This is a genomic window from Streptococcus sp. 2018WUSS126, assembly GCF_044427425.1.
Taxonomy (GTDB): domain Bacteria; phylum Bacillota; class Bacilli; order Lactobacillales; family Streptococcaceae; genus Streptococcus; species Streptococcus hashimotonensis.
In genome coordinates this window covers 1-57,671 of the sequence record NZ_JAOTGB010000010.1, presented here as the reverse complement: position 1 = coordinate 57,671, position 57,671 = coordinate 1, and the positions used below count along the sequence as shown (strand labels likewise).

Genomic DNA, 57,671 nt, shown 5'->3' with positions numbered 1-57,671 from the left:
TTGCTGAAGGAAAAAAATCCTGATACGGATTATTATTTTATCATCGGTGCAGATATGGTAGACTACCTCCCAAAATGGCACAGGATTGATGAATTGGTCCAGTTGGTGCAGTTTGTTGGTGTCCAGCGTCCGCGTTACAAGGCAGGGACTTCCTATCCTGTTATCTGGGTAGATGTGCCCTTGATGGACATTTCCTCCAGCATGGTACGGAGCTTTATCAAGCAAGGGCGGGTGCCGAATTTTATGGTGCCTCATGAAGTTCTGGACTATATCGAAGAAAAGGGACTGTACCAATGATTGCAGCAGATTTGACATTTGATCGTCAGGCTCTTTTGGAAAAAATCCGTGTAGCCATGAAGCCAGCGCGCTTCCAACATGTTTTGGGTGTGGAAGAGGCAGCGCTTGCCTTGGCAGACCAATACGGCTGTGATCCGAAAAAAGCCAGTCTGGCAGCACTTTTGCATGATTATGCCAAAGAAGTGGAAGACCAAGTCTTTCTGGACTTGATTGCCAAGTATGATTTGGATAAGGAACTGCTCAACTGGGATAATAACATCTGGCACGGTGTGGTTGGCGCCTATAAGATCGCAGAAGATTTTGGCTTGGAAGATGAGGAAATTTTTCAAGCCATTCAACGACACACCATTGGTGCAGGGCAGATGACCTTGCTAGATAAGGTGCTCTATGTGGCGGACTACATCGAACCCAATCGGGATTTTCCTGGGGTGGACGAGGCGCGACGGATTGCAAAAGAGTCCTTGGACAAGGCGGTAGCCTTTGAAACTGCCCAAACCATTTCCTACTTAGCCAAGAAGGGGATTCCCATTTATCCACAAACCTTGGAAACCTATAATGCTTATGTCGGAGAGTTAGGAAGGTAAGATGAAGTCAGCACTATTAGTCATTGACATTCAGCATTTGCCTGTGGAAGGCAAGCCCTATGGAATTGAAAATCGGCTTCGGCTCTGGCAAGATAGCCTTGCTCAAGCCCGTCAAGCGGGGCTAGAGGTCATCCATGTCCGCCATCATGACCAGGAATTTGTCAAGGGGACTGCTGACTGGGAGATTCACTCAACTGTTGCACCCTTAGCTAGTGAGAAGATTTTCGATAAGCCCTTTAATAGTACCTTCAAGGAAACGGGGCTTCATGCTTATTTGCAGGAAAAGGGAATTGAGCAGCTCATCATCATGGGCATGGCGACCAATTTTTGCATTGATACGACGATTAAAGTAGCCTTTGAACTAGGCTACAAGGTAGCAGTGATTCAGGATGGAACGACGACAGGTTATTCAGGCAAATTGGATGCCAAAGACTTGATTGACCACTACCAAAACATCTGGTCATGGAATTTTGCCCAGGTGGATACATTAGAAAATATAATTAGAGGATAAGATGAAAGAACTAGATTTAGTAAAAGTTGTGGTCCAGGCTGCTGATGACAAGCGAGCTGAGGACCTTGTTGTAATTGATGTTCAAGGCGTGACCAGCCTGACAGACTACTTTGTGATTGCCAGTTCCATGAACAGTCGTCAGTTGGAGGCTATTGCGGAAAACATCCGTGAAAAGGTAGCGGAAGTTGGGATCAAGGGTAGCCGTGTAGAAGGCGATAGTAACGGTGGCTGGGTCCTTTTGGACCTTGGAGGCGTAGTCGTTCATATCTTCTCAGAAGAAATGCGTGACCACTACCAGTTTGAAAAACTCTGGCATGAAGCACCACTGGTGGACTTAGAATCCTATTTGGCGGCAGAATAAATGTGAGGCAGGCAGTCTTTGTACTGCCTTTTATGAAAGGAAATAGCATGGCGACTTACGAAACCTTTGCGGCGGTCTATGATGAAATCATGGACGACAGCTTGTATGATAAATGGACGGATTTTAGTTTACGGCACCTGCCTCAAGATACCAAAACAATCTTAGAATTGGCCTGTGGAACGGGCATTCAGGCTGTTCGCTTTGCTCAAGAGGGCTATGAGGTGACAGGCTTGGATCTGTCCTATGAAATGTTGGAATTGGCCCAGAAAAAAGCAGAAGCTGCTGGTGTCATGATGGAACTAGCCCAAGCAGATATGATGGCTCTGGAAGGTGTTGGAGATTTCGATGCGGTGACCTGTTACTCGGATAGTCTGTGCTATATGGCAGACCGAGAAGCCGTTTTGCGGGTCTTTGAGGGGGTTCACTCTGTTCTCAATTCAGGTGGTACTTTCCTTTTTGACGTTCACTCCATTTATCAAATGGAGGAAGTGTTTGCAGGCTATAGCTATCATGAAAACTACGAGGATTTTGCCTTTGTCTGGGATACCTATGAAGGTGAGTATGAGCATTCCATTGTTCATGAATTGACCTTCTTTGTCAAAGATGAGGACAGTCAAGAGGAGCGGTTTATTCGTCGGGATGAAGTTCATGAAGAGCGGACCTATCCGATTGAAACCTATGTGGAATTATTGAAACAAGCTGGTTTTACATCTGTGGAAGTCTTTGCGGACTTTGAAGATCAAGCTCCGACAGAAACCAGCCAGCGGTGGTTTTTCAAGGCGGTCAAGGCATGATTTCAGGGATTATTGCAGAATACAATCCCTTTCACACGGGGCATAAATACCTGCTGGAACAGGCGGAAGGCTTGAAAATCGTAGTTATGTCTGGCAATTTTATGCAACGGGGTGAGCCAGCCATTGTGGATAAGTGGACACGGGCTCAGATGGCTTTGGAACACGGGGCAGATCTTGTTGTTGAGATGCCCTTTTTGGTGTCGGTCCAGTCGGCTGACCATTTTGCAAAGGGAGCAATCAGCATTTTACACAGGCTAGGTGTGGAAAAACTAGTTTTCGGTACGGAAGAAATGCTGGATTACCAGAAAATTGCGGATATCTATGTGGATAAGTCGGAAGAGATGGAAAATTTTGTGAAAAACTTGCCAGACAATCTCTCTTTTCCACAGAAGACCCAGGCCATGTGGCAGGAGTTTGCTGGTCTTACCTTCACAGGTGATACGCCCAATCATATTCTGGGCTTGGCTTACGCCAAGGCGGTGGCTGGGACAGGTATTCAGCTCGGTCCAGTTCAGCGGCAGGGGGCAGGTTTTCATTCGGAAGAGGTGGAAACGACCTACGCCTCGGCGACTGCTATCCGAAAGGGGGCCAACCAGTTGGACTTGGTGCGTGACTTTTTACCGTCTGCCAGTCTCTTTGAAGAGGCGACCAAGGTAAGCTGGAGAAATTATTTTCCCCTGCTCCGCTACCAGATTGCGACCCACCGAGATCTCAGTCAGGTCTTTCAGGTCAACGAAGAACTAGCCAGTCGTATCCGCTCTGCCATTGGGAGCGCAGCGACCGTGGAGGAGTTAGTGGATGCTGTTGCGACCAAGCGCTACACTAAGGCGCGGGTGCGGCGGGTGCTGACCTACATCTTGGTCAATGCGGTGGAAACTTCCTTGCCAGAAGCGGTTCATATCCTAGGCTTTTCGGCTCGAGGCCAGGCCTATCTCAAGACCGTCAAGGAGCAGGTGGACCTGGTGACGAGGATCGGCAAAGAGCCCTGGGACAGCCTGACCCAGCAGGCGGATGCGGTCTATCAACTGGGCGCTAACGCAATAGCAGAGCAGACCTATGGGCGCGTGCCGGTGAGGGTGGAGTAAGATGAATGCAATAAAGAATAGGAAGTTTTTGTAGTTGACTTGAAAACTTTCCTATTTTTTTTGTATAATTTAAGTAGTAAAATCAAAGGAAATAAATCATGAAAAATTGGATGGACTATTTTAAGCCTCACATTGTAGATAGGGGTTACAATTTGTTTTTGGATGACGCTGTTCAAGGGCTTGAAGAGGTAGGTGAGGGCTACTATGCCCTTGTCTCTGGTAGTCAAGTTTATCAGGTGGAGATTGACTTGGAGCATGGTCAGCTGGTCAGTATGTGGTGTGAGTGTCCCCATGCTCAGGAGATGAACCACTGCAAGCACATGGCTGCAGTCTTGTTTGCTATTTCTGAGTTGGAGGGTCAGCCAGTTGTCAAGGGCAAGGATGTGTCACTTGCCCAGCTCCTGGATAAACTGACAGTTGAGCAACTACGGGCTTTTGTTCTTGAATTAGCTCAAGAGGATAGGGAACTGGCTAATCGAATTCAGCTACGTTTCTCTGCCCAGTTAACCTCTCAGCAAGTGGAAAATGTGAAAAAGGAAATCAGAGACCTGGGGCTTCCTTTTGAGGACAGGCGTACGGGCTATATCGAGTATAGGCAGACTAGGGATTACGAACGGGCCGTGGAAAAGGCCATGCATCAGTATCTCCAGCCTTTGCTGGATAGGTGTGAATATGAGAGTTTCTTGACTGTATCAGATGCCTTCTATCATCAGATTTGCCAACAAGAGTTGGATGATTCCAATGGAACGACTGGTAGTCTGCTTTATAGACTTGCTGGCTACTGGCAGCATTTATTGACTGTAGCTCCGGATAAGATTGTCCAAGAATTACTGGACTGGTGCTTAGGACAGCTAAGTGGCTATGAGGTTGCAGAGGATCTTCTCATGGAATTTGTGGAAATGGAGTTTCAAGAAGAAACCTTCCTTGAGCAGAAATTGATCTATTTTCAAGCGGTCTTGCAGACGATAGAAGAAGGAGATAAGTCCTCTTGGTCATGGAAGTTCCGTCGTGATCGATTTGCCATGCTCTGTTACAGGTTGTTGGTTCAGTTGGGCTCTAGTGAGGCAGACTTGCTGACCTTCCAGGCCAATCATTGGGAGGTGGCTGGACTTCGTAAACTGGCCATTACCCAGGCTGTAGCAAGTCAGCAGCTAGACCGGGCAGTTCGTCTCTTGCAGGAAAGTAAGCGCTTGGATGCCCAGTATAGAGGACTGGTGTCGGATTACAGCCAGCAGCTACGGGACATTTACCGGTCTCAGGGGCAGGATGACAAGGTGAGAGAAGAACTGCTGGAGATGATTTTTTCAGCTGGTGATACTGATTTGGATCTGATAGAGGAGTTGCGGGACTATGTTTCTAGGGAAGAATGGCAGAGCTACTTAGATGATTTGCTGGAGGATCGTCGTTTCCAGTCACAGCAGTTGAAGTTGTTGCAATTGGCAGACCGACCGCAGGAATTATTGGACCGCATTACAGCAAGTTATTGGTTCTTAGAAAATTTGGACCGGTTCGAGGACTACTTATCAGAGAAACTGCCTGAGCAATTACGAGATGCCTACGCTCAAGCTCTTTGTCAGCAGATGGATGTGGCTAGTAGTCGAAGCCGCTATCGTCAGTTGGCAGGGTATTTAGTAAAAATTGCAGGTTTACCTGATGGAAAAGTGGTGAGTGCAAGTCTTCGCACCTCGTGGAAAGTCCAGTATCCGCGACGCAAAGCCATGATAGAGGAATTAGATGCAGTGAGGTGGTAGGATATGGCAGTTTCGTTTCAAGATGTGGTTGATGCATTGCAGATGCTGAGTCAAGATGACAGGTATTATTATGATAGTCACCTAGATGCATTAGTCTACCTGTCTGTTGAGGACTTCAGATTTGAATCCCGTGATGGTTTAGAAGAAGAGATTGAGGAGGATGTGACGGGACGGTTTGTACGGCTGCCGACCCATTATGACTTCAATCCCTACACATTCATGGAGCGTTATGTTTATCATTTGCCTGATGGTGACTTGTCTGACCGCCTGTCTCGAACCATTCGAGGTCGCGGTGCCTTTAGGCGTTTTAGGATTGAGTTAGAGAGATGTGGTCGCTTGGAAGACTGGTATGCCTTTAAAGACCAATGCTACGAAGAACTTGTGCTGGAATGGTGCCAGGAAAATAAGATTGCTATTGTGGATAATCAGTTGAAGAAAATCTAATATTTCTCTTGACTCTCACCTTGCGTTATCCCTTATACTGGGCATAGAGAGGAGATTTCTATGAACGAAAATTGGACAGTTAAGCAGGTCAGTCGGTTGACAGGATTGACGGTGAGGACCTTGCACCACTATGACCAGATTGGTTTGCTCAAACCAGCATTTGTGGCTGAAAATGGTTATCGCTACTATAATCAGGAGAATTTGGCTCGTCTGCAAGAAATTCTCTTATTTCGTGAATTAGATTTTCCTCTCAAAGATATTCAGCAGCTTCTGGACGTGACGGAAGTCAATCGTCAGCAGGTCTTGCGGGACCATATCACCCTTTTAGAGCTCAAAAGGGAACGGCTGGATCGCATCATCAATCACGCCAGATTGCTCACAGAAAAAGGAGGAGAAGTCATGGATTTTCACGCATTTGACAGCAGTCAACTAGAAGCCTACAAGGCGGAGGCCAAGGAGCGGTGGGGACAGACCTCGGTCTATTCCGAGTTTGAAGAAGGTTACGATACCAGCAAGGACCGGATGTTTGCCCAAGAGATGCAGGCTATTTTTGAAGCTTTTGGAAAAATGCAGAGCTTGGAAGTCGGTCACCCTGATGTGCAGGTTCAGGTAGCGAACTTGCAGGCCTATATCACGGAAAATTTCTACACCTGCACCAAGGAAATCTTGCAAAATCTAGGTCTTATGTATGTTGAAGATGAACGATTTTCAGCCAACATTGACCGAGCAGGCGGACCAGGAACAGCAGTCTTTGTCAGTCAGGCAATAGCAGTTTATTGCAAAGAATAAACGAAAGAAGTCTAGTGAGAACTAGGCTTTTTTATGTTCATCTTGGCTACGTATATATCAATTTAATTATGACTTGGAGGTACATTGCTAAATTTTAAAATATTTAGAAGCAAAATAAAACAATTATATATATGCACAAGTGATTTCGTGGCACAAATAAAACATTATTATTTTTTTATGATTGAGTAAAAATACTTGACAAAATCGATTGCTATACTAGTATAGCAGGGCTTGACACTACGGGCAAGCCCTTCCTAATTAGCGTTAAAAGTAATTATGAACAAGGGGAATAATCAATGTTTTACACTTATAAAATAGGTATCTCTGCTGAGGAACATGATTCATTTGTGAAGCAATCACCACAGGCTAACCTGTTGCAGAGTAGTCAGTGGGCAACCGTAAAAAGTGAGTGGCGAAATGAGAGACTAGGCTTTTTTAAAGATGGGAAATTAGTGGCAGTTGCTTCTCTTCTTATCAGAAGGTTGGTAGTACCATTTGGTTTTACGATGATTTATATACCAAGAGGTCCTGTAATGGATTATGAAGATGCTGAATTAGTATCATTTGTATTTAAGTCCATTAAAGAATTTGCCCTCCGAGAACGCAGTGTTGTTATAAAATTTGATCCATTTATTCGACTATCTAGTAAAACTATAACAGGAGATAGGGAAGAAGAATTAAATGTACTTGCCGTCAAAGATAGGATTGTTGATTTGGGAGGTATTTGGTCTGGTCGAGTGCAGACCATGTCGGCTACAATCCAATCTACTTGTCATGCAGTATTATATAGCGAATCCTTCTCAGAGGAATCACTAAATAAACGAGTTCGACAAAATATTCGGTCGGCGCGTAATAAAGGTATTGAGATTCGAATTGGTCGTGAGGAATTGTTAAGAGATTTTTCAGAGCTATTAAAAAAGACTGAGGAGCGCAAATCTATTCGCTTGCGGGGGAGAGAGTATTATCAAAAAATATTGAATGCCTATCCAGAAAATTCTTATATTGTAGTTGCCTATTTGGATTTAGCAGAGAGATATGAACAGTTATCTTATCTTGAAGAAAAATTAGTAAAAGAGGCCATGACCTTCACCTCTACTACAAGACAATCGAAGATTGAAAATTATAAAAAGGAAACCCGAAGAATAAATACAGAATTAGAAATGATAAATTCTCTGACTCGTAACGGGAGTAAGCTAGTTCCATTGGCTGGTACTTTGACAATAAATTTTGCAGGAACATCTGAAAATATCTATGCTGGTATGGATGAAAAGTTTAAACATTATCAGCCTGCTTTACTAACATGGGTGGAGACAGCAAAGTATGCTTTCGAACGAGGTGTGAAATGGCAAAATTTAGGAGGAATAGAGCCAACTTTAGACGGAGGCCTTTATCACTTTAAATCACATTTGAATCCAGTAGTAGAAGAGTATATTGGGGAATTCGACCTTATTGTTTCGCCAATATTATATAAGATTTTTCAAGTTTTACTGGAAATTAGAAAAAAATTAAGGAAGAAAAAATAATGACTTTTTGTCAAATAACTAAAGAAGAATTTTTAAAGCATTGTCAACAAATAAATGAAAAATCATTTTTTCAATCCATTGAAATGGCTGGATTACTATCCAAGCGAGGATACGATGTTCGCTATGTTGGTTTTAAAAATTCACAATTAGAGATCGTTATTTCTACTTTGCTTTTCTGTAAGAAGATGGCTGGTGGTTTGTATATGGAATTGAATTCTGGACCGCTGGTTACCGATCATGTTTATTTAGAGGAATTTTATCAATCTTTAAAAAACTATGCGAAGCGTGAAGGCGTACTTGAATTGGTGGTCAAGCCTTCCCAAGCCTATCAAATCTTTGATAGTGTAGGGAATCCAATGAGTGAAGCAGATACTCAACTAATTGAGAAGCTGGTGCAAGTTGGATTTAAACATGATGGCTTACAAACAGGTTATCCAAATGGAGAGCCTGTTTGGCATTATGTGAAGGATTTGCAAGGGTATTCAACAACGTCGTTATTGCAATCCTACAATAAAAATAGTAAACGAAACATAAAAAATTCAGAAAGTTACGGTATCAGGATTCGTAGCATCAATCATAAGGAGCTTTCAGATTTCAAAAAAATAATTGAGGAAACTGGAGCTAGACAAGGCTTTGAAGATAGAGATAGTGGTTACTATAACAGTCTTTTTGAAAGCTTTGGTACACAGGCAGATTTTTTAGTTGCAGAACTTGACCCGAAAGCCAGTCTAAAGCAAATTGAAAAGGAAATAGAAACAAGTGATAGAAATTCAAAACAGTATGCACAGCAAGTGCAGAAATTGTTGAAAAAACAGGAGGTGGTTCAAAATATTTTAAATCAAACTCAGACAGCTCCTATTTTTTTGGCATGTGCACTGATAATTTATGATGTGAATGAGGCAACTTATCTTTTTGGTGGCTCATATTCAGAGTTTCAAAGCCTATCTGCACCTTTCTTACTTCAATATGAGGCGATGCAACGTGCAATAAAACGAAATCTTAAGCGTTATAATTTCCTTGGCATTCAAGGAAACTTCGATGGTTCTGATGGTGTTCTTCGATTTAAACAGAACTTTAATGGCTATATTTTGAGAAAAGCTGGTACTTTTCGTTATTATCCTCATCCGATAAAGCATAAAATAATTCAAATTATCAAAAAAATAGTAAAATAATACTATATACTTTATCGAAAGAGGTTCCCATGATTCAACCTATTATGAAAGATATTTTCTTCTTGCAGCAGAAGTCGGAGCCTGCGACTCAGCTAGATGTGCAGGTCGGTCAGGATTTGCAGGACACTTTAGCAGCCAATGCTCACGCTTGTGTGGGCATGGCGGCCAACATGATTGGCGTCAAAAAGCGGATTATCATCGTCAACGTGGGTTTTACCAACCTGGTCATGTACAATCCCGTCCTCATCAGCAAGGCCAAGCCTTATAAGACTGAGGAGGGGTGACTGTCGCTGGAAGGTACCCGCCCGACGACACGCTATCAGGAGATTGAAGTGGAGTTTTTTGATGCTTCATGGAAAAGGCAGAGCCTAAAGCTGACAGACTTCCAAGCTCAGATTGTTCAGCATGAACTGGATCATTTGGAGGGGATTATCATTTAGTTGCTACCAAATCTACCGTCAGGTAGATTTTTTTTATCGTCGTTTAGTTTATCTTTTATTACGTCGTTAACTCACCTTGCCTAACTCCAGTTATGTCTGCGGCTCGTTGCCTAGTACTAAAAGTAAACTAAAAGACTATATCAAAAAGTCAAAAAAGGTCAAACAAAACTATTGACTTTTACTGACCAATGGTGTAGAATAAGATTCGTAAGGTAAAGGACCTTACGAATTTTTTGAACCAAAGGTCAGTTTAGGTCAAACGAGAAGGGTTTGACTTACTCTTGGGCCTATTGGTCAGTAAAAGACAAACTTATAAGGAGGTTATATGAAAGACAGGATTATACCCTATTAGCTATTTTTTTAAAACAAAGGTCAGTAAAAGTCAAAAACAAGTGAATTATAAACGAGGTAAAAACTATGAACAACAATTTCAATAACTTTAACAATATGGACGACATTTTCAATCAACTCATGGGCAATATGGGTGGCTACAGTACAGAACGTCGCCGTTATTCTATCAATGGGCGTGAAGTGACACCGGAGGAATTTGCTATTTATCGTCAGACTGGTCGCCTGCCGCAGACAGAAGAAGTGGCTCAAACCCAGGCTAAAGGTCAGATAAAGTCAGACGGAATTCTGGCAAAACTTGGTCGCAATTTGACACAAGATGCGCGTGAAGGTAAGTTGGATCCAGTCATTGGACGAAACAAGGAAATCCAAGAAACAGCGGAAATTTTGGCTCGCCGCACGAAAAATAATCCTGTTCTGGTCGGTGATGCGGGTGTTGGTAAAACTGCGGTAGTTGAAGGTTTGGCACAAGCTATAGTTAATGGTGATGTGCCAGCAGCCATTAAGAACAAGGAAATCATCTCCATCGACATTTCAGGTTTGGAAGCTGGGACTCAGTACCGTGGAGCCTTTGAGGAAAATGTGCAGAATCTTGTGGATGAAGTCAAAAAAGCTGGCAATATCATTCTCTTCTTTGATGAAATTCATCAGATTTTAGGAGCTGGTAGCACTGGTGGAGACTCAGGTTCCAAGGGCTTAGCGGATATTCTCAAACCAGCTCTTTCCCGCGGAGAGCTAACTGTTATCGGTGCGACTACGCAGGACGAATACCGCAATACCATTCACAAGAACGCCGCTCTGGCTCGTCGTTTCAATGAAGTCAAGGTCAATGCTCCGTCCGCAGAAGATACCTACCAGATTTTGAAAGGGATTAAGCCGCTTTATGAAGCCCACCACAATATTGAATTGCCTGATGAGGTTTTGAGAGCTGCGGTTGATTATTCCGTCCAATATATTCCACAACGTAGCTTGCCTGATAAGGCTATTGACCTGGTCGATGTGACCGCTGCTCACTTAGCTGCACAACATCCTGTGACAGATATTCAGACCTTAGAAGCAGAAATGGCTGAGGCAAAACAATTGCAGTTGGAGGCAGCTGAAAAAGAGGATTATGAAAAAGCCTTGAATGAAAAGGTCCGTATTGATAAGCTCCAAAAACAGATTGACAACCACACGGAGCAGCAGAAAGTGGTAGCGACTGTTAATGATGTGGCTCAGGCGGTTGAGCGGATGACAGGAATTCCAGTTTCACAAATGGGAGCTTCTGACATTGAACGACTCAAGGAATTGAAAAATCGCCTGGCAGCTAACGTTATCGGTCAAGACGATGCGGTGGAAGCTGTATCTCGTGCCATTCGTCGGAATCGCGCAGGTTTTGATGACGGAAACCGCCCGATTGGTTCCTTCCTCTTTGTCGGTCCGACAGGTGTGGGTAAGACAGAGTTGGCAAAACAGTTAGCGCTAGACTTGTTTGGTAACAAGGATGCTATTATTCGTTTGGATATGTCGGAATACAGCGATCGGACCGCCGTTTCCAAATTAATCGGTACCACAGCTGGTTATGTTGGTTATGATGACAATTCCCATACTCTTACCGAACGTGTCCGCCGCAATCCGTACTCCATTGTCCTCTTGGATGAAATTGAAAAAGCAGATCCACAAGTGATTACCCTCCTTCTGCAAGTGCTAGATGATGGTCATTTGACAGACGGACAGGGCAACCAAGTCAACTTTAAAAATACCATTATTATCGCGACTTCTAATGCTGGTTTTGGTTATGGAATGGCAGAAGGTGAAGAAAATCAAGACATCATGGACCGTATCGCACCATTCTTCCGTCCAGAATTCCTCAACCGTTTCAACGCAGTTATCGAATTCAAACACTTGGGCAAAGAAGACCTCAAGGCTATCGTAGATTTGATGTTAGCCCAGGTCAATAAGACTCTAGCTAAAAAAGGCATCCAATTAACGGTAACGGAAGCAGCGAAAGCATTTTTGATGGAAGAAGGCTATGATCAGGCCATGGGAGCCCGTCCTCTGCGCCGTGTCATTGAAAATCAGATTCGAGACAAGGTAACAGATTACTATTTGGATCATGTTGATGTCAAATATCTGGAAGCGGATGTGGTTGATGGAAGCATCCAAATAAAAGAGCAAAGCTTTGCTTAAAAATAGTGAAGAATTCGAAAAATCGGATAGAAATATCTGATTTTTTCTTTTTTGTTATTCGCTAACAAATGCTATAAAATAGGCTTTCTAGAGCACATTAAAACTTTTTTCATAAAATCCTTGACAAGTGCAAACGTTTGCGTTAAACTATATTCGTAACCGACAGAAAGGAAAACGTTTTTATGACAAATCGTACCAGTGGAATTTTGATGCATATTACCTCACTTCCAGGTAAGTTTGGTATTGGTACTTTTGGACAGTCTGCCTATGATTTTGTAGATTTCTTGGTGGAAACCAAGCAAACCTACTGGCAGATTTTACCACTAACAACTACAAGCTATGGAGATTCTCCTTACCAGTCTTTCTCTGCTATTGCAGGAAATACACACTTGATAGACTTTGACCTCTTGGTTGAAGATGGCTTATTGGCAACAGAAGATTTCCAAGATGTAAATTTTGGAGATAATCCTGAAAAAGTAGACTATGCTCTTATCTATCAAGTTCGCCGACCAATTTTGGAGAAGGCCGTTCAAGCATTTTTACAAGATGATAAGAAGAAGGCTGCTTTTCTAGAGTTTGAAAAGGCTAACTCATCTTGGTTGACAGATTATGCGGAGTTCATGGCTATCAAGGAATACTTTGGTAATAAAGCTCTCCAAGAATGGGAAGATAAAAAAGTTGTAGCTCGCAACGAGGAAGCTCTTGATAAGTACCGCTTAGAATTGGCAAATCAAATCGACTACTACAAAGTCACCCAGTATTTCTTCTTCAGCCAATGGAAACAATTGAAAGAATATGCCAACAAACACCACATCAAAATCATCGGAGACATGCCAATCTATGTTTCTGCTGATAGCGTTGAAGTGTGGACAAAACCCCAACTATTCAAATTAGACAGTGAACGCAAGCCTCTTTATGTAGCAGGTGTGCCAGCTGATAACTTCTCGGCAGATGGTCAATTATGGGGAAATCCTATTTACGATTGGCCAGAACATGAAAAAACAGGCTATAACTGGTGGATTTATCGTATCCATGAAAGTTTCAAACTTTATGATGTCCTTCGGATTGACCATTTCAAAGGTTTCTCAGACTTTTGGCAAGTTGATGGCAAGGCAGAGGTGGCAAAAGTTGGAACTTGGGAACCAGGTCCTGGCTACAATCTCTTCAAGGCTGTCAAAGAAACACTTGGAGACCTTCCAATCATTGCAGAAGACCTTGGAAATATTGACGCTAAAGCACGCAAATTGCTTGCGGATTGTGGCTATCCAGGCATGAAAATCTTAGAATTTGGTTTCTTTGATGTAACAGGTAAGAGTATCGATGCTCCACACCGTTGCATTCCAAATTCAGTTGCTTACACTGGAACTCACGATAATGAGGTTGTCAACGGCTGGTACAACAATCTTGATCCAGAACAACAAGAATACGTGGACGCCTACAGCAACCGTAAGCCGATTGAAAAAGTTAGCCAAGCTATGCTCCGTATGCTGTTTGCAACAGTGAGTGATACAGCTATTGCAACTATGCAAGATGTCCTAGACTTGGGCGAAGAAAGTCGAATGAATATGCCGTCAACTATCGGTGGAAACTGGGAATGGCGCATGAAAGCTGAAGACTTGACCCAAGAACGCAAAGACTTCTTGACAAAAATGACATTACTATACCAACGAGGAAATGAAAACCATGACTAAATTTACAACATTTGCAGAAACAAACACTTCGAAGAAATTAGCTGATTTGACAAACGAGGAAATCTATCTTCAATTGTTAAACTACGTAAAAGAAGCTGCAGCTACAAAACCAAAAAACACAGGAAAACGTAAAGTTTACTATATCTCAGCTGAGTTCCTTATCGGTAAACTCTTGTCAAACAACTTAATCAACTTGGGTGTGTACAAAGACGTTCAAGCAGAATTGGCAGCAGCTGGTAAATCATTGGCTCAAGTTGAAGACGTTGAACCAGAACCATCACTTGGTAACGGTGGTTTGGGACGTCTGGCTTCATGTTTCGTTGATTCTATGTCAACACTTGCTATCAACGGTGAAGGTGTTGGTCTGAACTACCACTGTGGTCTTTTCCGCCAAGTATTTAAGAAAAATGAGCAAGAAGCAGAGCCAAACTTCTGGATTGAAAATGATTCTTGGTTGATTCCAACAACTATCAGCTATGATGTTCCATTCAAAAACTTCACTTTGAAATCAAAATTGGATCGTCTTGATATTCTTGGCTATAAAAAAGAGACTAAGAACTACCTCAATTTGTTTGACATTGAGTCAGTAAACTATGACTTGATTACAGATGGTATTTCATTTGACAAGACTGATATTAAAGAAAACTTGACACTCTTCTTGTACCCAGATGATTCTGATAAGAATGGTGAATTGCTCCGTATCTACCAACAATACTTCATGGTATCAAATGCTGCTCAACTTTTGATTGATGAAGCAATTGAGCGCGGTTCAAACTTGCATGACTTGGCTGACTACGCTTATGTGCAAATCAACGATACTCATCCATCAATGGTGATTCCTGAGTTGATCCGTCTTTTAACTGAAAAACATGGTATTGAATTTGCGGAAGCTGTTGCGATTGTTAAGAATATGACTGGTTACACAAACCACACTATCTTAGCGGAAGCGCTTGAAAAATGGCCACTTGAGTTCCTTGAAGAAGTGGTGCCGCACTTGGTTGATATCATCAAAGAATTGGATGCCCTTATTCGTGCAGAAATTAAAGACCCAGCAGTCCAAATCATTGATGAATCAGGTCGTGTACACATGGCTCACATGGATATCCACTTCTCTAACTCAGTGAACGGTGTAGCTGCGCTTCACACAGAAATCCTCAAAAACTCTGAATTGAAAGCTTTCTACGAGCTTTACCCAGAAAAATTCAACAATAAAACAAACGGTATCACTTTCCGCCGTTGGTTGGAATTTGCCAACCAAGACCTCGCTGACTATATCAAAGAATTGATTGGCGATGAATACTTGACAGATGCTACTAAACTTGAAAAATTGCTTGCCTTTGCTGATGACAAGGAAGTTCATGCTAAGTTGGCTGAAATCAAGTTCAACAATAAGTTGGCTCTCAAACGTTACCTTAAAGACAACAAAGGTATCGAGCTGGATGAAAATTCTATTATTGATACACAAATCAAACGTTTCCACGAGTACAAACGCCAACAAATGAATGCCTTGTATGTTATCCATAAATACCTTGAAATCAAGAATGGTAACCTTCCAAAACGTAAAATCACTGTTATCTTCGGTGGTAAGGCAGCTCCAGCTTATATTATCGCTCAAGACATCATTCACTTGATTCTTTGCTTGTCAGAGTTGATCAACAATGACCCAGAAGTAAATAAATACCTCAATGTTCACTTGGTAGAAAACTACAATGTGACAGTTGCTGAGAAACTCATCCCTGCAACAGATATTTCAGAACAAATCTCATTGGCTTCTAAAGAAGCGTCAGGTACTGGTAACATGAAATTCATGCTCAACGGTGCATTGACACTTGGTACCATGGACGGTGCTAACGTTGAGATTGCTGAGTTGGCTGGTATGGACAACATCTATACATTTGGTAAAGATTCAGATACCATCATCGACTTGTACGATAAAGCTGGATATGTATCTGCTGACTACTACAATGGCGATGCTAATATCAAACGTGCAGTTGACTTTATCGTAAGCGATGAAGTGAAGGCGCTTGGTAACGAAGAACGTCTTGCACGCTTGCACCATGAATTGATTTCGAAAGACTGGTTCATGACCTTGATTGACTTAGCTGAATACATCGAAGTAAAAGAACAAGTCTTTGCAGATTACGAAGATCAAGATTCATGGAACAAGAAAGTTGTTCATAACATTGCTAAAGCTGGATTCTTCTCATCTGACCGTACTATTGAACAGTACAACCAAGACATCTGGCACAGTAACTAATTGAATTCCAACAATTAGTAGGAAAGTTGATTGAACCACTCCAAAACTTATCAGATCAATTCTTCCTATGTGTTGAAGAATAAAAAAACTACCAGTTTTTACCATTATTGGTGCTCTCCTTAGTATATAAATGCAAAGAATGTCTCTGCAAAAAAGCGGAGACATTCTTTTTATAACTATAAAATTCTAGAAGTTTTGTACACTTGGTCGAAAAAATCGAAAGTTTCCTTTTACCGTTTCGCCATAGAAACAAAGCTAACTTTGTCTGGACGATAACTAATTGTTCCATACTGGAAAGCTTGACCATTTGAAAGATAGGTGATACTAGTGACCACGACGACCATGTCATAGTCTCCTAAGTCCATCAATTGTTTTTCTTCTTCGTTTGCAAAACGGAAGGAGATTTCACGTCTGGAATGAGAAATTGTTAAATGGAGTTCTTCTTCTAAGTAGCGGTAAATAGAGCTTTCGGCAATTTCTTTGCTAAGATAAGGGACGACCCTACGGTCAAAATAGGAAATGTCATATTCTAACCGCTCACCGTCAATTGTCCGTACCCGACTCACTCGATAGAAATCTACCTTATCATCAACTTCGAAAGTTGACATTAAATCTTCTTGGCCTTGAATAATATAAAGCGAAGTAAGTTGGGTCTGAATTTGGTGCTGTGATTTTTTGTTCAATTCGCCCGCTGTTTTTATTTCAGAAAGATACTGGTCCTTCATTAGACCATGTTCGATAACAATAGAAGATTTCCCCTGTTTCTTTTGAATATAACCATCCATTTCAAGAAGAGATAGTGCTTTGCGAATGGTGTCCTTGGAGTAGGAATACACTTCCATTAATTCATTTTCTGTCGGTAGGGCCTGTCCAGTTGACCAAACCTGCTCTTCGATTTTTTTCTTAATATCTTGATAAACTTTTTTATACTTACTCATAGTTTCCTGTCTTTCTACCCATTAGTGTATCATAAAAGAGCCAGAAAGGGGCAATACATCTATTTTATTTAGTAGAACACACAACTTTTACGTAAAAGTTTAAAATATTACGGAAAAGCTATTGACTAATGCAAACGTTTACGTTATACTATTTCTATAAAAAGAAAACGGTTACGCATTTTCAGAGAGAGGGGGAGCAATGAAATTACTAACAATTAATGTCCATGCCTGGTTAGAAGAAAGGCAGGATGAAAAACTAGATGTTTTAGCCCAAACAATAGCTGAAAAGGCTTATGATGTCATCGCCCTTCAAGAAGTCAATCAGCTCATAACTGCTGATTTGGTAACGAAAGACTTGAAGGCGGATAATTATGGCTTGATTTTATTAGAAAAATTAAGAGCCTTGGGACAATTTGACTATTCATATTATTGGAGCAACTCACATATCGGCTACGATAAGTACGAAGAAGGGATTGCCTTTCTTACCAAGTTGCCAGTTTATGAAGTGGATCCATTTTATTGTAGTCAGAATAAATCTGTTGATTCCATCCTATCACGAAAAATTATGGGCTTGACGGTCTTCTATCAAGACCAGTTGATCGACCTATATTCTTGTCACATCAATCTTCCGGGGAGTGAAGAGGAAGACCAGCTTGATAACATTCGTACGATTGTGGAACGGACTGGCAATAGACGTTTTAAGATTCTCATGGGAGATTTTAATACCGATGCCTTCTCAGATCGAGAGGCCTACGAAGCGATTACAGAGCTTGGGCTTTATGATTCATACAATCTAGCGATGGAAAAAGACCAGGGGATTACGGTTGAAAAGGCTATCGATGGCTGGGCTGGTCACAGTCAGGAAAAACGATTGGATTACATTTTCTTAAATCAGAAAAAGGAAGTTTTATCCAGCTTAGTGATTTTCAATGGAGAGAATCGTCCGATTATTTCAGACCATTTTGGTGTGGAAGTTGAAATTAATGTATAAAATGGCACAGAGCCAAAAAATAAAGGAGAAAAAATGAAAAAATTTCTTAGTTTCGAATTTTGGCAAAAATTCGGTAAGTGTTTAATGGTCGTGATTGCAGTTATGCCTGCAGCAGGTCTTATGGTTTCTATCGGAAACTCTATTCCGTTAATCAGCCCAGAATCAGAACTCTTGATTCGTATCGGGAATATTATCGCCCAAATCGGTTGGGGGATTATCGGAAACCTTCACTTGCTCTTTGCCTTGGCTATCGGTGGTAGCTGGGCTAAGGAAAAAGCTGGCGGTGCTTTCTCGGCAGGTCTTGCTTTTATCTTGATTAACTTGGTTACTGGTCACTTCTTTGGTGTGACGACTGACATGCTTGCAGATGCAGCGGCAACCGTAACCACTGTTTTTGGAACAGAGATTCCAGTTTCAGGCTACTTCGTCAATATCTTGGGACAACCTGCTTTGAACATGGGTGTCTTCGTTGGTATCATAGCTGGTTTTGTAGGGGCAACAACCTATAACAAATACTACAATTACCGCAAATTACCTGATGTTTTGACCTTCTTTAACGGTAAACGCTTCGTACCATTTGTGGTTATCTATCGCTCAGTTCTTGTAGCGCTAGGATTAGCTATCTTTTGGCCAGTTGTTCAAACAGGAATCAACAGCTTTGGTAAATGGATTGCAAGCTCACAGGATACAGCACCAATTCTTGCACCTTTTGTTTATGGTACCTTGGAACGTTTGCTTCTTCCATTTGGTTTGCACCACATGTTGACCATTCCAATGAACTATACGTCACTTGGTGGTACCTATGACATCTTGACAGGTGCACAAGCAGGTACACAAGTATTTGGACAAGATCCACTCTGGTTGGCTTGGATTACAGACTTGATCAACCTCAAAGACGCTGGTGATATGGCTCAGTACAATGACCTTCTTGCAAACATTACTCCAGCCCGTTTCAAAGTTGGTCAAATGATTGGTTCATCAGGGATTTTGATGGGATTGACTTACGCTATGTACCGCAATGTGGATGAAGATAAAAAACATAAGTACAAAGGTATGTTTATTTCTTCAGCACTTGCCGTCTTCTTGACAGGTGTAACAGAACCAATTGAGTTTATGTTCATGTTTGCAGCAATGCCACTCTATATCGTTTATGCTTTTGTTCAAGGTGCGGCTTTTGCCATGGCTGACGTTGTCAACTTGCGTATGCACTCGTTTGGTAATATCGAATTCCTTACACGTACACCGATGGCGATCAAAGCTGGTATCGGTATGGATGTTATTAACTTTATCTGGGTAACAGCCCTCTTTGCGGTTGGTATGTACTTCATTGCCAACTTTATGATTAAGAAATTCAACCTAGCAACAGCTGGACGCAATGGAAACTATGATACAGAAACAACGGATGTGGTTTCAAACTCAAACGTAGATACTGCGGATGCCAATTCACAAGTAGTTCAAATCATCAACTTGCTTGGTGGTCGTGATAATATCGCAGATGTGGATGCTTGTATGACTCGCCTTCGTGTCAGCGTTAAAGATGTGGCACAGGTTGGAGATGAAAATGCTTGGAAACAGGCTGGTGCTATGGGCTTGATTATCAAAGACTCAGGTGTTCAAGCAGTCTATGGACCAAAAGCGGATGTTCTCAAATCAGACATTCAAGACTTGCTAGAATCTGGCGTAGCTATTCCTCGTACGGAAATTGTTGCGACAGAAGAAGTTGCTCCTGAGACTCAGTTCAAAGGTGTGACGGAGACAGTTTACTCTGTTGCTGAAGGGCAAGCCATTGCTATCACAGGAGTGAAAGATCCAGTCTTCTCACAAAAAATGATGGGCGATGGTTATGCAGTTGAGCCTAGCTCCGGCAATGTTTACGCACCAGTTTCAGGTATTGTAACTAGTGTCTTCCCAACCAAACACGCTGTTGGTATTTTGTCTGACAAGGGTGTAGAAGTCTTGGTGCACGTCGGCCTAGATACGGTTGCGCTAAACGGTGCTCCATTCTCAGCTAAGGTAACAGATGGCCAACGCGTTGAAGCAGGAGACTTGCTCCTTGTTGCAGACCTTGAAGCTATTCGCTCAGCAGGACGTGAAACAACCATCGTCGTTGCCTTTACAAACACAGCTGAAATCAAATCTGTCAGCCTTGAAAATCTTGGACAGGTCAGTCAAGATAGCCAAGTTGCGACAGTTGAGTTGTAAAAAGTAAAAAAAGATTGAAAAGATGATTGCAGTCAATTCTTTTCAATCTTTTTCTTTTGGATAGTATGTCATCAGTATTTTTCTAATTTCTTCGCTTCTTTTTTACCTTTTTCAGCGATATGGAGGAAATAAATAGACCAAGCAAGGAAAAATAACGGAATGATGCCACTTCTAAACAATGCGAATGGGGTTTCAAAGAGAAAACCAAACCAAAAACTGGTACCAGTCCGTTCCCATAGTCCTGGAGTTAGGTACCAGGATTTAGGATTCCAAAGTGTGTATCCATTTTTGAGTCCAACTTGGTAATGGATAAAAAATAAAGTCAGAAATAATCCGAAATAGGAGTAGGCATAATTTTGGTAGCGTGAATAGAATGCTTTTTTCGATTCGGTATCAGAAAAAATTTCTGTGCTTGAAGCTTCGATTGTTTGTTGAAAATAATGGATGCCACATCTACGACTACCTTGTATAGGTTGCCAACCACAGTCTTCAAATAGAGAGAGGTAATTTGAATATTCTCCTTTTGCAATATGTTCGTGAAAATCAAGGCGTACGGGATGAGGGGGTCGACTACATTTTTCAAAATGATAGGCTGCTGTCCATGGAGTTACTTTGACAAGCTGATAACCTTCGGATTGAATCGAATTAATCCAATGTTCTTCCTCTTGTAAACTGGTGAATAATTTGTGTCTTATCATGGCTTCCTCCTTAAAAACCTAATTCTTTGGCAATATGATGTAGTTTTTGAATACGCTGTGTTTCCAGTTTAATAATCTCTTGTCCCGTTGCTGTTACTTGATAGACTTTTCTTCTTTTATCGGAACTTGGAACGGAACAAATCCATTTTAGTTTCAAAAGATTCTCAATCGCTCCATACATGGTTCCTGCAGCAATTTTCACATCACCATCACTCATATCCTCTACTTTTTGCATGATATGGTAGCCATGGGCAGGTTCCAAGAGGGCTAATAGAATATAGTAGGTTGTCTCCGTTAAGGGGAGGTGCTTGTTCCTTTTCATTTGGCTTCTCCTATGTAGTTCAAATGTACAGTTGTACTATATATTATATATCGGAAAACTATACATGTCAACTGTATAGTGAAGAAGATTTTAAAAATCTTCTCAATCCTTGCCATTTATGGTATAATAAAGCGATTTTATAAAATGTAGGAGGTTCCCCATGGGACGTAAATGGGCCAATATTGTAGCCAAGAAAACCGCAAAAGACGGTGCTAACTCAAAAGTTTACGCCAAATTTGGTGTTGAAATCTATGTAGCAGCGAAAAAGGGTGACCCAGATCCAGAAACAAACTCAGCGCTGAAATTTGTTATCGACCGTGCTAAGCAAGCGCAGGTTCCAAAACACATCATTGACAAGGCCATTGACAAGGCAAAAGGAAACACAGACGAAACCTTCGTGGAAGGTCGTTACGAAGGCTTTGGACCAAATGGTTCTATGATTATCGTTGATACTTTGACATCAAACGTAAACCGTACCGCAGCCAATGTTCGCTCTGCCTTTGGTAAAAACGGTGGAAACATGGGTGCATCTGGTTCCGTATCATTCATGTTTGATAAAAAAGGTGTGGTTGTATTTGCAGGTGATGATGCAGATGCCATCTTCGAATTGCTCCTTGAAGCAGATGTCGAAGTCGATGATGTAGAAGCAGAAGACGGCACAATCACTGTCTACACAGCCCCAACTGATTTGCACAAGGCAATCGTGGCACTCAAAGAATCAGGAATCCAAGAGTTCAACGTCACTGAACTTGAAATGATCCCGCAATCAGAAGTATCACTTGAAGGCGATGATCTCGCAACATTTGAAAAACTCTACGACGCCCTCGAAGACGACGAAGATGTACAAAAAATCTACACGAATGTAGATGGGTTCTAATAAAAATGACTGTCCGGGGGACAGTCATTTTTATTAGAAGGTTGGAGATTGGAACTGCCGGTAGGCAGTTTTCTTTGTATCTAAATGTCCGGGGGATAGTCATTTTTATTAGAAGGTTGGAAATTAGAGCTGCACTAGGCAGTTTTCTTTGTATCCAATTGCTCAAAGACGATAGTTGGTTGGAACTAGAGAGTGGAGGATTTTATCTTAAGTTCGAAGAAGGTACGATGGAAAAATTTTCGGTGGCTGATAGTAGGGTGCTTGACAGATAAGGTATAAGGAAAAACTATAGCCAGGCTTTGGAAATATCTATTTGAATGGTCACGAGTTTTCTGTTATCATAGAACGGTAATAAGATTAGGAGAATGTATGTCAAATAATTTACTTGTTTTACAATCAGATTTTGGTTTAGTTGATGGTGCAGTTTCAGCGATGATTGGTGTTGCTCTCCAAGAATCGAGAGATTTAGTTGTTCACCATCTAACACATGATATTACTCCGTACAATATCTTTGAGGGTTCATATCGCCTCTTTCAAACGGTCGAATACTGGCCGGAGGGGACAACATTTGTTTCGGTTGTTGACCCAGGAGTTGGTTCAAAACGTAAGAGTGTAGTAGCTTTGACCGAACAAAATCACTATATTGTAACGCCAGATAATGGGACGCTATCCTTCATCAAAAAGTATGTGGGGATAAAGGCGGTTCGAGAAATTTCAGAGGTGGCCAATCGCCGTGCCAATACAGAGCATTCGTACACCTTCCATGGTCGAGATGTTTATGCCTATACGGGAGCTAAATTGGCTTCTGGACACATTAGCTTTGAAGAAGTTGGTCCAGAATTAAGCGTGGATAAGATTGTGGAAATTCCAACAGTTCCAACGGAAGTTGGTTCAGACTATGTAAAAGGCGCAATTGATATTCTAGATGTTCGATTCGGCTCGCTTTGGACCTCGATTACGAGGGAAGAATTTTACACCTTACAACCGCAGTTTGAAGATCGCTTTGAAGTGACCATATACAATAACGACATGCTTGTGTATCAAAACCAAGTAACCTATGGCAAGTCCTTTGCGGATGTACGTATCGGACAGCCATTGATTTATATCAATTCCCTCTATCGTGTAGGTGTTGCGATTAATCAGGGCTCATTTGCCAAGGCTTATAATGTCGGTGTAGGTCAAAACTGGCATATTGAAATCAAACGTATTAGTAATTAAAGAAATTTTAGGAGATAGTTATGAAAAATAATTCAATCAAAACAGTCGTTGCTACTGGTATCGGCGCAGCCCTCTTTGTGGTTATTGGTTTGCTGATTAGTATTCCAACCTTTGTCCCAAATACTTCTATCCAGCTTCAATACGCTGTTCAATCGCTATTGGCAGTTGTATTTGGTCCTGTGGTTGGCTTCTTGGTCGGTTTCATTGGTCACACGCTTAAGGATTCGTTGACTTACGGTCCATGGTGGTCATGGATTTTGGCATCAGGGGTCTTTGGTTTGGTTGTTGGTCTTACCAAAAAACGTCTGCGTATTCAAGAAGGAATTTTTGACGGAAAAGATATTTTTGCTTTCAATATTTTTCAAGTAGTAGCTAACCTCATTGCTTGGGGAGTCATTGCCCCAGTTTTAGATATTCTTATCTATAGTGAGGCGGCGAATAAGGTCTTTGCACAGGGACTTGTAGCAGGTATTGTAAACAGTATTACAGTTGCTATTGCAGGGACACTCCTTTTGGCTGTTTACGCAAAATCTCAAACGAAGACAGGTAGCTTGTCTAAAGATTAAGTTTTTATTTTCCCTAGAAAAAATTCTAGGGTTTTTCAATACAAAAAATACATATATGATATAATAATATAAAACAAACAAAAACATGTGTTCAAGGGGAGAAGTATGGTCTGGACAGAAGAAAAGTTGGGACCGATTATTCATTCTATACTCAATCCTGACGAGGAAGTTTTAAGTCTTTATCAATCGAAAACGACGAAATCAATTTATGGATGCATTCTTTGGAATAGTTATTATTATAAGGTTTTCCGAGTTAGTAACCACCCATCACAATCTACATATAAACAGCCAACTTTTTATGATTTCCATGGCGAATTTTATATGAAAGGAGCGATTCGGACCTACCTTTACCACACGAACAGCTGGTATGAACTTAGTAAACAAGGCTACTACCTTCTTCTCTTTTTTCAAAAGTTATGGGATGAAAAGCAAGAGGTGGAGGCGAGTTGGCAAAATGGTAGGATGCAGATTCGCTTAGTGGTTGAAGAAGAGGGGTGGCAAGTCCATTACCGTTTTCCAGATCATCAGGCAAGGGAGGTTGAACGCCTATTGGCCTCAGGCATGCTGGTGGCCATTCGCCCCTCCAGAAATTTTATCAAGATACGGACGAGTCGTTTTGTTGCACCGTATATAGCTCTAATCAAACAGCGTCAACTTTATCGAAAAAAGCCGAGTAAAGCTATGCTCCAGTGGGAAAAATATCAAAGTCAACTTATTGAAATCCAAAGGACCTATCGGCTAGTGGAGGAAAGTGCTCCGCAAACTTTTTTGGGACACTGGTTGAATAAGGTCCAACTCTATCTTTACTCTGCCATTGCCAGCTATTGGGAAGAAGTTATTAAAGGAGTGGAGTGGCAGGAGGCAAGAGAAATCAAAGAGCAAAGGAAAATCGAGAAGCCACATAATCCTATTGAAGATAAATGGAAGGAAAATATTGCTAGACGCCATAAGCGAAAAGTGGACCAACTTATCGGACATGATACCTTGGAAAAACTCCGACAGCTGAAAATAGAATTAGACGACTAAGAAGTTATAGTGAACCTTCAATAAATGCGGTAGCATGTCATCCATGTTACCGTATTTTTTACATATAAGCACTGAACCTGCGAATAGAGGTTCTAAATTTTCAGTTCAGATTTTTGTCTTTTGAGGGGCTAAACGATATAATCGTAAGGTATCATTTATTAGAAATGACAGAGTTTTATCATCTATTGCAAAGATTGAGAAGGAGAAATCATGTCAAAAGACATTCGTGTATTACTTTATTATAAATATGTCCCAATTGAAAATGCGGAAGCCTATGCTGCGGAGCATCTAGCTTTCTGTAAGTCTATCGGACTCAAAGGACGTATTTTGATTGCTGATGAGGGAATCAACGGTACTGTTTCTGGTGACTATGAAACAACTCAAAAGTACATGGACTACGTTCATGCAAACCCATTGTTCAGCGATTTGTGGTTTAAGATTGATGAAGAAAATGAGCAAGCTTTCAAGAAAATGTTTGTTCGTTATAAAAAAGAAATTGTTCACCTTGGTTTGGAAGACAACGACTTTGACAACGATATTGACCCACTTGTAACAACAGGTGCCTACTTGTCACCAAAAGAGTTCAAAGAAGCTCTCTTGGACGAAGATACAGTTGTTTTGGATACACGTAATGACTACGAGTACGACCTTGGGCATTTCCGTGGTGCTATCCGCCCAGACATCCGCAACTTCCGTGAATTGCCACAATGGGTTCGTGATAACAAAGAGAAATTCATGGACAAGCGCGTAGTTGTTTACTGTACTGGTGGTGTTCGCTGTGAGAAATTCTCAGGCTGGATGGTTCGTGAAGGCTACAAGGATGTCGGTCAGCTCCACGGTGGTATCGCAACCTATGGTAAAGACCCAGAAGTTCGTGGCGAATTGTGGGATGGTAAGATGTATGTCTTTGACGAGCGTATCGCGGTCGATGTTAACCATGTTAACCCAGTTGTCGTTGGTAAGGACTGGTTCGATGGCACACCATGTGAGCGCTATGTCAACTGTGGCAATCCATTCTGTAATCGTCGTATTTTGACATCAGAAGAGAATGAGCACAAGTATGTTCGCGGCTGTTCAGCTGAATGCCGTGCTCATGAGCGCAACCGTTACATTTCTGAAAACGGCTTGACTCGTCAAGAATGGGCAGAACGCTTGGAAGCGATTGGGGAAACTCTGACTCCAGCAAATGCTTAGTAATACCAAAATTGCATTGAAAAATCAGTGCAATTTTTTTGTGCAATCAGAATTCTTTATATTTTTTCAGTCCATTCTATACGAAGCCTATCAATTAGAAAAGAGAAGGAGATGAAGTCTTGATTTCGCTTAATGTGGCGAGTAGGGAAGAAGTGGATAGACTTATCGAGCGTGTTGAAGTAAATGGTGGACCAATTACAGATCGCTCGACAGATGCCCATGGCTTTTATGGAGCAAGTTTTACGGACCTTGATGGGCATCATTTTAATGTGAGTGTGATGTAATAAGTTAGAATCCATCTGCTCTAGAATCATAGATGAACGTATTTGAAAAGGGAGAAACTGATGATTCTTCCTTTTTTTCAGAGTCAATTTACGCTATAATAGTCCTATGAAAAAAATCATTGAGTTTAAAGATTTTACATTTAGATACCAAGCGCAACAGGAACCCACTTTAAAAGATATTCAGTTAACGATTTATCAGGGAGAGAAAGTTCTGATTATTGGCCCATCTGGTTCAGGAAAGTCGACGATTGGACAATGTCTTAATGGTATTATTCCCAATATTTACAAGGAAGAACATAGTGGAAGTTTACTATTGGATGGTCAGGAAGCTTTTAATCTTTCGGTTTATGATAAGTCCTTGCTCGTATCAACGGTTCTTCAAGATACAGATGGTCAATTCATTGGCTTATCAGTTGCCGAGGACCTAGCATTTGCCTTGGAAAACGACATGGAAAGCCAGGTGGTGATGAAGCAAAAAGTAGGAGATTGGGCAGAAAGACTGTCTTTGACCGATTTGCTGGCACATCGACCACAAGATTTATCTGGAGGTCAAAAGCAACGTGTCAGTCTGGGCGGGGTTCTTATTGATGAGAGTCCTATTTTGTTGTTTGATGAGCCACTTGCTAATTTAGATCCCAAATCGGGCCAAGATACGATTGATTTGATTGACCGTCTGCACAAGCAAGAAGGGACTACAACCATTATTATCGAACACCGTTTAGAGGATGTACTGTATCGTCAGGTGGACCGAGTTGTATTGATTAATGACGGTCGGATTTTGTTCAATGGAGGACCTGATGATTTATTACGTACTTCATTGTTACAGGAAAATGGTATCCGTGAACCCTTATATCTATCGACTCTTCGCGCCTTAGGATATCCGATTGCGCAGGCAGAACACCTCTCCTCAGTTTGGGAAATTGATATTGAGGCTTTGAATATAGCGTCCCTACCGACTCTACACTTTGAAAATGGAGAGAAAGAGGCTTTGTTAGAAGTCAAGCATCTTCATTTTTCCTATCCTAACAAACAAGTTCTTACAGACATTCAACTGACGATTCATAAGGGGGAACGTCTAGCTATTGTTGGAAAAAATGGTGCTGGGAAATCTACTTTAGCCAAGGTGCTTTGTGGTTTTATTCAGGGTGAGGGTGAGATTCTCTGGAAGGGACAGTCAATCAAAGAAGATTCTGTTAAAGAGCGAGCAGAACGGATTGGTTATGTTCTTCAGAATTCCAACCAAATGATTAGCCAAACGATGATCTTTGATGAGGTTGCTCTTGGTTTGCGCATGCGAGGGGTGACAGAAGAAGAAATTGAACACCGAGTTCACCATATCTTGAAAGTATGTGGCCTGTATCCGTTTCGTAATTGGCCGATTTCGGCACTTTCCTATGGGCAGAAAAAACGGGTAACAATAGCATCTATCTTGGTTCTCAATCCAGAAATTATTTTGCTAGATGAGCCAACAGCAGGACAAGATCAACGACATTATCGGGAAATGATGGAGTTTTTGGATCAATTAAATGCCCAAGGGCACACCATTGTCATGATTACCCATGACATGCAACTCATGCTAGATTATTCAGATAGAGCTGTTGTTGTGGTGGATGGGCAGATTATTGAAGATGCCAGTCCAGCAGAAATTTTATCTGATGATACGGTGATTGAGCGAGCCAATTTAAAAGAAACATCAATTTTTCACTTGGCGGAGAGGGTGGGAGTTAATCCCTTAGAATTAACGACGTTTTATATGCAGGAAGAAAGGAGAAGAAGATGAGTCAACAAAAACTAATTGGTTACCATCCAGGAACTGGCTTGATTCATAGTTTATCGGCTGTCAGTAAATTACTCTTTTTTCTCATAGTTTCCATTCTTGCTATGATTACTTACGATACCCGCTTGACTCTTTTTATCGCAGTATTTTCTCTAGCCTTGTTCAAAATGTCAGGGATTCGTTATAAAGAAATCTCTCTTGTTTTAATTCTGACGATCATTTTTGCTGCAATGAATGCCCTGATGGTTCACTTGTTTGCACCACGGTATGGAGTGGAACTTTACGGAGCAGACACTCCCTTGCTATCAGGTCTGGGAGTTTATTCCTTGACGAGTCAGCAAGCATTTTATCTGGTGAATCTTCTCTTGAAGTATTTTTGTACAGTTCCTTTAGCGATTATCTTTCTCATGACCACTCATCCTAGCCAGTTTGCTTCCAGCTTGAATCAAATTGGGGTATCCTACAAAGTTGCTTACGCAGTCAGTTTGACCATGCGCTATATTCCAGATATTCAAGAAGAGTTTTATACGATTCGACTGTCTCAAGAAGCGCGTGGTTTGGAATTGTCCAGGAAAGGAAAATTGATGGAGCGTATAAAAGGGAATCTATCCCTTGTCATTCCTCTGATTTTCAGCTCCTTGGAGAGGATTGATACGATTTCAACGGCTATGGAATTGCGGCGTTTTGGAAAGAATAAAAAAAGAACATGGTATACCCAACAGCCTCTACAGAGAATAGATTACGCTGTCTTGCTATTTATTCTTGCTCTAGTAGTCGTGACAATCTATCTATTTTTTGTTAATCAGGGTCGATTCTATAATCCGTGGCGATGATTATTGAGTTTATTGGGCCGATTAACCCTTTATCGTTGACATATAGGAAATATACTGTTACAGTAGAGAATGTAAATAAATTTAGAGTTTAAGTATCAGTTTCATCTTTTGTTTTTCCTCTTGATAAGTTTTACAAATAAATAAAAAGAGGTAACACAAATGGTACAAGGTACAGTTAAATGGTTTAATGCAGAAAAGGGATTTGGTTTTATTGCTCAAGAAAACGGTCCAGATGTATTTGCACACTTTTCTGAAATTCAGTCTAATGGTTTTAAATCTTTGGAAGATGGTCAAAAAGTGACATTTGAAGTGGAGCAAGGCCAACGTGGTCTTCAAGCAACTAATATTACAAAAATTGGATAATAAAAGAGCGGGTTTCTCAGTGAAACTCGCTTTTCTTATGTTTAAAGGGGTCTTTTATTTGGCATACCAGCTTTGCGTGGAAACTTATTTGGAGTTTCCTTTTTCTTTTCGACGATGGTCAATGTTCGAGGGTCGCCATTTGGAAGAGTATAGTCGTGGTTTTCGATGACTTTTGCGAAGAGGAGATTGAGTGCATTTTTTGCCTGGGTCAATTCATCTTCTGCGCTGGACGCCTTGAGTGCGATTAATTTTCCGTTGAGCTTCAAATAAGGAATAGTCAATTCAGAAAGAATCTGCATGCGGGCAACTGCGCGTGCTGTGACAAGGTCAAATTGTGCACGAAAGTTCTTATCTTGTGCAAAGTCTTCTGCACGACCATGATAGAAATGAACACCTTCGAGCTCTAGTTCTTCGGCAAGCAAATGTAAAAAGTTAATTCGTTTATTAAGAGAATCAATGATGGTAACATCTAGTTGCGGAAAGATAATCTTCATAGGTAGGCTAGGAAATCCAGCTCCAGCTCCAATATCTAAAAGCCGAAGAGGTTCGTTCTGAATATGGCCTTGCAGGATTGGAGCGATAGAATCGTAGAAATGCTTCAGATAGACTTCGCTTTCCTCGGTAATAGCTGTCAGATTGATTTTTTCATTCCATTCCACCAATAATTGGAAATAGCGATGAAATTGGTGTTTTTGTTGGTCAGTTAATTGAATACCTTGGTCTGCCAAGGTTTTATAAAATACTTCAGGTTTCATAATCTTATCTTATCATAATTTAAGCAAAAGAAAAACCCAGAAGAGTCTGGGAATTTTCTTATTGACCATCTGTCTGTCCCGTCGCAGGATTGTTTCCTGTTGTTGCAGTTTCAGTTGAAGAAGTTGCAGTCTCGGTTGAAGTTCCAGATGCTGTTTCGCTTGATGTTGTCGTCGCTTCGGTTGTTTCACTAGTTTCAGTCGAACTAGAAGAACTTGTACTAGAGCTAGTGTAAGTATTATAAGCATTGGAGAGTGAGCGACTACCTCTGAGATAGTAGTTGGAACCGTAACGTACGAGTCCGCTTGGCATCTCCCAATCGGTAGCTGTATAGTCCGAATGCATAAAGAGCATCATATTGTGGTAGACATCCGTCGCAATTCGTATGCTGTTATCAAGGATAGGAGTCATACGATTGGTATATCCGGTCCAAACAGCCATTGCATACTGACTAGAATATCCAACAAAGTTTTCATCAGGAACGACCATGTAGCTATAATTTGCTTCTGGAATTGAAGCTAGAATAGTATCCGTTTCGCTATCGGTATAGTTTGATGTACCTGTTTTACCGGCCATAGGAACTCCACTAACAGAAGCGTTTAATCCATAACCGTAAGACATAACAGCCTTCATCATATCGGTCATCATGTAGGCTGTTTCGGCAGACATGACTTTGGTCCCTTTAGGAGCATATTCTGTTACTGTTCCATCACTAAAGACAATTTTATTGACATACTGTGGAGCGTAGTAAGTACCACCATTGGCAAAAGCAGCGTAGGCAGCAGCCATTTTTTCACTACTTGCTCCATACTTACTGCTAGTATCGGATGTATTACTTGAAATAGCATTAGAGTAATGAATATCTGGATAATTGATACCAACGCTATTCAAAAATTTCAAGGCATTTTCTAAGCCTGTAGCTTCCAATGCTTTAACGGCTGTAACATTTCGAGAATACTGAATAGCAGTCTTCACAGAGATATTACCATAGTATTGTTTATCCCAGTTATTGACAGGAGTTGGTGTACCAGGATAGTTATAAGGACCGTCCAAGATTAAATCTGCTGTAGATGTATAAATGCCGTTTTCAAAAGCAGGAGCATAGTCTGTGATTGGCTTCATTGTAGAACCAAAGTCGCGGTTGGTTTCAACGGCTTGGTTGGTACCAAATGAGACGTTTGTTTCTTGTTTACGACCACCTAATTGCGCAACGACTTTACCATTAGAAACATCCACAACCGTTGAAGCTACCTGTAATAAATCATCTGGATAGCTGACATACATATCTGTATTGTAGATATTCCAAAGTTGCTGCTGGGCGGCAGGATCGACATTCGTATAGACATCCATCCCTGTTGTCAGCAAGTTGTAACCTGTTTTTGCTTCAACTTCTTCAACGACTTGTTTCAGATAGTTGTCCATATAAGCAGGATAAGCAGCTGCATTAGATAGTGGTTGTAAACCATCTGTTACAGGTGTTAGAACAGCTTGTTCATACTGGGTATTATCAATGTACTTTTCTTCCAGCATCTCAGCCAATACCAAATCGCGACGTGCTTTTGCATCTTCTGGATTGGTATAAGGATCATATTGGTTTGGCGCTTGGGGCATTCCTGCTAAAAGAGCTAATTGGGGAAGAGTCAAATCTTTTAACTCTTTTCCATAAAAAGCAAGAGCAGCAGTCTTCATACCGTAATTACCATTTGACATATACACCTTGTTAATGTAGTAGGTCAAAATCTCTTGTTTGGTATTGCGACGTTCCAATTGAGTAGCCAGCCAAGCCTCTTGAATTTTCCGTTTTAGATTTTGATCTTCTACGGATGTCGAGAAATAAGTCAGCTTGATAAACTGCTGGTCAAGTGTCGAGCCACCCTGCAAATGTCCCCCACTCAGGTTATTAATCAGGGAACCTGCAATACGAATAACGTCAACCCCTCTATGATTGAAGAAGCGTTGGTCTTCGATTGCGACAATCGCATTTACCAAGTCTGTTGGAATTTCTTCAGTCTTGGCACTCGAACGTTTTTCTGCTCCTAAATCTGCAATAAGATTTCCGTTCTTATCGTAAATTTTACTTGACACAGTTGCTGTCAAAGATTCTTCTGTCAATTCTGGAGCGCTTTGGATGTAGTAAACAACCAATGCAGCTCCGGCCAGGCAGGCAATGATAGCCCCCGCAAGTAAAATATTTGCAGTGATTAGAAGAGCTTTTTTAATTGTTGTAGTTTTCAAAAGATTCACCACCTAATAGATTTTTTTCAACGATTTCCAGATATGGGATGCTGGGGAAACGCCCCATTTGAATCTCAAAGCCGTATTGTCGAATAAAGGTCAGAGGCATCGACTTACTACCCATGTCTACTTGATAAAATTCGATCAAATGAGTGGCTGGCAAGAGATAGGTTTCTTTTAATGTTGAAAAGTGAAGAAGGACAAAACAAATGCCACCTTGTTTTACAACCTGTTTCATGTGTTCGATCTGATGCGCATGAAAATTTTTCATGGGCATGGATGCTTTTTGGCGTGTCTCTTTCGCTTCAAAATCAATATAATGTCTTTTAAAAACCCCAGAGTAGTCTGTGGTAGATGCCTGTCGAAAGTATGCCTCGACAATCTTAGCACGGCTCCGTTTGGGGTAATCAACTTTTACAATTTGCACGGGAGTTGGCTTCTTGTGAATGACAGCAATATCGTGCGCAAGGTAATATTGATTGCTATCGTTGATAGCGGCCTCAAAAGACATTCCGCGATTAGCAAAGTTTACTCGCTGGGATGAAACAGGACTGGTTCTATTGATTTTTTTTGACACCTTATGAGGATAATTGACCATAGAACTCCTTCTTGATAAAATAATATCAGCATATTATACCATAATTAGCGAAAAGAGTACAAGAAATGGATACTAAGAGCCTTTTGGTAACAGGTTATAGACATACAGACCTGGGAATTTTTTCAGAAAAAGATCCTCGACTGCACATTATTAAATCTGCAATTCGTAGGAATTTTATTCGTTTTTTAGAAGAGGGTGTTAGTTGGTTCATACTGACAGGTCAATTGGGCTTTGAATACTGGGCCTTAGAAGTCTTGGAAGATTTACGAGCCGAGGGGTATCAACTGAGTATTGCAACAATATTTCCATTTGAAAATCATGGCGAACAGTGGAATGAGGCTAACCAAGCAAAGTTAGCACGGTTTAAGCAGGTTGATTTTGTAAAGTATGCCTATCCACGCTATGAAAACCCAGGGCAATTTAGAGACTATAACCAGTTTCTACTGGATAATACGACAGGTTGTTATTTGTTTTACGATTCTGAAAATGAAACCAATTTGAAATATTTATATCACATGGTCTTAAAGAAAGAAGGATATAATAGAAAAACGCTTACCTTTGAAGAATTGAATGAGGAGGCGGAAAATTTTTCAAATTCTGAGTGATTTGACTTGATTTTTCCCTATTTTTTTTAATATAATAGGAGTAGTGACGTTTTAGATTAGGGAGAGAGAGATGGCAAGTATTAAATTTACGACAAAAGATATTTTCGAGCAAGATTTTAAAATTGGTTTTCGTGGCTATGATCAAGATGAAGTGAACGATTTTCTTGATGATATTATGAAAGACTACGATGCTTATGAAGCGATTATCAAGGAATTAAAAGGCGAAATTGCTCGATTGAAAGCGCAGGCAGCAAATTCTCCCAAAACAACTCTTCCTACTGAAGAATCAAACGACGTATTGCGTACAGAACGTCCATCTTCAGCGACAAACTTTGATATTCTCTGCCGTCTGAATCGTCTGGAGAAAGAAGTATTTGGAAAACAAATCGTTCAGGATCAAGAATAGAAAATTGTACACCTAAACTGACACTTTATTCGCAGTTATTTTCTTGTGCACAAATATATTCTGTATTTGTGTCAGAGATATTCCTTGATTTAAAGTGGCTTGCTTTGTAGATACAACTTCTAAGATAATTAAGGTGCAATTTTTGGATAATCGCGTGGTAGTTTTCTACCATGAGGAAAGTCCATGCTAGCACTGGCTGAGATGCCAGTAGTGTTTGTGCTAGGCGAATCAATAAGCCTAGGGACGCCCTTGGGCGTTACGGCGGTTAAAATGGCTAAGTCTTTTGATATGCCAGAGTAGATCTGAAAGTGCCACAGTGACGAAGTTTTTATGGAAACGTAAAAAATGGAACGCGGTAAACCCCTCAAGCTAGCAACCCAAACTTTGGTCGGGGCATGGGATGGATGGAAATGAACAGAAATCCTGACTGTTTAGACAGTAGACAGATGGTTATCGAAGGTGGTAGAACCTAGTACCACCGGAACAAAACATGGCTTACAGAAAATTGCATAAAATAGGTAGCTAGCTCTGCTAGCTTTTATTGTAGAGGAAAAAAATGAAAAAACAATTTGAGTTGATTGCAACGGCAGCAGCAGGTCTGGAAGCGGTTGTGGGTCGAGAAATTCGTAATCTTGGCTATGAATGTCAAGTGGAAAATGGCCGTGTTCGATTCCAAGGAGATGTAAAATCCATTATCGAAACCAATATCTGGCTGCGTTCAGCTGATAGAATTAAAATCATTGTTGGACAATTTCCAGCAAAGACTTTTGAAGAGTTGTTCCAAGGAGTTTTTAACTTGGACTGGGAAAATTACTTGCCTCTAGGCTGCAAGTTCCCTATTTCCAAGGCTAAATGTGTCAAATCGAAATTGCATAATGAACCAAGTGTGCAGGCTATTTCTAAGAAAGCAGTTGTTAAGAAACTGCAGAAACACTTCTCTCGTCCCGAAGGGGTTCCCTTGCAAGAGGTGGGGGCAGAGTTTAAAATTGAAGTGTCGATTTTGAAAGATGTGGCGACAGTCATGATTGATACGACAGGTTCTAGTTTGTTTAAACGTGGTTATCGGGTGGAAAAAGGTGGCGCTCCAATCAAAGAAAATATGGCAGCTGCTATTTTGCAATTATCGAATTGGTATCCAGATAAACCGCTTATTGACCCTACTTGCGGATCGGGAACTTTCTGTATTGAGGCAGCTATGTTGGCCAAAAATATAGCCCCAGGTTTGAAGAGAAGTTTTGCATTTGAGGAATGGCCGTGGGTTGAGGATCAATTGGTGGCTGCATTACGCAAAGAAGCACAAGCTTCTATCAAGGCAGATTTGGTATTAGATATTGCTGGATCAGATATTGATGCTCGTATGATTGAAATTGCGAAGAAGAATGCATTTGCGGCAGGAGTTGAGCAGGATATTGTTTTCAAGCAAATGCGTGTGCAAGACTTGCGTACAGATAAAATTAATGGTGTCATTATTTCTAATCCACCTTACGGAGAACGTTTGTTGGATGATGAAGCCATTGTTACTCTGTATCGAGAAATGGGGCAGACTTTTGAACCACTCAAAACATGGTCTAAGTTTATTCTAACTAGTGATGAGTTGTTTGAAACCCGTTTTGGACAGCAAGCGGATAAGAAGCGCAAACTGTATAATGGTACCCTAAAAGTGGATCTTTATCAATTTTTTGGTCAACGAGTGAAACGTCAAGTGCAAGAAGTGCAAGGATAGGAGGACATCGTGGGAGAAAAAAATAGTCATCATCTTCCTTTGGATGAGGAGAAAGTTTTAGATTTTGAAGTGGCGAAAGATTTAACAATCGAAGAAGCAGTCAAAAAACATAAGGAAATTGAAGCGGGTGTGACAGAAGATGATGGTCTCTTGGATCGTTATATCAAGCAACATCGCGCAGAAATTGAATCTCAAAAATTTGAAACCAAAATCAATCATCTTCCTTTAGTTGAGGTGGCTGATGAGGAAAAAAATCAAGGACACGAAAGCGCGGAAGAGGTAGAAGCAAATGAGTCTTCTCTTACGGAAGTTAGTGAGGAGATTGCTCCTATTGTAGAAGAACTTTCGGTAACTCCGATGGAAACCTTGGAAGAAACAGTGATTGCAAGTACTGTAGCAATGGAGGGGTTATCTTCAGTGGCAGATGATTCTAGTTTAGAATTGGAAGAAGATGAAGCCGAAGACTTGGACCATAGTGAGGGCGCAGATAGGGACCAGAAAAAGAAATTTTACTTCTGGTCAGCAGTAGGGCTTTCAATGATTGGTGTAATGGCGACGGCGCTGGTTTGGATGAATTCGGTTAACAAATCGAATACTGCGACTTCTTCAAGTTCAACAAGTACAAGCCAGACATCATCGACAGCATCAAGTTCGACAGATGCGAATGTGACCGCTTTTGAACAGCTCTATAATAGTTTCTTTACGGATAGTAGTTTGACCAAGCTAAAAAATTCAGAGTTTGGTAAATTAGCAGAACTGAAAGTGCTGTTGGAAAAATTGGATAAGAATTCGGACAGTTATACCAAAGCTAAAGAACAGTATGATCATCTTGAAAAAGCCATTGCAGCCATTCAGGCCATTAATGGTCAGTTTGATAAAGAAGTCGTTGTTAATGGTGAAATTGATACAACGGCGACGGTTAAATCAGGAGAATCTCTTTCTGCGACAACGACAGGGATTAGTGCGGTTGACAGTCTATTGGCATCGGTCGTGAATTTTGGTCGTTCACAACAGGAAGTCGCTTCGGCTACGGTAGCAAGTGAGGCTGCAGTCACAAGCAACCAAACTGTATCTACTGGTGTACCAGCGACAACAGAAGTCGCTTCAACAACGGTTTCAGGCTCAACAACCGACTTTGGTGTTGCCGTGCCAGCTGGTGTCGTCTTGCAACGTGACCGCAGTCGTGTTCCTTATAATCAAGCAATGATTGATGATGTAAACAATGAAGCATGGAATTTCAATCCAGGTATTCTTGAAAATATTGTGACGATCTCGCAACAACGTGGGTATATAACAGGCAATCAATATATATTGGAAAAAGTCAATATTATCAACGGCAATGGCTACTACAATATGTTTAAACCAGATGGGACCTACTTGTTCTCTATAAATTGTAAGACAGGTTACTTTGTCGGTAATGGTGCTGGTCATTCTGATGCCTTGGATTATTAAACAAAAAAGCGGTTTACCCGCTTCGGATTGAAGAAAAAGTCCATTTTGGACAATTTTCTTCAATCTTTTTTTCTTTATGTTGAAAATAAAAAACTCTCAGAAACGCCGAAATATCAATGTTTCTAAGAGTTTAATGACTTGCTATCTTTCGCAAACTTCTTCAATTTTTTATATTTTTAGGAGTTTGTCTACGTTCTGAGCGGTTTATCCGCTTTTTTGTTAGATTGGTTTTCTTTCAAAGGCGTCGGTAGAGATTCCTTGAGAAAGGATTAGTTTGGCCCATTCTTTAGCTGAATGAAGGCTGTGGTCTTTGTAGTTACCGCATGATTCAATGGTTGTCCCAGGAACGTCCTCCCAAGTGATACCTTCTGCAATTTCTTCCAAACTCGACTTAATGACTTGAGCAATCTTTTCAGAGTCTTGTTTTCCCCACATAATCATGTGGAAACCTGTCCGACACCCGAAAGGAGAGCAGTCGATTAGCCCGTCGATGCGCTGGCGAATTAGTTTAGCTAATAGATGCTCGATGGTATGTAGACCAGCTGTATCCATTGCATTTTCGTTGGGTTGGATAAGGCGAATATCAAAGTTTGTAATAATGTCTCCTTTGGGTCCGACTTCTTCAGAAATTAAGCGGATGTAAGGTGCTTTTACAATAGTGTGGTCTAGCTCGAAGCTTTCGACAGTGACTTCTTTTTTCATGTTTTCCTCCAAATAAGTGATGAATTTATTATACCATATTTGACAATTTGGAATTGTGAAATCGTTTCAAATATGATAAAATAGATACAGATTTTGTGAAAATCGAATTATAAAAAAAGAGGTAGAAATATGGATATCATTACAGTAGTAGTGACACTTGTTTCTGCTCTCATTGGTTTAGTATTAGGTTACTTTGCCATTTCTTTGAAGATGAAATCTGCAAAAGAAACTGCAGAATTGACACTTTTAAACGCAGAACAAGAAGCTAGTAATGTTCGTGGTCGAGCAGAAGAGCAGGCTGAGGTTATTCTAAAAACAGCTGAGCGCGATCGCCAGACCTTGAAAAAAGAATTACTCTTGGAAGCTAAGGAAGAAGCTCGTAAGTACCGAGAAGAAATTGCAGAAGAATTTAAGTCAGAACGTCAAGAGTTGAAGCAAATCGAATCACGCTTGACAGAGCGGGCAACCAGCTTGGACCGCAAAGACGATAATTTGACCAACAAGGAAAAGACTTTGGAACAAAAGGAACAAAGTCTGACCGATAAAGCTAAGCACATTGATGAGCGTGAACAAGAAGTTGTAAAACTCGAAGAACAAAAAGCTTTGGAGTTAGAACGAGTGGCGGCCCTCAGTCAAGAAGAGGCGAAGGAAATCATCCTTACCGATACACGTGATAAATTGACGCATGAAATTGCGATTCGTATCAAGGAAGCAGAGCGTGAAGTAAAAGAACGTTCTGACAAGATGGCAAAGGACTTGTTAGCCCAAGCGATGCAACGCATATCAGGTGAATATGTGGCTGAGCAGACGATTACATCGGTTCATTTACCGGATGATGCGATGAAGGGACGGATTATTGGACGTGAGGGTCGAAATATTCGTACCTTTGAAAGTCTCACAGGTATCGATGTTATCATTGATGATACGCCGGAAGTGGTTGTTCTATCAGGTTTTGATCCGATTCGCCGTGAGATTGCCCGTATGACCATGGAGACCTTGCTTCAAGATGGTCGTATTCATCCAGCTCGTATTGAGGAGTTGGTTGAGAAACACCGTGTAGAGATGGATAACCGTATTCGTGAGTATGGGGAAGCTGCTGCTTATGAAGTTGGGGCACCAAACCTTCATCCAGACTTGATTAAAATCATGGGACGTTTGCATTTCCGTACCTCTTATGGACAAAATGTTCTTCGCCACTCAATCGAAGTTGCTAAATTAGCAGGTGTACTTGCTGCTGAATTGGGCGAGAATGTGAATTTGGCACGTCGAGCTGGTTTCCTACATGACGTTGGTAAAGCTATTGACCGTGAGGTGGATGGAAGCCACGTTGAAATTGGTACAGAATTGGCTAAGAAATATAAAGAGAATCCAATTGTTATCAATGCGATTGCTAGTCACCATGGCGATGTAGAAGCGACAAGTACTATCGCAGTCATTGTGGCTGCGGCAGATGCTCTGAGCGCTGCTCGTCCAGGTTCGCGTCGTGAATCTATGGAAGCCTACATCAAACGTCTGCAAGACTTGGAAGAAATCGCCAACAGTTTTGAAGGGATTAAACAATCCTATGCTATTCAGGCTGGTCGTGAAATTCGGATTATCGTTCATCCTAACAAGGTCACTGATGATCAGATTACCATCTTGGCCCATGATGTTCGTGAGAAAATTGAAAATAATCTGGATTATCCAGGAAATATCAAAATCACAGTTATCCGTGAAACAAGAGCAACAGATGTTGCTAAGTAAATGTAGAAGAGTCCGAAGGGCTCTTTTTCTACTGGCTCAAAGTTCGTTTAGGGTTGGGAATAGAAAATAGGAATAGGAAATATTCTAATCGTATTTAAAAGCAGTTGAAATTCATGCTAAATTTTGTTACACTAGAATGAAAGATTTAAAAGGAGATATCATGAAAGAGCGAGGCTTACTCATTGTCTTTTCTGGCCCATCTGGTGTTGGAAAAGGAACAGTTCGAAAGGAAATTTTTGAAAGCTCTGATAATAAATTTGAATATTCTGTATCCATGACGACACGTCCACAGAGACCGGGAGAAGTTGATGGAGTTGACTATTTCTTCCGTAGTCGTGAGGAATTTGAAGATTTGATTCGCCAGGGTCAAATGTTGGAATATGCAGAGTACGTTGGAAATTACTATGGAACACCTCTGACCTATGTCAATGAAACTCTTGATAAGGGAATTGATGTCTTTTTAGAAATTGAAGTACAGGGTGCCCTCCAAGTGAAGAAAAAGGTTCCAGATGGGGTGTTCATTTTCTTGACACCACCTGACTTGGAGGAGTTGCAAGATCGCTTGATTGGTCGCGGAACGGATAGTGAGGAAGTTATTGCTCAACGTATCGAACGTGCCAAGGAAGAGATCGCCTTGATGCGTGAGTATGATTATGCAGTTGTGAACGATGAAGTCCCGTTGGCTGCTGAGCGTGTCAAGCGTATTATCGAAGCAGAACATTTCCGTGTAGACCGAGTGATTGGTCGCTACGATGAAATGATTCGTGAACAGATAGCAGAACGATAAAAGAAAGAAGAGAGAATCACATTATGATGTTGAAGCCGTCAATTGATACCTTGTTGGATAAGGTACCATCTAAGTATTCTTTGGTTATTCTTGAGGCTAAGCGTGCCCATGAATTGGAAGCAGGTGCCAAACCAACTCAAGAATTTACCTCAGTGAAATCCACCCTACGCGCCTTGGAAGAAATTGAATCAGGTAATGTAGTCATCCACCCAGACCCAGAAGCGAAACGTGAGGCTGTTCGTCGCCGTGCCGAAGAGGCTAAACGTTTGGCAGAAGAAGAAGAGCGTAAAATCAAAGCTCAAATTGCTAAAGAAAAAGAAGAAGGCGAAAAGATTTAGAAACAAGACTCGGTTGGGATTGCCATCCGGGTTTCTTTTCACTTTCGGAATGATGAAAGTTTTGACAGAAAGGAGCTAGGTCATTTAGTTTATCTTTTAATATTTGCTCCAATAGTTGGAGTTTATACATAAAGTGAACCTTGTTCGCATCAGTCGTGGTATTAGAAGGTAAAATAAATGGAGATGGTATGTTAGCACAGATTATTGTAGACGTCCCTTTGATGCAGACAGATCAAGCTTATTCCTATCGCGTTCCAGCTGAGTTGGAAGAGGGGCTCATGGTTGGCGTGCGTGTCCATGTACCCTTTGGTAAGGGAAATCGGCTGATTCAAGGGATTGTGGTTGACCTGATTGATGAAGATGATGAAAATAACTTACAAGACTTGAAAGAGCTTGCCGAGGTTTTGGACTATAGTCCTGTTCTCAATCAAGAGCAATTTTGGTTGGCGGACCAGATGAGGAAGTCTGTCTTCTCCTATAAAATTACCCTCTTAAAATCCATGCTGCCCAGCTTGCTCAATTCGACCTATGACAAATTGCTCCGTCCAGGGCTTGGCTTGGAAATGGCAGAGCAGCTCAGCTTATTCGGTGATAAGGAGCAGATTCGTTTTTCTGACTTGGACGTGACAGAGCAAGGGAAAATCATGCGTCTAGCCCAGTCAGGGAAAATCTTGGTAGACTATGTGGCCAAGGATAAGAAGCAAATCAAGACGGAAAAATGGTACCGTGTTTATCTGGAGAAATTACGAGAAGCAGACATCAGCAATCGGGCCAAGAAACGGCAGCAGTTAAGGGAATTTCTTCTGGAACATTCTGAAGACCAGCTCCTTTCAAACCTAAAATCGGACTATTCAGCTGATACGCTCCGCTATTTCCAAGAAAAAGGCTATATAGAAGTCTGGGAAGAGGAAGTGTCGCGGACTCAGGGAGTTTTTGATAAGGTGGAAAAAACGCAGGCCTTGGATTTGAATCCAGAGCAGGCGATTGCGGTTCGTGAGATTGTGGCCTCTATCGGTCAGGAAAGCCAGACATTTCTACTGCAAGGAGTGACTGGTTCTGGGAAGACGGAAGTCTATCTCCAGGTCATTGATCGGGTCTTGAAGATGGGGAAAACGGCTATTATGCTAGTACCTGAGATTTCCTTGACCCCTCAGATGACCAATCGTTTTATTTCTCGTTTTGGTCAGCAGGTCGCGATTCTTCACTCGGGTTTGTCTGATGGAGAGAAGTATGACGAGTGGAGAAAGATTGAGGCTGGAAATGCCCAGGTGGTTGTCGGGGCTCGATCAGCTATCTTCGCTCCTTTGACAAATTTGGGTGTTATCATCATTGATGAGGAGCATGAGGCGACCTACAAGCAGGACAGCAATCCACGCTATCATGCGCGTGATGTGGCAAAGTTGCGGGCAGACTATAATCGAGCGACCCTGGTCTTGGGGTCTGCTACGCCGAGTCTTGAAACACGAGCTCGGGCTAGTCGAGGAGTCTATGGAAGACTGACTCTTAACCAGAGGGCCAATCCCTTGGCTCGTATTCCAGAAGTGGAAGTTGTGGATTTCCGTGATTATATCGGTCAGCAGGAGGCTAGTAATTTTACCCCTGTTCTGATTGATAAGATTAGAGAAAAGCTGGCTCGTAAGGAACAGGTCGTTCTTATGTTGAATCGGCGTGGTTATTCTTCTTTTGTCATGTGTCGTGATTGTGGGAGTGTTGACCAGTGTCCCAACTGTGATATTTCCCTGACGCTCCACATGGACACAAAAACGATGAATTGCCACTATTGTGGTTTTCAAAAGGGGATTCCTCAGACCTGTCCAAACTGCCAAAGTCGTTCTATTCGTTATTATGGGACGGGTACGCAAAAGGCCTACGATGAATTGCAGGAGCTCTTGCCAGAGGCTAGAATTTTGCGTATGGATGTGGATACTACCAAGAAAAAAGGTGCTCATGAGGACTTGCTCGAACGGTTTGGTCGAGGCGAAGCGGATATTCTTCTGGGAACCCAGATGATTGCCAAGGGCTTGGATTTTCCAAATGTGACGCTGGTTGGGGTGCTCAATGCTGATACGGCCCTCAATTTGCCTGATTTTCGGTCTTCTGAGCGGACCTTCCAGTTGCTAACTCAGGTAGCAGGTCGGGCTGGTCGAGCTGATAAGGAAGGGGAGGTCCTGATTCAGACCTACAACCCCAATCATTATGCTATTGCTTTTGCCAAAGAGCAGGATTATGAAGGTTTCTATCGTTATGAGATGGGCATTCGGAAAAATCTTGGTTATCCGCCTTACTATTTTACGGTTGGTCTAACCTTTTCGCACAAGTCGGAAGAATTTGTCGTGAAAAAAGCCTATGAAACTGTAGCCTTTCTCCGTCAACACTTAACAGATGCGATTCAAATCTTGGGACCGACACCCAAGCCCATTGCCAGAACCCATAATCTCTACCACTACCAGATCATCTTGAAATACCGGCATGAAGACCGTTTGGAAGAGGTCTTGAACCAGATTTTGGATTGGACACAGGAGAGAGAAAATCAAGATTTGCGGCTGATTATTGACAATGAACCGCAGAATATGATGTGAGGTCACTATTGACCTTGCATTTTTTTGTTTTAAGAACCTTTGATTAAGGAAAAAATAAGCAAAAATGATATAATTAGGGGATAGTATAATTGATATGAATCAGAAAATGAAAAGGAGATGAGAACACGAATATGACAAAGTTGATTTTTATGGGAACGCCAGCGTTTTCAGCGACGGTCTTAAGAGGGCTCTTAGCTGATGGAAATTATAACATAATGGCAGTTGTAACCCAGCCAGACCGAGCTGTTGGACGAAAAAAAGTCATCCAAATGACACCTGTGAAAGAAGTAGCCTTGGAATACAATTTACCAGTCTTTCAACCAGAGAAGCTATCTGGGAGTCAAGAAATGGATGAGCTGATGAATTTAGGAGCAGACGGGATTGTGACGGCAGCTTTTGGGCAATTCCTACCAACCAAATTATTGAACTCAGTTGACTTTGCGGTCAATGTTCACGCTTCTCTTCTTCCTAAATACCGTGGCGGTGCTCCTATCCATTACGCTTTGATTAACGGTGATGAGCGTGCCGGCGTAACCATTATGGAAATGGTCAAGGAAATGGATGCCGGTGACATGATTTCCAGCGATAGCATTGCTATTGAAGAAAGTGACAATGTCGGCACCTTGTTTGAAAAGTTGGCTGTTGTTGGTCGGGATTTATTATTACAAACCTTACCAGCCTATATTGCTGGTGACTTGAAACCAGTCGCTCAAAATCCAGAACAGGTAACCTTCTCACCAAATATCCAGCCAGAAGAAGAGGTACTGGATTGGAATAAGACAGCTCGTCAACTATTTAATCACATTCGCGGTATGTACCCGTGGCCCGTTGCCCACACCTATTGGCAAGGGGAACGGTTTAAAATTCAAGAAGCTGTAGAAGCAGAAGGTGAAGGACCAGTTGGTCGGGTTGTTGCTCGAAGCAAGAAAGAATTGATCATTGCGACAGGTCAGGGAGCCCTTTCTCTGAAAACAGTCCAGCCAGCTGGTAAGCCAAAAATGACCATTGCAGACTTTTTAAATGGTGCAGGTCGAGATATTGCAGTAGGAGATCAATTTGGTGATCAATAAACATGAAACAGCAAGAAGTCTAGCCTTATCTGTATTGGAACAAGTCTTTGATCAAGGAGCTTACTCGAACATCGCTCTCAATAAGGCTCTAGAATCTTCTCGTTTATCAGCACAGGACAAGGGCTTGGCGACCGAGTTGGTTTATGGGACGGTTTCTCGTAAAATTACCCTAGAGTGGTATTTGGCACATTTTATCGAAGATAGAGAAAAGTTGGACACTTGGGTCTACTATCTCCTCATGTTGAGCCTCTACCAGTTGGTATATTTGGACAAATTGCCCCCCCACGCAGTTGTCAATGAGGCAGTTAATATTGCCAAGCGAAAGCCTGGAACTGACAAATTTGTCAATGCTATTTTGCGTAAGCTTAGTCAGGATTCGTTGCCGAAACCAGCAGATATTAAAAGAAAGAACAAACGTCTATCCGTTCAGTATTCTGTGCCAGTTTGGTTGGTCCAAACCCTGATTGCAGAATATGGCGATGAACGTGCAGAGAAGATTTTCCAAAGCTTACATGATCGGAATAAGGCCAGCGTACGCGTGACGGATAGTCAACAAGTGGAGCGATTGGCAGAGGAGCTAGGCGCCCAACACTCGCAGTTATCACCAGTTGGATTGGTTAAATCTCATGGACACTTTGCGGGGACAGATTATTTCAGGGAAGGGCTTATCACTATTCAAGACGAAACCAGTCAATTGGTAGCTCCGACTTTGGATATTCAAGGAGATGAAATCATCTTGGATGCCTGTGCAGCTCCGGGTGGAAAGACCTGTCATATGGCAAGCTATCTTACGGATGGAAAAGTTTATGCGTTGGATTTATATGATCATAAACTAAACCTGATTGAAGAAAACGCACTTCGTTTAGGTCTAGAAGATAAGATTGAGACCAAACGTCTGGACGCCAGTCGTGTTCATGAAACATTTGGCCCTGATACCTTTGATAAGATATTGGTAGACGCCCCTTGTTCAGGTATTGGACTCATCCGCCGTAAGCCAGATATTCGTTATAACAAGGCATCGATGGACTTTGATTCTTTAAAGACTATCCAGTTACAGATACTGGACAGTGTTTGCCAAAGCTTGAAAATTGGTGGTATAATAACCTATAGCACATGTACGATTATTGCTAAGGAAAACCAAGAGGTTATTCAAGAATTTCTGCAAAACCATCCCAATTTTGAGCAGGTGACACTAGAACACCCTCAAACAGATATTATGGTGGATGGCTGCTTGTTGATAACCCCTGAACAGTATAAGACAGATGGATTTTTCATCGGTCAACTTAGACGAAAATCCTAGAATAAGAGGAGGAAGTTGCTTAGCAACGATAAAAATTATGGAAATTGCATTACTTACTGATGTAGGACAGAAACGTTCGAACAACCAAGACTATATCAATCGCTACAAAAACCGTGCAGGGATTGATTTGGTCGTATTAGCTGATGGAATGGGTGGTCACCGTGCCGGCCATATTGCTAGTGAAATGGCAGCAACAGATTTGGGAGCTGCTTGGGTTGATACTCAATTAGTGACCTTAAATGATGTCCGTGAATGGATGGTTGCAATCATTGACGCTGAAAACCAAAAGATTCATGAACTTGGACAGACAGAAGAATACAAGGGGATGGGAACAACTCTTGAAGCAGTTGTTGTCATCGACAACCAAATGATCTATGCCCATGTCGGAGATTCACGAGTTGGATTGATTAGAGATGGCGAATATACACGTCTAACCAACGACCATTCGCTGGTAGGTGCCCTTGTTCGAGCTGGTCAGCTCACAGAAGAAGAAGCACAGCGTCATCCTCAAAAAAATATTGTAACGCAGTCCATCGGACAAGCCGAACCAATTGAACCAGACATTGCTTTGAAAACTCTTGAGGTTGGAGATTATGTCCTTATTAACAGCGATGGCTTAACCAATATGGTACCAACCGAGGACATTCGTGATATTGTATTGAGTGATGTTTCAATTGAAAGCAAGGTAGAAACACTTGTACGTTTTGCCAATAATGCAGGCGGTCTAGATAATATTACAGTAGGTTTGCTTCACATTACGGAGGAGGCTAGGTAATGATTCAAATCGGTAAGATCTTTGCCGGTCGGTATCGAATCGTTCGGCAAATTGGTCGAGGCGGTATGGCAGATGTTTACCTAGCAAGAGATTTGATTTTAGATGGAGAAGAGGTTGCCGTTAAAGTTCTTCGGACCAACTATCAGACAGATCAAATTGCTATCCAGCGTTTTCAACGTGAAGCGCGTGCCATGGCAGAACTTGACCATCCCAATATCGTTCGTATTTCGGACATCGGCGAAGAAGATGGTCAACAGTATCTGGCTATGGAATATGTCAATGGCCTCGATTTAAAACGTTATATAAAAGAAAATGCACCACTCTCCAACGATGTTGCGGTGCGAATTATGGGACAGATTCTCCTTGCTATGCGAATGGCGCACACGAGAGGAATTGTCCATCGAGATTTGAAACCTCAGAACGTCCTTTTGACTTCCAATGGAGTCGCTAAAGTAACAGACTTTGGTATTGCAGTTGCCTTTGCTGAAACGAGTTTGACACAAACCAACTCCATGTTGGGTTCTGTTCACTATCTTTCACCTGAGCAGGCGCGTGGTTCGAAAGCGACCATTCAAAGTGACATTTATGCGATGGGAATCATCCTTTTTGAAATGTTGACGGGTCGCATTCCCTATGATGGAGATAGTGCTGTGACGATCGCTCTTCAGCATTTTCAAAAACCTCTCCCATCTGTTAGAGAAGAGAATGCCAACGTACCTCAGGCCTTAGAAAATGTTGTACTAAAAGCAACGGCTAAAAAATTAAACGAGCGCTATAAGTCGGTTGCAGAAATGTACGCAGATTTAGCTTCGGCTCTATCCATGGATCGTCGGAATGAACCCAGGGTTGAACTAGAAGGGAACAAGGTTGATACAAAAACCTTGCCAAAACTCTCCCAGGCCAATGTTGAAACGAAAGTACCGCATACAAACAGTTCTGCTCAAGTTTCTGCGACGGATAAGGGGTCTGGTAAGAAAGAAGTGGCGAACTCAGGGAATAAGCCTGTTTCAAAACCAAGACCGGGGATGCGTACACGCTATAAAGTCTTGATAGGAGCTATTTTGTTAACAGTCATAGCGGTTGGACTCATGTTTTTCAACACTCCACGGACAGTTACCGTCCCTGATGTGTCTGGTCAAACCGTTGAAAAAGCTACAGAAATGATTGAAGTAGCAGGATTGGAAGTCGGAAACATCACAGAAGAAGCGACCGCAACTGTAGATGAAGGCTTGGTAATACGAACCTCTCCGGCTGCAAAGACGACCAGACGTCAAGGGAGTAAGATTGATATTGTAGTAGCAACGGCTGCGCTGTCATCTATTCCAGATGTGGTGGATAAGGAGTCTGATACTGCACGGCAGGAATTGGAGGCTCTTGGTTTCCAAGTGACAATAAAAGAAGAATATAGCGAAAAAGTTGCCCAAGGACTCGTCATCAAAACAGATCCAGAAGCAAATAGTTCTGCTGAGAAGGGGGCAAAAATTACCCTTTACGTTTCCAAAGGAGTGGCGCCACAAGTTGTTCCAAACGTTGTTGGAAAAAGTCAGGAGAATGCTACTCAAGTTCTTCAGACAGCAGGATTCAGTGTTGGAACCATTACTCAGGAATATAGCTCATCTGTTACTGCGGGTCAGGTTATCAGTACAGATCCCGTTGCCAATACAGAATTGGCAAAAGGTTCTATCATCAATCTAGTTATTTCAAAAGGAAAAGAGTTGATTATGCCTGATTTAACATCTCGCAATTACACCTATTCACAGGCGCGTAGTCAATTACAAGCCTTGGGTGTCAATGCGGAAAATATTGAAAAACAAGAAGATAGAAGTTATTATTCAACGACAAGTGATATTGTCATTGGACAATATCCTGCTGCTGGAGCAACAATTGATGGAACAGTTACCTTGTATGTCTCCGTTGCATCAACCAGAACCAGTAGCGATTCTTCAACAGGAAGTTCCACAAGCACAAGTACTTCAACAGATAGCGGACAATAAAGATGAATAAGGTTGGGTAGATGCCCAATGTCGTTAAGCTAACTAACCTATCATATTTTGTGGTAGGTTAGTTTTTTATGTTACACTAAAAATAGAAGGGGGAAGGTCATGCTAGATCAGATTAAAGCTCATTTATACTCTTCGAAAATCAAAATTATCCGTTGTCAACTTGACTTGATGAACTCCAGTTCTATCTTCGACTTCGTTTCCTAGGCTACTTTTGATTTTCATTGAGTATTATTTGATAGTATAGACAATATTTAGTTTTATAGCCCTTTAGTTTCTCTTTGATTACTTCATCAACTTGCTTTGAACTAAAAGTAAACTAAAACTATATATCAGTCAGTCCTATATTTCCTACTTTGGATGGAGTTCTTTTACTTATTTTTTGTTACAATAGTATAGAAAGGATGGAGAAGATGCGGAAAGTTCAATTTTTTCTACTAATAGAAAGTATGATTTTTACGATGGCAGCCTTTGATGTGGTAGCCAATGAGGCCAGTCGGACCCTGCTACTTTTCTCTGCCTTATTACTCATCATTTGGTACTTCCTAGGAAGAAAAGTCAACAGTGTTTTACTGGTCAGCTCCTTATCTCTATTATTTTTGGTCTTTGTTTTAAATCCCTTCTTCATTATTGGGATTATGCTACTAGTCGTCTACATGCTGATTAATTTCTTTTCACGTTATGAAAAGAGAAACCAATATACCCACATTGTTTTTAGTGACTATTCTCTACAGGTTCAAAAAGAGAAAAATAGATGGTTTGGCAACCACGACCACTCTCAAGATAGGTTTGGTTTTGAAGATATTAACATTGTACGCTTGTTTGGCAATGATGTAGTTGATTTGGATAAGACTGTATTAGTTGGCAGAGATAATATTGTTGTAATTCGTAAAACGTTTGGACGGACAAAAATTATTGTTCCAATTGATGTTGAGGTTGCACTGTCAGCAACTAGTATCTATGGACGAGTAAGTTTCCTGGGTGAATCATACTGGGATTTGCGGAATGAAAGTATAGTGGTCAATAGTCCCGATTATCAAGAATCACACAAACGTGTAAAAGTCGTTACAAACAATATACTGGGAGATGTGGAGGTGGTTCGCGTATGAGAAAACGTACCTACCTACTCCTCGCCTGGTTTGCCTGTCTTATTGTTTTTGTGGTGATTGCTTCCACCCTCCCACTTTTAAATTATTCATTGCTAGATGTTACGCTCTGGATTTCAACGGAGCAGCTCGTGTTTACTCTCATTCTACTAGTTATTGTTTTAACTCTTTTTCTAGCTGTAATGGTACAAACTGTCAGCCTAGCCTCCACCCAGGTTATGCGGACGAAGTTACAAGCTATCTTGAAGAATAAAAGCATTCGAACAGACACCGAAAGTGATCAACTCTTGCTCCAGTTGTCTGATAAGGTCAGAAACCTCACACGTCAGGTGCAGCTGGTTGACAATCAAGATTTAGTCAAGAAAGAAGAGATTGTTGAGGGAGAACGGAAACGGATTGCCAGGGATTTGCATGATACGGTTAGTCAAGAGTTATTTGCAACGAGCATGATTTTGTCAGGATTATCGTCCAATCTATCCACTCTTCCGCAGGAAACCTTGCAGGAACAGCTGATGCTCGTGAAAGACATGATTGAGTCTGCCCAAAGAGATCTACGCATCCTATTATTACATCTACGCCCAAGTGAACTTGAAAGTAAAACCTTGGTTGAAGGATTTGAGCTGATTTTGCGTGAAGTTAGCGACAAAAGTAATATTATCGTTCATTTCCAACATGAAGTAGAGGAGCTACCGAAACTAATTGAAGAACATCTCTTCCGCATTGCGCAAGAAATTATCAGTAATACCTTGCGACATGCCAAGGCCAAGCATTTGGATGTTTACCTCTTGCAGAAGGAAACAGAACTGCAGTTGAAAATGACAGACGATGGTATCGGCTTCCAACAAGGTGCAGATGATGAATTAAGTTACGGTCTTCAAAACATACGTGAGCGGGTTGAAGACATGGCTGGAACGATAAAAATTCGCACAGCCCCAAATAAGGGAGTGGCGATCGATATTCGTATCCCACTATTGAAAGGAAAAGAAGATGAATACGATTCGAGTGATGCTGGTTGACGACCATGAGATGGTTCGTCTAGGATTGAAAAGTTACTTAAATTTACAGCCAGATGTTGAAGTAGTTGCAGAAGCTAGTGATGGCGAGGAAGGTTTGGCTAAAGCATTAGAGGTTAAACCCGATGTTGTAGTGATGGACTTGGTTATGCCCAAGATGACTGGCGTAGAAGCAACCCTGGCCTTGCTGAAGGAATGGCCGCAAGCGCAGATTGTCATCCTGACCTCCTACCTAGATAATGAAAAAATCTATCCTGTGCTGGAAGCAGGAGCTCGTGGCTATATGTTGAAAACGTCAAGTGCTGACGAAATCTTAGCAGCCATCCGCAAGGTAGCTCTTGGAGAATATGCTATTGAGACAGAAGTAGAGAAAAAAGTAGAGCACCATAAACGCCACCCAGATTTACATGATGACTTGACAGCTCGTGAACGCGAAATCTTGACGCTGTTAGCCAAGGGATATGATAATCAACGAATTGCAGATGAGTCCTTCATATCCTTAAAAACTGTAAAAACCCATGTTTCCAATATCTTATCCAAACTAGCTGTTAGCGACCGTACTCAAGCAGTTGTTTATGCTTTCCAGCATGGTTTGGTGGCGCAAGAGGACCAATAGTGGTATAATGAAAATTAGTTAATTTTCAACCAAAGGATAGTGGAATTATATGGATGCAAAACTCAGATATAAGGCAAAAAAAATAAAAATAGTCTTTTTTGACATTGACGACACGCTACGTGTGAAGAATACAGGCTACATTCCTGAATCAATTCAGCAGGTTTTCAAATCACTGAAAGAAAAGGGAATTTTGACAGGAATTGCGTCAGGACGAACGCCATATGGTTTAGTGCCAGAAATCAAGGCCTTAAAGCCAGACTTTTTCGCTATGATTAACGGATCCTACGTAGAAGATGCCAAAGGTCAGGTAGTGTACCATCAGCCAATGCCCCAAAATTTAGTAGAATCTGTATTAAATTGGGCTAAAGAAATTGGAATAGAATATGGTATGCTTGGTAGTCGAAAAGGGACGCTTTCTGCACGAACTGACCGCATTAGTCAAGTAATTGACTTGATTTATGAAGGTTTGGAAACAAACCCAACTTTTTATAAAGAAAATGACATCTATCAATTGTTAACTTTTGAGAAAGATGGTCACGAAGTAGAACTTCCAGAAGAGTTGCAAGCGGAATTGCGTAGTGTTCGCTGGGATGCTATTTCATCGGACATTGTGCTAAAAGGCTCTTCCAAAGCAACTGGTGTTGCTAAGGTTGTTGAAAAACTAGGCCTGAAACCTGAAAATGTCCTAGTATTCGGAGATGGACTCAACGATATTGAGTTATTCGATTATGCAGGAATTAGTATCGCTATGGGGCATTCGCATCCAGAACTGCAAAAGCATGCAGATTATATCACAAAAAAAGTAGAAGAAGATGGCATTTTTGATGCCTTGGAGAAATTAGGTATGGTAGAAAAAGAAAAATATTTCCCGCAATTAGATTTGGAAAATGTTACAGGGCCAGTTGCGCATATCAAGACTAACCATGGTAAGTTAACAGTAAAACTCTTCCCTGAAATTGCACCCAAAACTGTAGCAAATTTCGTAGCTCTTTCTAAAGATGGCTATTATGACGGAATTATCTTCCATCGTATTATCAAAGACTTTATGATTCAAGGTGGCGATCCAACCGGAACAGGCATGGGTGGTGAATCTATTTATGGTACTGCGTTTGAAGATGAATTTTCAATGGAAGCTTTTAATCTCAGAGGAGCCTTGTCTATGGCCAATGCAGGACCAAATACAAATGGAAGCCAATTCTTTATCGTTCAAAACCAAAACTTCCCATACAATGCGAAAGAATTAGAACGAGGCGGTTGGCCTAAAGAAGTTGCAGAAGCCTATGTCAAAAATGGCGGGACACCACATCTAGACCAACGCCACACAGTGTTTGGTCATCTAGTTGATGAAGAATCCTTCGTCGTCTTGGATGCTATCGCAGCGGTTGCAACAGATTCAGCAGATCGTCCACATGAAGATGTTGTAATTGAGACCATCGAAATAGAGGATTAAGATGAAAATCGGAGATAAACTCAAGGGGACGGTAACGGGCATTCAGCCGTATGGAGCCTTTGTACAATTAGAGAATGGGACGACGGGCCTGATTCATATCTCGGAAATCAAAACAGGTTTTGTTGATAATATTTATGATCATTTAAAATTGGGGCAAGAGGTTTTGGTACAGGTAGTTGACTTTGATGAATATACTGAAAAGGCTAGTTTATCAATCCGGACCTTAGAAGAAGAACAACAAAAAATTCCGCGTCATCATCGTTTTACAAATGAACGGAATAAAATTGGTTTTTCCCCTTTAGCAAAACAACTTCCGAAATGGATTGAGGAAGCTAAAGGCTATCTCAAAGAACACAAAGAACAGAAGGTATAGGATGCATTCCTAACCTTCTTTCTTTTTAATCATTGAACTCGTAAAGAGCTGTTGACAAGTAACGTTCTCCGTTATCAGGCAAGATTGCCAACACTTTTTTTCCAGTTCCCAACTCCTTAGCGACTTCGATAGCAGCGTGAATTGCTGCACCTGAAGAAATACCAACTAAGAATCCTTCTTTTCCACCGATAGCACGACCTGTAGCTAAGGCATCATCGGATTTGACACGAATAATGCCATCATAGGCGCTAGTGTCCAAAGTATCTGGAATAAAACCTGCCGAAATACCTTGGATCTTGTGCGGACCAGGTGCTTCACCAGATAAGACAGCTGATTCATCAGCTTCGACAGCATAGATAGCAATATCTGGATTTGCTGTCTTCAAAACATGCGAAACACCTGAAACGGTACCACCAGTACCAACGCCAGATACAAAGGCATCTAAACCAGTTGTTCCAAAGTCTTCCAAAATTTCCTGTCCTGTTGTAACTTCGTGAACTTTTGGATTAGATGGATTAGCAAACTGGAAAGGAACCCAGCCATTTTTTTCTTCAGCAATCTCTTTTGCTTTGGCGATAGCCCCCTTCATCCCTTCGCTACCAGGAGTCAAGACAAGTTCAGCTCCATAAGCTTGGATAATCTTACGACGTTCAACACTCATGGTTTCAGGCATGACGATAATCACCTTATAACCTTTTGCTGCCCCAACCCAAGCAAGACCGATACCAGTGTTACCACTTGTTGGCTCAACAATAGTATCTCCAGGTTTGATGGTACCAGCCTTTTCAGCATCTTCAATCATAGCCAAGGCGATCCGGTCTTTTACAGAAGATCCTGGGTTAAAGGCCTCTAATTTCACATAGACTTCCGCTGCCCCCTCTGGAACGATATTATTGAGTTTAATAACAGGTGTTTTTCCAACTAATTGAGTAATGTTTTGATAAATAGCCATATGGCACCTCCAAATAATGTTATTATACATTATATAGTAGAAAGTCAAAAAGGGATAATATAAAAAAACTATCTCGCCGATAGCTTTTTTTAATAGACAGGTACCTCAATGATTCGAGAGTTAGCTTTTTCCGCGAATACTTTTCCGTGGTAAAAGTCAGTAAGACTTGCTAATGTTTGTTCAAGGAATTCTTTATCGACAAAAATCATGGTTGAAACTTCAGTAGTAAACTGGGTATCAAATTCTTCCAGACCTTGCTCAGCTCGCCAATTGGCAAACTCTTGGTATTGGGCATAGGACATGCTAATGGAAATCCCTTCCTGCTCCTTAACTTCCACAACCCCGATTTCCTTGACTGCATTAGCCACGGCTCCAGCGTAAGCACGAATAAGTCCGCCTGCCCCTAGTTTGATACCTCCAAAATAGCGGGTAACTACCGTTGCGACATTGGTCAGTTCGTGATTTTCTAAAACCGTCAGCATTGGCACACCAGCAGTGCCAGACGGCTCCCCATCATCTGAGGAACGCTTGATTTCCATATTTTCTCCAAGGACAAAAGCAGAGCAGTTATGAGTAGCCTTGTAATGTTCTTTCTTGATCTTGTTGATAAAGTCGCGAGCTTCCTCCTCGCTGGTCACTCGTTTCATAAAGCAGATAAATCGTGACTTTTTAATTTCTTCTTCAACAATACCATCTTCTCTAATTGTTTTAAATTCTTTCATAACCAAATTGTACTAATTTTTTTTAAAACTGACAAGAAATTCCGAATAAATAAGCGATGAAAGAATTAGAAAATTATTATGGAAGATTATTTACCAAATACCAATTGACAGCAAAAGAAAGAGAAATAGCAGAAAAAGTGCCAAGTATTACAAAAAAGAATAACTGCTTTCGCTGTGGAACAACTTTTGAAGAAGAAAACAAATTGCCAAACGATGCTTATTACTGTCGAGCCTGCTTGCTTCTAGGCAGAGTGCGGTCGGACGAAAAACTCTATCATTTTCCTCAGAAAGATTTTCCAATCACTAAGTGTTTAAAGTGGAAAGGTCAACTAACTGATTGGCAACAAAGAATTTCAGATGGACTAGTTGCAAACGTGGAAAATAATCGTGCGACATTGGTTCATGCAGTAACAGGAGCAGGTAAGACAGAAATGATTTACCACACCGTTGCCTCAGTGATTGATAAAGGCGGAGCGGTTTGCTTAGCCAGTCCTCGAATCGATGTTTGTATCGAACTCTATAAACGACTGCAAAATGACTTTTCAGTTCCAATTAGTTTACTACATGGAGAGTCTGAACCCTATTTCCGAACTCCATTAGTTGTAGCAACCACACATCAGTTATTAAAATTTTATCAGGCCTTTGATTTGGTTTTGATTGATGAAGTAGACGCCTTTCCCTATGCAGATAATCCCATGCTCTATCGAGCAGCAGACAATGCGGTCAAGGAAGCCGGTGTTCAAGTTTTTCTGACGGCGACTTCAACAGATGAATTGGATAAAAAAGTCAGAACGGGCAAATTAAGCCGTCTTAGTTTGCCAAGGCGCTTTCATGGCAATCCGCTTGTTGTCCCGCAAAAAGTCTGGTTTAGTAGATTCGATGATACCCTAAAGAAAAATAGACTAGTTCCAAAGTTGAAAAAAGTGATTGAAGAACAGAGAAAGTCGGGCTTTCCCTTACTCATTTTTGTCCCTGAAATCTCCAAAGGTCAAGAATTTACCAAGATAATGAAAAAAACATTCCCAGAAGAAACAATTGACTTTGTATCCAGTCAAACAGAAAATCGCCTTGAAATCGTTGAGGGGTTTCGCAAGAGAGAAATCACAGTCTTAATATCGACTACTATTCTTGAACGTGGGGTAACCTTCCCATGTGTAGACGTCTTTGTTGTTCAAGCCAATCATTACCTCTACACAGCGTCAAGTCTTGTTCAGATTGCAGGCCGAGTCGGCAGGAGTATGGAACGTCCGACTGGGTTACTCCAGTTTTATCATGAAGGAAGTACAGGAGCCATTGAAAAGGCAATCGCTGAAATTAAACAGATGAACAAGGAGGCTGGTTATGTCTAATTGTCTATTGTGCGATCAAGCTATGAAAAATAAAACAAGATTTTCAGATCTCATCTTCTTTAGTAAAGAAAAATCGGGCACCTGTGAAGAATGTTTTTCGACTTTTGAGGAAATAGCAGAGCAACACTGTCCACATTGTTATAAAAATGGAGAATCGGAAAGTTGCAAGGATTGTCAGTACTGGCAGAATCAAGGGAAACCAGTTGTCCACACAGCTTTGTACCAATATAATCAAGCGATGGCACATTATTTTAGTCGCTACAAATTTCAAGGAGACTATGTTTTAAGAAACATTTTTGCTAAAAAGCTTAGAATAGCGTTACGCCAATTTCCTGACTACACAATTGTTCCCATACCAATTAGTCCAAAACGACTATCAGAACGTGGGTTTAATCAAGTGGAAGGACTTTTGGATGCTACAAATATTCCTTATCAATCCCTTCTTGGAAAGTATGAAAGCCAAAAACAATCGTCTAAAAATCGAGCAGAGAGACTAGAAGCAAAACAGATGTTCTATCTATTAGATGAAAAAGAAGTGCCGGAAAAAATATTATTATTCGACGATATATACACAACAGGAGCCACAATCCAACTTGCTGTAGAACTTTTCATGAAAATTGGTAGGAAAGAAATCAAAACATTTTCACTAACACGATAAGAAAACGGTTGCAATATTCCTATAATGTGGTATAATAATAGTGAAGAAAGGCGAAAGCCAAGAAAGAGGTACTAATATGATTAAATTCAGTATTCGTGGAGAAAACCTTGAAGTTACAGATGCACTTCGCACCTATGTAGAAGAGAAAGTGGCTAAGATTGAGAAATATTTCAATGAAGAACAAGAGTTGAATGCTAAAGTAAATCTAAAAGTTTACCGTGACAAGCGCGCAAAAGTAGAAGTAACAATTCCAGTTGGAGCAGTTACACTTCGCGCAGAAGATATTTCACAAGAAATGTATGGCTCTATCGATCTTGTAGTAGATAAGATTGAACGCCAAATTCGTCGTAACAAAACCAAGATTGAACGAAAACATCGTCAAAAAGTGGCAACTGGTCAAGTCTTTACAGATGAACTTGTTGAGCAAACAGGTGAGGAAGTAAAAGTGGTTCGTACTAAGCAAGTAGACTTGAAACCAATGGATATGGAAGAAGCAGTCCTCCAATTGGAGTTGCTCGGACATGATTTCTTTATCTATACAGATGCCAATGACGGTACAACAAATGTATTGTATAGACGTGAAGATGGAGATTTGGGTCTTCTAGAGGTACGTCAATAAAGATAATAAAACAGTTGCAGTTTTTGCAGCTGTTTTATCATTTTCAAAAAAACGGTTGACAATGTATAGTAAGTCGTGATAGAATAAATGAGTTGTCTCTTGAGGGGCTAGTCAGTAGCGGAATGAAAAAAAGTTTCGAAAAAGTGTTGACAAGTCCAGTAGAAGATGATAGAATAAATGAGTTGTCTCTTGAGCAACTAGTTAACAGAGGAACGAAAAAAAGTTTCAAAAAAGTGTTGACA

At 41.2% G+C, this 57,671-nt stretch carries 54 protein-coding genes, 1 other RNA gene and 2 pseudogenes (1 of these 57 running past the window's edge); 48 read left to right on the top strand and 9 right to left on the bottom strand.

All coding sequences use genetic code 11. The features are described from left to right. The 15 genes and pseudogenes from ODU34_RS05165 to glgP form a co-directional block, all read left to right on the top strand. Positions 1-297, top strand: the 3' end of a protein-coding gene (locus ODU34_RS05165; protein WP_014637492.1) for a nicotinate-nucleotide adenylyltransferase. The gene continues 336 nt to the left of window position 1, outside the view; the window shows 297 of its 633 coding nt (coding positions 337-633); its start codon lies off the left edge, out of view; it ends in the stop codon at positions 295-297. Continuing rightward, positions 294-881, top strand: coding sequence for a bis(5'-nucleosyl)-tetraphosphatase (symmetrical) YqeK (gene yqeK, locus ODU34_RS05160; protein WP_105178490.1), 588 nt, complete (start codon positions 294-296; stop codon positions 879-881). Before ODU34_RS05165 ends, yqeK begins: the two co-directional genes overlap by 4 nt. A 1-nt stretch (position 882) precedes the next feature. Further along, positions 883-1,392, top strand: a complete 510-nt coding sequence (locus ODU34_RS05155) for a cysteine hydrolase family protein (protein WP_398578390.1) — start codon at positions 883-885, stop codon at positions 1,390-1,392. Position 1,393: 1 nt separating this feature from the next. Continuing rightward, entirely contained in the window at positions 1,394-1,753 is a 360-nt protein-coding gene (gene rsfS, locus ODU34_RS05150) for a ribosome silencing factor (protein ID WP_105178492.1), read from the top strand. 47 nt (positions 1,754-1,800) lie between these two features. After that, complete coding sequence (locus ODU34_RS05145; RefSeq protein WP_105121084.1) at positions 1,801-2,547, top strand: class I SAM-dependent methyltransferase; 747 nt, start codon at positions 1,801-1,803, stop codon at positions 2,545-2,547. Next, the gene (locus ODU34_RS05140) at positions 2,544-3,632 is read left to right on the top strand and encodes a nucleotidyltransferase (RefSeq protein ID WP_105121085.1); all 1,089 of its coding nucleotides are present in this window, start codon (positions 2,544-2,546) and stop codon (positions 3,630-3,632) included. The genes ODU34_RS05145 and ODU34_RS05140 overlap by 4 nt, the downstream gene beginning before the upstream one ends. A 98-nt stretch (positions 3,633-3,730) precedes the next feature. Continuing rightward, entirely contained in the window at positions 3,731-5,383 is a 1,653-nt protein-coding gene (locus ODU34_RS05135) for an SWIM zinc finger domain-containing protein (protein ID WP_136646890.1), read from the top strand. Between the two features lie 3 nt (positions 5,384-5,386). After that, on the top strand, positions 5,387-5,827 hold the full coding sequence (locus ODU34_RS05130) for a UPF0158 family protein (protein WP_105121086.1): 441 nt from the start codon (positions 5,387-5,389) through the stop codon (positions 5,825-5,827). A gap of 60 nt (positions 5,828-5,887) precedes the next feature. After that, complete coding sequence (locus ODU34_RS05125; protein WP_105121087.1) at positions 5,888-6,616, top strand: MerR family transcriptional regulator; 729 nt, start codon at positions 5,888-5,890, stop codon at positions 6,614-6,616. A gap of 296 nt (positions 6,617-6,912) precedes the next feature. After that, positions 6,913-8,139 (top strand): peptidoglycan bridge formation glycyltransferase FemA/FemB family protein, encoded by a 1,227-nt coding sequence (locus tag ODU34_RS05120; RefSeq protein WP_105135508.1) that lies wholly within the window; start codon positions 6,913-6,915, stop codon positions 8,137-8,139. After that, positions 8,139-9,311 carry a peptidoglycan bridge formation glycyltransferase FemA/FemB family protein gene (locus ODU34_RS05115; protein ID WP_105135507.1) on the top strand — a complete coding sequence of 391 codons (1,173 nt, stop codon included), beginning with the start codon at positions 8,139-8,141 and terminating at the stop codon, positions 9,309-9,311. The genes ODU34_RS05120 and ODU34_RS05115 overlap by 1 nt, the downstream gene beginning before the upstream one ends. Positions 9,312-9,340: 29 nt before the next feature. Continuing rightward, positions 9,341-9,751, top strand: a pseudogene (locus tag ODU34_RS05110) (peptide deformylase). 417 nt (positions 9,752-10,168) lie between these two features. Then, entirely contained in the window at positions 10,169-12,268 is a 2,100-nt protein-coding gene (locus ODU34_RS05105; RefSeq protein WP_105178496.1) for an ATP-dependent Clp protease ATP-binding subunit, read from the top strand. A 182-nt stretch (positions 12,269-12,450) separates the two neighbouring features. Beyond that, positions 12,451-13,959, top strand: coding sequence for a 4-alpha-glucanotransferase (gene malQ / locus ODU34_RS05100; RefSeq protein WP_011922661.1), 1,509 nt, complete (start codon positions 12,451-12,453; stop codon positions 13,957-13,959). Further along, positions 13,952-16,216, top strand: a complete 2,265-nt coding sequence (glgP, locus tag ODU34_RS05095; protein ID WP_105121089.1) for a glycogen/starch/alpha-glucan family phosphorylase — start codon at positions 13,952-13,954, stop codon at positions 16,214-16,216. Before malQ ends, glgP begins: the two co-directional genes overlap by 8 nt. 230 nt (positions 16,217-16,446) lie before the next feature. Here the strand turns inward: glgP and ODU34_RS05090 are convergent, their stop codons facing one another. After that, positions 16,447-17,154 carry a UTRA domain-containing protein gene (locus tag ODU34_RS05090; RefSeq protein ID WP_029186820.1) on the bottom strand — a complete coding sequence of 236 codons (708 nt, stop codon included), beginning with the start codon at positions 17,152-17,154 and terminating at the stop codon, positions 16,447-16,449. 199 nt (positions 17,155-17,353) lie between these two features. Here ODU34_RS05090 and ODU34_RS05085 point away from each other — a divergent pair, with 199 nt between their 5' ends. Further along, complete coding sequence (locus ODU34_RS05085) at positions 17,354-18,145, top strand: endonuclease/exonuclease/phosphatase family protein (protein ID WP_014637507.1); 792 nt, start codon at positions 17,354-17,356, stop codon at positions 18,143-18,145. A 33-nt stretch (positions 18,146-18,178) separates the two neighbouring features. Continuing rightward, a complete protein-coding gene (locus ODU34_RS05080) occupies positions 18,179-20,347 on the top strand; it encodes a PTS transporter subunit IIBC (RefSeq protein WP_105178497.1) in 2,169 nt (722 codons plus the stop codon). A 71-nt stretch (positions 20,348-20,418) separates the two neighbouring features. On the opposite strand, the gene ODU34_RS05075 is transcribed toward ODU34_RS05080, so the two are convergent. Then, on the bottom strand, positions 20,419-21,045 hold the full coding sequence (locus tag ODU34_RS05075; protein WP_105178498.1) for a DUF2812 domain-containing protein: 627 nt from the start codon (positions 21,043-21,045) through the stop codon (positions 20,419-20,421). A gap of 10 nt (positions 21,046-21,055) precedes the next feature. After that, the gene (locus ODU34_RS05070) at positions 21,056-21,367 is read right to left on the bottom strand and encodes a PadR family transcriptional regulator (protein ID WP_004194196.1); all 312 of its coding nucleotides are present in this window, start codon (positions 21,365-21,367) and stop codon (positions 21,056-21,058) included. A 160-nt stretch (positions 21,368-21,527) separates the two neighbouring features. Here ODU34_RS05070 and ODU34_RS05065 point away from each other — a divergent pair, with 160 nt between their 5' ends. The 9 genes from ODU34_RS05065 (at position 21,528) to ODU34_RS05025 (ending at position 29,505) form a co-directional block, all read left to right on the top strand. Then, positions 21,528-22,244, top strand: a complete 717-nt coding sequence (locus ODU34_RS05065; protein ID WP_004194195.1) for a YebC/PmpR family DNA-binding transcriptional regulator — start codon at positions 21,528-21,530, stop codon at positions 22,242-22,244. Positions 22,245-22,613: 369 nt separating this feature from the next. After that, positions 22,614-23,462, top strand: coding sequence for an S-adenosyl-l-methionine hydroxide adenosyltransferase family protein (locus ODU34_RS05060; RefSeq protein WP_004194192.1), 849 nt, complete (start codon positions 22,614-22,616; stop codon positions 23,460-23,462). 20 nt (positions 23,463-23,482) lie between these two features. After that, a complete protein-coding gene (locus ODU34_RS05055; protein WP_105178499.1) occupies positions 23,483-24,028 on the top strand; it encodes an ECF-type riboflavin transporter substrate-binding protein in 546 nt (181 codons plus the stop codon). 105 nt (positions 24,029-24,133) lie between these two features. Then, positions 24,134-25,054 (top strand): hypothetical protein, encoded by a 921-nt coding sequence (locus tag ODU34_RS05050; RefSeq protein WP_105178500.1) that lies wholly within the window; start codon positions 24,134-24,136, stop codon positions 25,052-25,054. 210 nt (positions 25,055-25,264) lie between these two features. Further along, positions 25,265-26,248: a rhodanese-related sulfurtransferase gene (locus ODU34_RS05045; RefSeq protein WP_023369456.1), complete on the top strand. Its 984-nt coding sequence runs from the start codon at positions 25,265-25,267 to the stop codon at positions 26,246-26,248. Positions 26,249-26,367: 119 nt separating this feature from the next. Beyond that, positions 26,368-26,532: a VOC family protein gene (locus tag ODU34_RS05040; RefSeq protein WP_238145811.1), complete on the top strand. Its 165-nt coding sequence runs from the start codon at positions 26,368-26,370 to the stop codon at positions 26,530-26,532. Between the two features lie 106 nt (positions 26,533-26,638). Beyond that, positions 26,639-28,312, top strand: coding sequence for an ABC transporter ATP-binding protein (locus tag ODU34_RS05035; protein ID WP_105178501.1), 1,674 nt, complete (start codon positions 26,639-26,641; stop codon positions 28,310-28,312). Continuing rightward, positions 28,309-29,142, top strand: a complete 834-nt coding sequence (locus tag ODU34_RS05030) for an energy-coupling factor transporter transmembrane protein EcfT (protein WP_105178502.1) — start codon at positions 28,309-28,311, stop codon at positions 29,140-29,142. The genes ODU34_RS05035 and ODU34_RS05030 overlap by 4 nt, the downstream gene beginning before the upstream one ends. Positions 29,143-29,301: 159 nt before the next feature. Further along, positions 29,302-29,505, top strand: a complete 204-nt coding sequence (locus tag ODU34_RS05025) for a cold-shock protein (protein WP_004195223.1) — start codon at positions 29,302-29,304, stop codon at positions 29,503-29,505. Positions 29,506-29,546: 41 nt separating this feature from the next. On the opposite strand, the gene rsmG is transcribed toward ODU34_RS05025, so the two are convergent. Genes rsmG through recU form a run of 3 tightly spaced genes read right to left on the bottom strand, consistent with a single transcriptional unit; the run spans position 29,547 to position 33,091 of the window. Then, complete coding sequence (gene rsmG / locus ODU34_RS05020) at positions 29,547-30,260, bottom strand: 16S rRNA (guanine(527)-N(7))-methyltransferase RsmG (protein ID WP_004195222.1); 714 nt, start codon at positions 30,258-30,260, stop codon at positions 29,547-29,549. 58 nt (positions 30,261-30,318) lie between these two features. Further along, positions 30,319-32,493 (bottom strand): penicillin-binding protein PBP1A, encoded by a 2,175-nt coding sequence (gene pbp1a, locus ODU34_RS05015; RefSeq protein WP_238145815.1) that lies wholly within the window; start codon positions 32,491-32,493, stop codon positions 30,319-30,321. Then, the gene (gene recU, locus ODU34_RS05010; protein ID WP_024384089.1) at positions 32,474-33,091 is read right to left on the bottom strand and encodes a Holliday junction resolvase RecU; all 618 of its coding nucleotides are present in this window, start codon (positions 33,089-33,091) and stop codon (positions 32,474-32,476) included. The genes pbp1a and recU overlap by 20 nt, the downstream gene beginning before the upstream one ends. A 65-nt stretch (positions 33,092-33,156) precedes the next feature. On the opposite strand from recU, the gene ODU34_RS05005 reads away from it, so the two are divergent. From ODU34_RS05005 to ODU34_RS04985, 5 genes are all read left to right on the top strand, one after another. Continuing rightward, the gene (locus ODU34_RS05005; protein WP_024406404.1) at positions 33,157-33,696 is read left to right on the top strand and encodes a DUF1273 domain-containing protein; all 540 of its coding nucleotides are present in this window, start codon (positions 33,157-33,159) and stop codon (positions 33,694-33,696) included. Between the two features lie 70 nt (positions 33,697-33,766). Next, positions 33,767-34,102 carry a cell division regulator GpsB gene (gene gpsB, locus ODU34_RS05000; RefSeq protein ID WP_398578389.1) on the top strand — a complete coding sequence of 112 codons (336 nt, stop codon included), beginning with the start codon at positions 33,767-33,769 and terminating at the stop codon, positions 34,100-34,102. Positions 34,103-34,240: 138 nt separating this feature from the next. Then, positions 34,241-34,605, top strand: an RNA gene (gene rnpB, locus ODU34_RS04995) — RNase P RNA component class B. A 53-nt stretch (positions 34,606-34,658) separates the two neighbouring features. Continuing rightward, positions 34,659-35,825: a class I SAM-dependent RNA methyltransferase gene (locus ODU34_RS04990; protein WP_029172045.1), complete on the top strand. Its 1,167-nt coding sequence runs from the start codon at positions 34,659-34,661 to the stop codon at positions 35,823-35,825. Between the two features lie 9 nt (positions 35,826-35,834). Further along, the gene (locus ODU34_RS04985; protein WP_105178504.1) at positions 35,835-37,277 is read left to right on the top strand and encodes a cell division site-positioning protein MapZ family protein; all 1,443 of its coding nucleotides are present in this window, start codon (positions 35,835-35,837) and stop codon (positions 37,275-37,277) included. 219 nt (positions 37,278-37,496) lie between these two features. Here the strand turns inward: ODU34_RS04985 and ODU34_RS04980 are convergent, their stop codons facing one another. Continuing rightward, complete coding sequence (locus ODU34_RS04980) at positions 37,497-37,979, bottom strand: S-ribosylhomocysteine lyase (RefSeq protein ID WP_004194159.1); 483 nt, start codon at positions 37,977-37,979, stop codon at positions 37,497-37,499. Positions 37,980-38,108: 129 nt separating this feature from the next. Between ODU34_RS04980 and ODU34_RS04975 the strand changes: the two genes are divergently transcribed. The 14 genes and pseudogenes from ODU34_RS04975 to ODU34_RS04910 all read left to right on the top strand — a co-directional run bounded on the left by ODU34_RS04975 (position 38,109) and on the right by ODU34_RS04910 (position 53,129). Beyond that, a complete protein-coding gene (locus ODU34_RS04975; protein ID WP_105178505.1) occupies positions 38,109-39,722 on the top strand; it encodes a ribonuclease Y in 1,614 nt (537 codons plus the stop codon). A gap of 160 nt (positions 39,723-39,882) precedes the next feature. Further along, positions 39,883-40,509: a guanylate kinase gene (gene gmk / locus ODU34_RS04970; RefSeq protein ID WP_004194155.1), complete on the top strand. Its 627-nt coding sequence runs from the start codon at positions 39,883-39,885 to the stop codon at positions 40,507-40,509. Positions 40,510-40,532: 23 nt separating this feature from the next. Beyond that, on the top strand, positions 40,533-40,847 hold the full coding sequence (gene rpoZ, locus ODU34_RS04965; RefSeq protein ID WP_004194153.1) for a DNA-directed RNA polymerase subunit omega: 315 nt from the start codon (positions 40,533-40,535) through the stop codon (positions 40,845-40,847). Positions 40,848-41,035: 188 nt separating this feature from the next. After that, a complete protein-coding gene (locus ODU34_RS04960) occupies positions 41,036-43,426 on the top strand; it encodes a primosomal protein N' (protein ID WP_105178506.1) in 2,391 nt (796 codons plus the stop codon). A gap of 131 nt (positions 43,427-43,557) precedes the next feature. Further along, on the top strand, positions 43,558-44,496 hold the full coding sequence (fmt, locus tag ODU34_RS04955) for a methionyl-tRNA formyltransferase (RefSeq protein ID WP_105178507.1): 939 nt from the start codon (positions 43,558-43,560) through the stop codon (positions 44,494-44,496). Continuing rightward, positions 44,483-45,796 carry a 16S rRNA (cytosine(967)-C(5))-methyltransferase RsmB gene (rsmB, locus tag ODU34_RS04950; protein ID WP_105178508.1) on the top strand — a complete coding sequence of 438 codons (1,314 nt, stop codon included), beginning with the start codon at positions 44,483-44,485 and terminating at the stop codon, positions 45,794-45,796. Before fmt ends, rsmB begins: the two co-directional genes overlap by 14 nt. Before the next feature lie 37 nt (positions 45,797-45,833). Next, the gene (locus ODU34_RS04945) at positions 45,834-46,571 is read left to right on the top strand and encodes a Stp1/IreP family PP2C-type Ser/Thr phosphatase (protein WP_004194145.1); all 738 of its coding nucleotides are present in this window, start codon (positions 45,834-45,836) and stop codon (positions 46,569-46,571) included. Beyond that, positions 46,571-48,073 (top strand): annotated as a pseudogene (gene pknB, locus ODU34_RS04940) (Stk1 family PASTA domain-containing Ser/Thr kinase); the annotation flags it as partial. The gene ODU34_RS04945 and the pseudogene pknB, both read left to right, overlap by 1 nt. Before the next feature lie 3 nt (positions 48,074-48,076). Then, the gene (locus tag ODU34_RS04935; protein ID WP_371128166.1) at positions 48,077-48,565 is read left to right on the top strand and encodes a PASTA domain-containing protein; all 489 of its coding nucleotides are present in this window, start codon (positions 48,077-48,079) and stop codon (positions 48,563-48,565) included. 419 nt (positions 48,566-48,984) lie between these two features. Beyond that, on the top strand, positions 48,985-49,680 hold the full coding sequence (liaF, locus tag ODU34_RS04930; RefSeq protein ID WP_105178509.1) for a cell wall-active antibiotics response protein LiaF: 696 nt from the start codon (positions 48,985-48,987) through the stop codon (positions 49,678-49,680). Then, entirely contained in the window at positions 49,677-50,693 is a 1,017-nt protein-coding gene (locus ODU34_RS04925) for a sensor histidine kinase (protein WP_002937028.1), read from the top strand. The genes liaF and ODU34_RS04925 overlap by 4 nt, the downstream gene beginning before the upstream one ends. Further along, positions 50,665-51,306 (top strand): response regulator transcription factor, encoded by a 642-nt coding sequence (locus ODU34_RS04920; protein ID WP_002937025.1) that lies wholly within the window; start codon positions 50,665-50,667, stop codon positions 51,304-51,306. Before ODU34_RS04925 ends, ODU34_RS04920 begins: the two co-directional genes overlap by 29 nt. Positions 51,307-51,355: 49 nt before the next feature. Then, positions 51,356-52,756: a bifunctional Cof-type HAD-IIB family hydrolase/peptidylprolyl isomerase gene (locus ODU34_RS04915; RefSeq protein WP_105178510.1), complete on the top strand. Its 1,401-nt coding sequence runs from the start codon at positions 51,356-51,358 to the stop codon at positions 52,754-52,756. A 1-nt stretch (position 52,757) separates the two neighbouring features. After that, positions 52,758-53,129 (top strand): S1 RNA-binding domain-containing protein, encoded by a 372-nt coding sequence (locus ODU34_RS04910; RefSeq protein WP_105178511.1) that lies wholly within the window; start codon positions 52,758-52,760, stop codon positions 53,127-53,129. Between the two features lie 25 nt (positions 53,130-53,154). Here the strand turns inward: ODU34_RS04910 and cysK are convergent, their stop codons facing one another. Continuing rightward, the gene (cysK, locus tag ODU34_RS04905; protein WP_105178512.1) at positions 53,155-54,081 is read right to left on the bottom strand and encodes a cysteine synthase A; all 927 of its coding nucleotides are present in this window, start codon (positions 54,079-54,081) and stop codon (positions 53,155-53,157) included. A gap of 89 nt (positions 54,082-54,170) precedes the next feature. Next, entirely contained in the window at positions 54,171-54,803 is a 633-nt protein-coding gene (locus ODU34_RS04900) for a YigZ family protein (protein ID WP_169051001.1), read from the bottom strand. A 56-nt stretch (positions 54,804-54,859) separates the two neighbouring features. Between ODU34_RS04900 and ODU34_RS04895 the strand changes: the two genes are divergently transcribed. The 3 genes from ODU34_RS04895 to hpf all read left to right on the top strand — a co-directional run bounded on the left by ODU34_RS04895 (position 54,860) and on the right by hpf (position 57,429). After that, positions 54,860-56,152, top strand: a complete 1,293-nt coding sequence (locus tag ODU34_RS04895; protein ID WP_105178514.1) for a DEAD/DEAH box helicase — start codon at positions 54,860-54,862, stop codon at positions 56,150-56,152. Next, a complete protein-coding gene (locus tag ODU34_RS04890; protein ID WP_105178515.1) occupies positions 56,145-56,810 on the top strand; it encodes a ComF family protein in 666 nt (221 codons plus the stop codon). The genes ODU34_RS04895 and ODU34_RS04890 overlap by 8 nt, the downstream gene beginning before the upstream one ends. A 76-nt stretch (positions 56,811-56,886) precedes the next feature. Then, complete coding sequence (gene hpf, locus ODU34_RS04885; RefSeq protein WP_014637536.1) at positions 56,887-57,429, top strand: ribosome hibernation-promoting factor, HPF/YfiA family; 543 nt, start codon at positions 56,887-56,889, stop codon at positions 57,427-57,429. The last annotated feature ends 242 nt before the right edge of the window (positions 57,430-57,671 follow it).

Coding starts and splice junctions, on each gene's coding strand:
- yqeK (WP_105178490.1), top strand. CDS start 294: ATGATTGCAGCAGATTTGACATTTGATCGTCAGGCTCTTTTGGAAAAA.
- ODU34_RS05155 (WP_398578390.1), top strand. CDS start 883: ATGAAGTCAGCACTATTAGTCATTGACATTCAGCATTTGCCTGTGGAA.
- rsfS (WP_105178492.1), top strand. CDS start 1,394: ATGAAAGAACTAGATTTAGTAAAAGTTGTGGTCCAGGCTGCTGATGAC.
- ODU34_RS05145 (WP_105121084.1), top strand. CDS start 1,801: ATGGCGACTTACGAAACCTTTGCGGCGGTCTATGATGAAATCATGGAC.
- ODU34_RS05140 (WP_105121085.1), top strand. CDS start 2,544: ATGATTTCAGGGATTATTGCAGAATACAATCCCTTTCACACGGGGCAT.
- ODU34_RS05135 (WP_136646890.1), top strand. CDS start 3,731: ATGAAAAATTGGATGGACTATTTTAAGCCTCACATTGTAGATAGGGGT.
- ODU34_RS05130 (WP_105121086.1), top strand. CDS start 5,387: ATGGCAGTTTCGTTTCAAGATGTGGTTGATGCATTGCAGATGCTGAGT.
- ODU34_RS05125 (WP_105121087.1), top strand. CDS start 5,888: ATGAACGAAAATTGGACAGTTAAGCAGGTCAGTCGGTTGACAGGATTG.
- ODU34_RS05120 (WP_105135508.1), top strand. CDS start 6,913: ATGTTTTACACTTATAAAATAGGTATCTCTGCTGAGGAACATGATTCA.
- ODU34_RS05115 (WP_105135507.1), top strand. CDS start 8,139: ATGACTTTTTGTCAAATAACTAAAGAAGAATTTTTAAAGCATTGTCAA.
- ODU34_RS05105 (WP_105178496.1), top strand. CDS start 10,169: ATGAACAACAATTTCAATAACTTTAACAATATGGACGACATTTTCAAT.
- malQ (WP_011922661.1), top strand. CDS start 12,451: ATGACAAATCGTACCAGTGGAATTTTGATGCATATTACCTCACTTCCA.
- glgP (WP_105121089.1), top strand. CDS start 13,952: ATGACTAAATTTACAACATTTGCAGAAACAAACACTTCGAAGAAATTA.
- ODU34_RS05090 (WP_029186820.1), bottom strand. CDS start 17,154: ATGAGTAAGTATAAAAAAGTTTATCAAGATATTAAGAAAAAAATCGAA.
- ODU34_RS05085 (WP_014637507.1), top strand. CDS start 17,354: ATGAAATTACTAACAATTAATGTCCATGCCTGGTTAGAAGAAAGGCAG.
- ODU34_RS05080 (WP_105178497.1), top strand. CDS start 18,179: ATGAAAAAATTTCTTAGTTTCGAATTTTGGCAAAAATTCGGTAAGTGT.
- ODU34_RS05075 (WP_105178498.1), bottom strand. CDS start 21,045: ATGATAAGACACAAATTATTCACCAGTTTACAAGAGGAAGAACATTGG.
- ODU34_RS05070 (WP_004194196.1), bottom strand. CDS start 21,367: ATGAAAAGGAACAAGCACCTCCCCTTAACGGAGACAACCTACTATATT.
- ODU34_RS05065 (WP_004194195.1), top strand. CDS start 21,528: ATGGGACGTAAATGGGCCAATATTGTAGCCAAGAAAACCGCAAAAGAC.
- ODU34_RS05060 (WP_004194192.1), top strand. CDS start 22,614: ATGTCAAATAATTTACTTGTTTTACAATCAGATTTTGGTTTAGTTGAT.
- ODU34_RS05055 (WP_105178499.1), top strand. CDS start 23,483: ATGAAAAATAATTCAATCAAAACAGTCGTTGCTACTGGTATCGGCGCA.
- ODU34_RS05050 (WP_105178500.1), top strand. CDS start 24,134: ATGGTCTGGACAGAAGAAAAGTTGGGACCGATTATTCATTCTATACTC.
- ODU34_RS05045 (WP_023369456.1), top strand. CDS start 25,265: ATGTCAAAAGACATTCGTGTATTACTTTATTATAAATATGTCCCAATT.
- ODU34_RS05035 (WP_105178501.1), top strand. CDS start 26,639: ATGAAAAAAATCATTGAGTTTAAAGATTTTACATTTAGATACCAAGCG.
- ODU34_RS05030 (WP_105178502.1), top strand. CDS start 28,309: ATGAGTCAACAAAAACTAATTGGTTACCATCCAGGAACTGGCTTGATT.
- ODU34_RS05025 (WP_004195223.1), top strand. CDS start 29,302: ATGGTACAAGGTACAGTTAAATGGTTTAATGCAGAAAAGGGATTTGGT.
- rsmG (WP_004195222.1), bottom strand. CDS start 30,260: ATGAAACCTGAAGTATTTTATAAAACCTTGGCAGACCAAGGTATTCAA.
- recU (WP_024384089.1), bottom strand. CDS start 33,091: ATGGTCAATTATCCTCATAAGGTGTCAAAAAAAATCAATAGAACCAGT.
- ODU34_RS05005 (WP_024406404.1), top strand. CDS start 33,157: ATGGATACTAAGAGCCTTTTGGTAACAGGTTATAGACATACAGACCTG.
- gpsB (WP_398578389.1), top strand. CDS start 33,767: ATGGCAAGTATTAAATTTACGACAAAAGATATTTTCGAGCAAGATTTT.
- ODU34_RS04990 (WP_029172045.1), top strand. CDS start 34,659: ATGAAAAAACAATTTGAGTTGATTGCAACGGCAGCAGCAGGTCTGGAA.
- ODU34_RS04980 (WP_004194159.1), bottom strand. CDS start 37,979: ATGAAAAAAGAAGTCACTGTCGAAAGCTTCGAGCTAGACCACACTATT.
- ODU34_RS04975 (WP_105178505.1), top strand. CDS start 38,109: ATGGATATCATTACAGTAGTAGTGACACTTGTTTCTGCTCTCATTGGT.
- gmk (WP_004194155.1), top strand. CDS start 39,883: ATGAAAGAGCGAGGCTTACTCATTGTCTTTTCTGGCCCATCTGGTGTT.
- rpoZ (WP_004194153.1), top strand. CDS start 40,533: ATGATGTTGAAGCCGTCAATTGATACCTTGTTGGATAAGGTACCATCT.
- ODU34_RS04960 (WP_105178506.1), top strand. CDS start 41,036: ATGTTAGCACAGATTATTGTAGACGTCCCTTTGATGCAGACAGATCAA.
- fmt (WP_105178507.1), top strand. CDS start 43,558: ATGACAAAGTTGATTTTTATGGGAACGCCAGCGTTTTCAGCGACGGTC.
- ODU34_RS04945 (WP_004194145.1), top strand. CDS start 45,834: ATGGAAATTGCATTACTTACTGATGTAGGACAGAAACGTTCGAACAAC.
- liaF (WP_105178509.1), top strand. CDS start 48,985: ATGCGGAAAGTTCAATTTTTTCTACTAATAGAAAGTATGATTTTTACG.
- ODU34_RS04925 (WP_002937028.1), top strand. CDS start 49,677: ATGAGAAAACGTACCTACCTACTCCTCGCCTGGTTTGCCTGTCTTATT.
- ODU34_RS04920 (WP_002937025.1), top strand. CDS start 50,665: ATGAATACGATTCGAGTGATGCTGGTTGACGACCATGAGATGGTTCGT.
- ODU34_RS04915 (WP_105178510.1), top strand. CDS start 51,356: ATGGATGCAAAACTCAGATATAAGGCAAAAAAAATAAAAATAGTCTTT.
- ODU34_RS04910 (WP_105178511.1), top strand. CDS start 52,758: ATGAAAATCGGAGATAAACTCAAGGGGACGGTAACGGGCATTCAGCCG.
- cysK (WP_105178512.1), bottom strand. CDS start 54,081: ATGGCTATTTATCAAAACATTACTCAATTAGTTGGAAAAACACCTGTT.
- ODU34_RS04900 (WP_169051001.1), bottom strand. CDS start 54,803: ATGAAAGAATTTAAAACAATTAGAGAAGATGGTATTGTTGAAGAAGAA.
- ODU34_RS04895 (WP_105178514.1), top strand. CDS start 54,860: ATGAAAGAATTAGAAAATTATTATGGAAGATTATTTACCAAATACCAA.
- ODU34_RS04890 (WP_105178515.1), top strand. CDS start 56,145: ATGTCTAATTGTCTATTGTGCGATCAAGCTATGAAAAATAAAACAAGA.
- hpf (WP_014637536.1), top strand. CDS start 56,887: ATGATTAAATTCAGTATTCGTGGAGAAAACCTTGAAGTTACAGATGCA.